The organism is Rhizobium sp. BK049, assembly GCF_014193135.1.
GTDB lineage: Bacteria > Pseudomonadota > Alphaproteobacteria > Rhizobiales > Rhizobiaceae > Rhizobium.
Map to the genome: position 1 here is coordinate 1 of NZ_JACHYV010000038.1, position 41,806 is coordinate 41,806.

The 41,806-nt window shown below is 61.2% G+C and carries 43 protein-coding genes and 2 pseudogenes; 22 read left to right on the plus strand and 23 right to left on the minus strand.

Features of this window, described 5'->3' with window-relative positions:
- Positions 1 to 138: 138 nt before the first annotated feature.
- A complete protein-coding gene (locus tag FHT70_RS27715) occupies positions 139 to 1,698 on the minus strand; it encodes a helicase HerA-like C-terminal domain-containing protein (protein ID WP_183706292.1) in 1,560 nt (519 codons plus the stop codon).
- Between the two features lie 199 nt (positions 1,699 to 1,897).
- Between FHT70_RS27715 and FHT70_RS27720 the strand changes: the two genes are divergently transcribed.
- From FHT70_RS27720 to FHT70_RS27730, 3 genes are all read left to right on the plus strand, one after another.
- Positions 1,898 to 2,290, plus strand: coding sequence for a hypothetical protein (locus FHT70_RS27720; RefSeq protein ID WP_085780007.1), 393 nt, complete (start codon positions 1,898 to 1,900; stop codon positions 2,288 to 2,290).
- 86 nt (positions 2,291 to 2,376) lie between these two features.
- The gene (locus tag FHT70_RS27725) at positions 2,377 to 2,832 is read left to right on the plus strand and encodes an NUDIX domain-containing protein (RefSeq protein WP_183706294.1); all 456 of its coding nucleotides are present in this window, start codon (positions 2,377 to 2,379) and stop codon (positions 2,830 to 2,832) included.
- A gap of 119 nt (positions 2,833 to 2,951) precedes the next feature.
- A complete protein-coding gene (locus FHT70_RS27730; RefSeq protein WP_085777413.1) occupies positions 2,952 to 3,269 on the plus strand; it encodes a hypothetical protein in 318 nt (105 codons plus the stop codon).
- 11 nt (positions 3,270 to 3,280) lie between these two features.
- On the opposite strand, the gene zwf is transcribed toward FHT70_RS27730, so the two are convergent.
- Complete coding sequence (gene zwf, locus FHT70_RS27735) at positions 3,281 to 4,798, minus strand: glucose-6-phosphate dehydrogenase (protein WP_183706296.1); 1,518 nt, start codon at positions 4,796 to 4,798, stop codon at positions 3,281 to 3,283.
- 178 nt (positions 4,799 to 4,976) lie between these two features.
- Positions 4,977 to 5,855 carry a LysR substrate-binding domain-containing protein gene (locus tag FHT70_RS27740; RefSeq protein ID WP_183706298.1) on the minus strand — a complete coding sequence of 293 codons (879 nt, stop codon included), beginning with the start codon at positions 5,853 to 5,855 and terminating at the stop codon, positions 4,977 to 4,979.
- A gap of 173 nt (positions 5,856 to 6,028) precedes the next feature.
- On the opposite strand from FHT70_RS27740, the gene speB reads away from it, so the two are divergent.
- From speB to FHT70_RS27775, 7 genes are all read left to right on the plus strand, one after another.
- Positions 6,029 to 7,087, plus strand: coding sequence for an agmatinase (speB, locus tag FHT70_RS27745; protein ID WP_097599898.1), 1,059 nt, complete (start codon positions 6,029 to 6,031; stop codon positions 7,085 to 7,087).
- 104 nt (positions 7,088 to 7,191) lie between these two features.
- The gene (locus tag FHT70_RS27750; RefSeq protein WP_183706300.1) at positions 7,192 to 8,274 is read left to right on the plus strand and encodes an extracellular solute-binding protein; all 1,083 of its coding nucleotides are present in this window, start codon (positions 7,192 to 7,194) and stop codon (positions 8,272 to 8,274) included.
- Positions 8,275 to 8,334: 60 nt separating this feature from the next.
- A complete protein-coding gene (locus FHT70_RS27755; RefSeq protein ID WP_183706302.1) occupies positions 8,335 to 9,369 on the plus strand; it encodes an ABC transporter ATP-binding protein in 1,035 nt (344 codons plus the stop codon).
- On the plus strand, positions 9,366 to 10,223 hold the full coding sequence (locus FHT70_RS27760) for an ABC transporter permease (protein ID WP_183706303.1): 858 nt from the start codon (positions 9,366 to 9,368) through the stop codon (positions 10,221 to 10,223). The genes FHT70_RS27755 and FHT70_RS27760 overlap by 4 nt, the downstream gene beginning before the upstream one ends.
- On the plus strand, positions 10,220 to 11,017 hold the full coding sequence (locus FHT70_RS27765) for an ABC transporter permease (RefSeq protein ID WP_183706305.1): 798 nt from the start codon (positions 10,220 to 10,222) through the stop codon (positions 11,015 to 11,017). Before FHT70_RS27760 ends, FHT70_RS27765 begins: the two co-directional genes overlap by 4 nt.
- 142 nt (positions 11,018 to 11,159) lie before the next feature.
- A complete protein-coding gene (locus FHT70_RS27770; protein ID WP_210282978.1) occupies positions 11,160 to 12,293 on the plus strand; it encodes an alpha-hydroxy acid oxidase in 1,134 nt (377 codons plus the stop codon).
- Positions 12,290 to 13,327 carry an Ldh family oxidoreductase gene (locus tag FHT70_RS27775; RefSeq protein ID WP_183706309.1) on the plus strand — a complete coding sequence of 346 codons (1,038 nt, stop codon included), beginning with the start codon at positions 12,290 to 12,292 and terminating at the stop codon, positions 13,325 to 13,327. The genes FHT70_RS27770 and FHT70_RS27775 overlap by 4 nt, the downstream gene beginning before the upstream one ends.
- Positions 13,328 to 13,347: 20 nt before the next feature.
- On the opposite strand, the gene tam is transcribed toward FHT70_RS27775, so the two are convergent.
- The 3 genes from tam to FHT70_RS27790 form a co-directional block, all read right to left on the minus strand.
- The gene (tam, locus tag FHT70_RS27780; protein WP_183706311.1) at positions 13,348 to 14,118 is read right to left on the minus strand and encodes a trans-aconitate 2-methyltransferase; all 771 of its coding nucleotides are present in this window, start codon (positions 14,116 to 14,118) and stop codon (positions 13,348 to 13,350) included.
- 75 nt (positions 14,119 to 14,193) lie between these two features.
- On the minus strand, positions 14,194 to 15,474 hold the full coding sequence (locus FHT70_RS27785; protein WP_183706313.1) for a hemolysin family protein: 1,281 nt from the start codon (positions 15,472 to 15,474) through the stop codon (positions 14,194 to 14,196).
- Positions 15,475 to 15,863: 389 nt separating this feature from the next.
- The gene (locus FHT70_RS27790; protein ID WP_183706315.1) at positions 15,864 to 16,325 is read right to left on the minus strand and encodes a cupin domain-containing protein; all 462 of its coding nucleotides are present in this window, start codon (positions 16,323 to 16,325) and stop codon (positions 15,864 to 15,866) included.
- 673 nt (positions 16,326 to 16,998) lie between these two features.
- Between FHT70_RS27790 and FHT70_RS27795 the strand changes: the two genes are divergently transcribed.
- Both FHT70_RS27795 and FHT70_RS27800 read left to right on the plus strand, forming a co-directional pair.
- On the plus strand, positions 16,999 to 17,178 hold the full coding sequence (locus FHT70_RS27795) for a DUF1127 domain-containing protein (protein WP_183706352.1): 180 nt from the start codon (positions 16,999 to 17,001) through the stop codon (positions 17,176 to 17,178).
- Between the two features lie 361 nt (positions 17,179 to 17,539).
- Positions 17,540 to 17,887, plus strand: coding sequence for a YciI family protein (locus FHT70_RS27800; protein WP_183706317.1), 348 nt, complete (start codon positions 17,540 to 17,542; stop codon positions 17,885 to 17,887).
- Positions 17,888 to 18,067: 180 nt separating this feature from the next.
- On the opposite strand, the gene FHT70_RS27805 is transcribed toward FHT70_RS27800, so the two are convergent.
- The 8 genes from FHT70_RS27805 to FHT70_RS27840 all read right to left on the minus strand — a co-directional run bounded on the left by FHT70_RS27805 (position 18,068) and on the right by FHT70_RS27840 (position 25,294).
- The gene (locus tag FHT70_RS27805) at positions 18,068 to 18,796 is read right to left on the minus strand and encodes an SDR family oxidoreductase (protein ID WP_183706319.1); all 729 of its coding nucleotides are present in this window, start codon (positions 18,794 to 18,796) and stop codon (positions 18,068 to 18,070) included.
- A 23-nt stretch (positions 18,797 to 18,819) separates the two neighbouring features.
- On the minus strand, positions 18,820 to 19,548 hold the full coding sequence (locus FHT70_RS27810; RefSeq protein ID WP_183706354.1) for an SDR family oxidoreductase: 729 nt from the start codon (positions 19,546 to 19,548) through the stop codon (positions 18,820 to 18,822).
- 25 nt (positions 19,549 to 19,573) lie between these two features.
- A complete protein-coding gene (ugpC, locus tag FHT70_RS27815) occupies positions 19,574 to 20,644 on the minus strand; it encodes a sn-glycerol-3-phosphate ABC transporter ATP-binding protein UgpC (RefSeq protein WP_183706321.1) in 1,071 nt (356 codons plus the stop codon).
- Positions 20,645 to 20,766: 122 nt separating this feature from the next.
- A complete protein-coding gene (locus tag FHT70_RS27820; RefSeq protein WP_097599883.1) occupies positions 20,767 to 21,807 on the minus strand; it encodes an NAD(P)-dependent alcohol dehydrogenase in 1,041 nt (346 codons plus the stop codon).
- A gap of 4 nt (positions 21,808 to 21,811) precedes the next feature.
- Complete coding sequence (locus FHT70_RS27825; RefSeq protein ID WP_010052171.1) at positions 21,812 to 22,018, minus strand: DUF2160 family membrane protein; 207 nt, start codon at positions 22,016 to 22,018, stop codon at positions 21,812 to 21,814.
- Between the two features lies 1 nt (position 22,019).
- Positions 22,020 to 22,853 (minus strand): carbohydrate ABC transporter permease, encoded by an 834-nt coding sequence (locus FHT70_RS27830; protein WP_085777431.1) that lies wholly within the window; start codon positions 22,851 to 22,853, stop codon positions 22,020 to 22,022.
- Positions 22,850 to 23,728: a sugar ABC transporter permease gene (locus FHT70_RS27835; protein WP_183706323.1), complete on the minus strand. Its 879-nt coding sequence runs from the start codon at positions 23,726 to 23,728 to the stop codon at positions 22,850 to 22,852. The genes FHT70_RS27830 and FHT70_RS27835 overlap by 4 nt, the downstream gene beginning before the upstream one ends.
- A 135-nt stretch (positions 23,729 to 23,863) precedes the next feature.
- Positions 23,864 to 25,294: an extracellular solute-binding protein gene (locus tag FHT70_RS27840; protein ID WP_183706325.1), complete on the minus strand. Its 1,431-nt coding sequence runs from the start codon at positions 25,292 to 25,294 to the stop codon at positions 23,864 to 23,866.
- Between the two features lie 242 nt (positions 25,295 to 25,536).
- On the opposite strand from FHT70_RS27840, the gene FHT70_RS27845 reads away from it, so the two are divergent.
- Positions 25,537 to 26,463 (plus strand): AraC family transcriptional regulator, encoded by a 927-nt coding sequence (locus FHT70_RS27845; protein ID WP_097599881.1) that lies wholly within the window; start codon positions 25,537 to 25,539, stop codon positions 26,461 to 26,463.
- Between the two features lie 124 nt (positions 26,464 to 26,587).
- On the opposite strand, the gene FHT70_RS27850 is transcribed toward FHT70_RS27845, so the two are convergent.
- Positions 26,588 to 27,406 (minus strand): alpha/beta hydrolase, encoded by an 819-nt coding sequence (locus FHT70_RS27850; protein WP_183706327.1) that lies wholly within the window; start codon positions 27,404 to 27,406, stop codon positions 26,588 to 26,590.
- Between the two features lie 260 nt (positions 27,407 to 27,666).
- Between FHT70_RS27850 and FHT70_RS27855 the strand changes: the two genes are divergently transcribed.
- Positions 27,667 to 28,590 (plus strand): LysR family transcriptional regulator, encoded by a 924-nt coding sequence (locus tag FHT70_RS27855; RefSeq protein WP_183706328.1) that lies wholly within the window; start codon positions 27,667 to 27,669, stop codon positions 28,588 to 28,590.
- A gap of 165 nt (positions 28,591 to 28,755) precedes the next feature.
- Here FHT70_RS27855 and FHT70_RS27860 read toward each other — a convergent pair whose 3' ends face one another.
- Positions 28,756 to 29,799 carry a zinc-dependent alcohol dehydrogenase family protein gene (locus FHT70_RS27860; protein WP_183706330.1) on the minus strand — a complete coding sequence of 348 codons (1,044 nt, stop codon included), beginning with the start codon at positions 29,797 to 29,799 and terminating at the stop codon, positions 28,756 to 28,758.
- Between the two features lie 244 nt (positions 29,800 to 30,043).
- On the opposite strand from FHT70_RS27860, the gene FHT70_RS27865 reads away from it, so the two are divergent.
- Positions 30,044 to 30,931, plus strand: coding sequence for a branched-chain amino acid aminotransferase (locus tag FHT70_RS27865; protein ID WP_183706332.1), 888 nt, complete (start codon positions 30,044 to 30,046; stop codon positions 30,929 to 30,931).
- A gap of 297 nt (positions 30,932 to 31,228) precedes the next feature.
- Here FHT70_RS27865 and FHT70_RS27870 read toward each other — a convergent pair whose 3' ends face one another.
- Positions 31,229 to 31,504, minus strand: coding sequence for a DUF4242 domain-containing protein (locus tag FHT70_RS27870; protein WP_183706334.1), 276 nt, complete (start codon positions 31,502 to 31,504; stop codon positions 31,229 to 31,231).
- An 86-nt stretch (positions 31,505 to 31,590) separates the two neighbouring features.
- On the opposite strand from FHT70_RS27870, the gene FHT70_RS27875 reads away from it, so the two are divergent.
- A complete protein-coding gene (locus FHT70_RS27875) occupies positions 31,591 to 33,030 on the plus strand; it encodes a tetratricopeptide repeat protein (protein WP_183706336.1) in 1,440 nt (479 codons plus the stop codon).
- A gap of 146 nt (positions 33,031 to 33,176) precedes the next feature.
- On the opposite strand, the pseudogene FHT70_RS27880 reads toward FHT70_RS27875, so the two are convergent.
- Positions 33,177 to 33,296 (minus strand): annotated as a pseudogene (locus FHT70_RS27880) (LysR family transcriptional regulator); the annotation flags it as partial.
- Between the two features lies 1 nt (position 33,297).
- Between FHT70_RS27880 and FHT70_RS27885 the strand changes: the two are divergent.
- Both FHT70_RS27885 and nadE read left to right on the plus strand, forming a co-directional pair.
- Positions 33,298 to 33,630 (plus strand): annotated as a pseudogene (locus tag FHT70_RS27885) (adenylate/guanylate cyclase domain-containing protein); the annotation flags it as partial.
- A 230-nt stretch (positions 33,631 to 33,860) separates the two neighbouring features.
- The gene (gene nadE / locus FHT70_RS27890; protein ID WP_183706338.1) at positions 33,861 to 34,694 is read left to right on the plus strand and encodes an ammonia-dependent NAD(+) synthetase; all 834 of its coding nucleotides are present in this window, start codon (positions 33,861 to 33,863) and stop codon (positions 34,692 to 34,694) included.
- A gap of 12 nt (positions 34,695 to 34,706) precedes the next feature.
- Here nadE and FHT70_RS27895 read toward each other — a convergent pair whose 3' ends face one another.
- Positions 34,707 to 35,378: a glutathione binding-like protein gene (locus tag FHT70_RS27895; protein ID WP_183706340.1), complete on the minus strand. Its 672-nt coding sequence runs from the start codon at positions 35,376 to 35,378 to the stop codon at positions 34,707 to 34,709.
- Positions 35,379 to 35,503: 125 nt separating this feature from the next.
- On the opposite strand from FHT70_RS27895, the gene FHT70_RS27900 reads away from it, so the two are divergent.
- The gene (locus FHT70_RS27900) at positions 35,504 to 36,121 is read left to right on the plus strand and encodes a TetR/AcrR family transcriptional regulator (protein ID WP_183706341.1); all 618 of its coding nucleotides are present in this window, start codon (positions 35,504 to 35,506) and stop codon (positions 36,119 to 36,121) included.
- On the opposite strand, the gene FHT70_RS27905 is transcribed toward FHT70_RS27900, so the two are convergent.
- Positions 36,083 to 37,345: a multidrug efflux MFS transporter gene (locus FHT70_RS27905; protein ID WP_183706343.1), complete on the minus strand. Its 1,263-nt coding sequence runs from the start codon at positions 37,343 to 37,345 to the stop codon at positions 36,083 to 36,085. The two genes, FHT70_RS27900 and FHT70_RS27905, sit on opposite strands and share 39 nt — an antisense overlap.
- Before the next feature lie 110 nt (positions 37,346 to 37,455).
- Here FHT70_RS27905 and FHT70_RS27910 point away from each other — a divergent pair, with 110 nt between their 5' ends.
- Entirely contained in the window at positions 37,456 to 37,800 is a 345-nt protein-coding gene (locus tag FHT70_RS27910) for a nuclear transport factor 2 family protein (protein ID WP_183706345.1), read from the plus strand.
- Positions 37,801 to 37,815: 15 nt separating this feature from the next.
- On the opposite strand, the gene FHT70_RS27915 is transcribed toward FHT70_RS27910, so the two are convergent.
- The 3 genes from FHT70_RS27915 to FHT70_RS27925 form a co-directional block, all read right to left on the minus strand.
- On the minus strand, positions 37,816 to 38,547 hold the full coding sequence (locus tag FHT70_RS27915; protein WP_183706347.1) for a sulfite exporter TauE/SafE family protein: 732 nt from the start codon (positions 38,545 to 38,547) through the stop codon (positions 37,816 to 37,818).
- A 60-nt stretch (positions 38,548 to 38,607) separates the two neighbouring features.
- Positions 38,608 to 39,261, minus strand: a complete 654-nt coding sequence (locus FHT70_RS27920) for a class I SAM-dependent methyltransferase (protein ID WP_183706349.1) — start codon at positions 39,259 to 39,261, stop codon at positions 38,608 to 38,610.
- Positions 39,262 to 39,458: 197 nt separating this feature from the next.
- The gene (locus FHT70_RS27925) at positions 39,459 to 39,785 is read right to left on the minus strand and encodes a hypothetical protein (protein WP_085780008.1); all 327 of its coding nucleotides are present in this window, start codon (positions 39,783 to 39,785) and stop codon (positions 39,459 to 39,461) included.
- A 210-nt stretch (positions 39,786 to 39,995) separates the two neighbouring features.
- Here FHT70_RS27925 and FHT70_RS27930 point away from each other — a divergent pair, with 210 nt between their 5' ends.
- Both FHT70_RS27930 and FHT70_RS27935 read left to right on the plus strand, forming a co-directional pair.
- Positions 39,996 to 40,598 (plus strand): superoxide dismutase, encoded by a 603-nt coding sequence (locus tag FHT70_RS27930; RefSeq protein WP_085777444.1) that lies wholly within the window; start codon positions 39,996 to 39,998, stop codon positions 40,596 to 40,598.
- Positions 40,599 to 40,700: 102 nt separating this feature from the next.
- A complete protein-coding gene (locus tag FHT70_RS27935) occupies positions 40,701 to 41,546 on the plus strand; it encodes a metallophosphoesterase (RefSeq protein WP_183706350.1) in 846 nt (281 codons plus the stop codon).
- Positions 41,547 to 41,806 lie beyond the last annotated feature (260 nt).

The following is a 41,806-nucleotide window of genomic DNA, read 5'->3' on the forward strand; positions in this document are numbered from 1 at the left end:
TAAGAAGGTGACGATCCGACAACCAGCTGCCGGGCGGGCGGCCACCCGCCCGGCAAGCATCAATATCCTACATTTTTCTTATCCAAGAAGGTGCCCGCAGGCGGATGAGGGGCTCAAGCGCGCTGCCGCGGCAAATGTCTACCGCTTCAAGCTCCCCAGGATCCCGCGCACCAGCGCCCGGCCGACCTGGGTGGCGACCGTTCGGGCGACGCTCTTCATCGCCGCTTCCACCACCGTTTCGCGCTGGTAACCGGAAGACCTGTCGCGCGATTGGCCGCGGCCCTGGCGATTGTCATCATCGCTGCCGAAGCCCGGCAGGTTCCAGCCGGAGGTCGTGCCCGGCTGTTCGGCCGCTTCTTCCTGCGCCCGCTTGGCGGCCTCTGCTTCCGCCGCCTTTTTTGCCCGCGCCGCCAGCATTTCGAAGGCGGATTCGCGATCGACGTCTTCGTCATAGACGCCGAGGACGGGACTCCTGTCCATCACCTGCTGGCGCTCGCCATCGGTCAGCGGGCCGACGCGGCCCGACGGCGGGCGGATCAGCGTGCGCTCGACGATCGACGGCGCGCCCTTGGCCTCCAGCGTCGAGACCAGCGCCTCGCCGGTACCGAGGTTGGTGATGACGGTGGCGCAGTCGAAGGCCGGGTTCGGGCGGAACGTATCGGCGGCCGTCTTCACCGCCTTCTGTTCGCGCGGCGAATAGGCGCGCAGCGCATGCTGGGCGCGGTTGCCGAGCTGGGCGAGCACCGTTTCCGGCACGTCGAGCGGGTTCTGCGTGACGAAATAGACGCCGACGCCCTTGGAGCGGATCAGCCGCACCACCTGCTCGACGCGTTCGATCAGAACCTTCGGCGCGTCGTTGAAGAGCAGATGCGCCTCGTCGAAGAAGAAGACCAGCTTCGGCTTGTCGGGGTCGCCGACTTCCGGCAGTTCCTCGAACAGCTCTGACAGCAGCCACAGCAGGAAGGTGGCATAGAGCCGCGGGTTCATCATCAGCTTGTCGGCGGCAAGCACCGAGATCTGACCGTAACCATTGGTGTGGGTGCGCATGATGTCGGAGATCTTCAGCGCCGGTTCACCGAAGAAGTGCTCGGCGCCTTGCTGTTCGAGCACGAGCAGCGCCCGCTGGATCGAACCGACCGAGGCCTTGGAGATCAGGCCGAACTGGCTGGAAAGCTCGGTGGCATTCTCGCCCATATAGTTCAAAAGCGAGGTGAAATCCTTGAGATCGAGCAGCGGCAGGCCGGCCTCATCGGCGATCTTGAAGGCGATGTTGATAACGCCTTCCTGCGGCTCGGAAGCGTCCATCAGCCGGGCGAGCAGCAGCGGCCCCATCTCGGCGACGGTGGTGCGCACCCGGTGGCCCTTCTGCCCGAACAGATCCCAGAAGATCACCGGAAACTGGTCGAATTCGTAATCGGTGAAACCGATCTGCTCGGCGCGCTTGGTGAGAAAATCCTTGGGCTCGCCTTTGGCGGCGATGCCGGAAAGATCGCCCTTGATATCGGCCGCAAAGACCGGAACGCCGGCCCGCGAAAAACCTTCGGCCAGCACCTGCAGCGTCACTGTCTTGCCGGTGCCGGTGGCGCCGGTGACGAGACCGTGGCGGTTTCCGAACTTCAGGTCGAGATATTCCGGCTTGTTGATGCTGTCGTCGGGATTGCGGCTCGCGCCGATGAAAATCTTGCCGTCCTCGATCATCGCAATCTCCCTTCGGCCCTGCCGCCGTTTGTTGAGAAGGTCTGGCTTGCGCCGCCTTCATCGAACCATTGTTTCCCTGTTATAAGCAGGCAGGCGAATGCGGACAACTGTTTGCATCGAAAGCGAAACCGCTGGCTTGAGTTGCATTCGAATCTCGATTAACGTTGACGTTAACGTCAAAAATATGAGGAGGCTGACGATGAATGGAATTGTGACTGAAATCGCCGATCGCGTGGGCATTTCCCCGGAGCAGGCGGAGAAGGCGCTCGGCATGATGCTCGGCTTCCTGCAGCGCGAGGCCGCTGACGGCCCCGTTGCCCGGATGATCGAGGCCATCCCCGGCGGCGCGGATCTCGTCGCCCAGTTCAATGGCGCCGGTGCCGGCGGCGGCGGTCTGCTCGGCGGGCTGATGAGCTCGCTCGGCGGCGGCGGCATCATGGGGCTCGGCCAGCAGCTAATGGGCGAGGGCCTCGGCATGGGCGAGATCACCTCGCTCGCCAAGGAGACCATTGCGATCGCCAAGCAATATGCCGGCGAAGAGGTCGTCGACGAAGTCGTCGCCTCCGTCCCCGGCCTCAGCCAGTTCGTCTGAACGACGACAGAACGGCAAGAGCCCCGCGCCGCCGCTGCGGGGCTTACTTTTATCGCTCCCTGAAGCTCTCAAGATGGACGAACTGCATGACCGTCTGGCGCCCGCCGCAGCAGATCAGGGCGAAGGTGATCGGCCTTGCCTGGCGAGAGAACCGCTTGCTCGCCGCGGAAGTGGAAGATGACAGTGGCCGCATCAAAGGTGTCCGGCCGCTCGGCGGCTCGATCGAATTCGGCGAGACGCGCGAACAGGCCCTGCACCGCGAAATCCGGGAGGAGCTCGGCACGGAAATCCGCATCGTCGGCCCCTGGCATGTTCTCGAAAATATCTTCGAACACCATGGTTCGATCGGCCATGAATTCATCTTCGCCGCCGATGTCGAACTGGCCGATCAAGCCCTCTACGAGCGCGCCGAGATCCGCTATTGCGAACTGGACGAAACGGCGGCGACGGCGCGCTGGTTCGGTCGCGACATGCTGCGTGACGCCGGCCTCGATCTCTTTCCCACGGGCCTCGAGACGCTGCTGTCGCGCTGGCGTGATTGAGCCCCAAGGACGTTTTGAATCTGCTCGCCAAACTTTGATCGCCCGTACTCGCTCCAGAGGGAACAAGGGAGTAGAATTGCTGTTTCTGCCGCATCGTTGACATCAGAAGGAACAGCATCATGCGCAGGTTCATTGCAGCAACGTCGATCGCTCTCCTCAGCCTTTCTGGTCCGGTTCTTGCCCAATCGAACATGGGCATGGATGCCAGCGGCCGCTTCGATGGCACGCCGCCGCTCGGCACGGCGCCGGGCGCGGAGCCGCAAGCCGGGCTGGTCATCCCGCTCGACTCGATCGAAACAGGCAGCGTCGACAACGGCGTTCCGAGCGGCCGCGTCGACTGGGCGCGCTGCCCGCCGCGCAAGGCCCGTGGCGCGCTTGCCACGCAGGGCGGCAACAGCGGCGCCTCCGTCAGCCCGGCATGCCGCGAAGGTCAATGATCAGGCACGCCCTATTTGCCGTTCTGGCTGTCGCGGTGCAGGATGACCCCGAGTTCGTGCCATTTGCGTCCGTCGCGCTCGATGAGCTCGTCGGCGCAGGCGGGACCCATGCTGCCCGGCGCGTAAGCTTCGGGCGTGCTCGGATCCTTGCTCCAGATGTCGAGGAAGGGTTGCACCGCCGCCCAGCCGGCCTCGATGCCGTCGGCGCGCTGAAACAGCGTCTGGTCGCCGATGAAGAGTTCGTAGAGCAGCGATTCATAACCCGTCGTCTTGCCGATATCGAACTTGTCCGCATAGCGGAAATCGAGCGACACGGGCGTCGTATCGACCGAAAGCCCCGGCGACTTGATCGAGATTTCCATGCTCAAACCCTCGTCCGGCTGTACCTGGATCACCAGCCGGTTCGGCGGCAGGCGGCGATTGACCTCGGTCTCGCGAAACTGCGCGAAGGGCACCGGCTGGAAGGTGATGACGATCTCGGTGTCGCGTGCCGTCAGTGCCTTGCCGGTTCTCAAATAGAAGGGCACGCCGGCCCAGCGCCAGGTATCGGCATAGAGCTTCAGCGCCACATAGGTTTCGGTCCGGCTGTCGGGCGAAACATCCTTGCTGTCGCGATAGGCGGGAAGATCGACGCCGTTCAACGGGCCGGCCGCATAGGCGCCGCGCACGCCATGCGTCTTTGCCTCCTCTGGCGTATAGATGCGCAGTGCCTTCAGCACCTTGCTCTTCTCGTTGCGGATCGCCTCTGCATCGAAGCTGTTCGGCGGCTCCATGGCAATCATCGCCAAGAGCTGGAAGAGATGGTTCGGCACCATGTCGCGCAGCGCCCCCGTGGCATCGTAGAATTTGCCTCGGCCGCCGATATCGACGATCTCGGCGGCGGTGATCTGCACGTGGTCGATATAGCGGCTGTTCCACAGCGACTCAATGATCATGTTGGCGAAACGCGCCGTCATCAGGTTCTGCACCGTCTCCTTGCCTAGGAAATGATCGAGCCGGTAGACTTGGCTTTCGCCGATCTGGGCGAGGATTTGCGCATTGAGCGCCCGCGCAGAGGCGAGATCGGTGCCGAACGGCTTCTCGATCGCGACGCGGCGGAAGACGCCCTCGCTTTCATCGGTGAGCCCATGGGCGGCAAGCTTCTCAACGATGATGCCGAAGAAGGATGGCGGCACCGCGAGATAGAAGGCGGCATTGGCGTTCGGCCCCAACCGCTTGCCGATTTCGATAAAGATGTCATCCTTGGTAAAATCGCCCGACATATAGGAAATGCGCCGGCGCAGGCTCTCCCAGGCTTGGTCCTTGACCGTCTGCTCGTCTCCGTTCAGATGATTGAGGAAGGCATCGAGCCGCCCGCGCAGGAATTCGTCGTCGCCCGCTTCGATGCCGATGCCGAGAATGCTGAGGTCCTCACCAACGAGGCCCTGGCGCGTCAGGTTGATGATCGCCGGCACCAGGAGGCGGCGCGTCAGGTCGCCCGTGGCGCCGAAGATGACAAGGGTGACCGGCGGGGTAGGGGCAGCGTGCATGTGTGTCGTCTCCGATTTTGCCGCCGACTATACTGCCTGCCGGTTTCGCGGCAACATAAGTGGCGAGATGTAACGCCCATTTGACACACTGGGGCGGCGGGAGTGCCGAGAGCCGGTGAGTTGCAGCGGGCGTGGCGATGTCAAGGTTGGCGCTCAGCCAAGCAGCCTCAACCCATGCTCAGTTGCGGACTAGCGAAGCATAGAACCAGTCGATGAAGACGCGGACGATTGGCGTCGCTTGAGCCTCGGATCGGCAGGCCACATAGACCGCGTCATTGGCCGGAACCGTAAGATCGAATGGCGCGACCAGCTCGCCCCGTGCAATCATGTGCGCGGTGGTGATGTTGTCGCCGAGCGCAATGCCATGGCCGTACATGGCGGCCTCGATCGACAGGCGCGCGTCGCTCATCATGTGCTGGCGCGCGGGCATCGCAACGCCGGCTGCGGTGAGCCAGGTGTTCCACTCATTGCCGCGATCGGCATGCAGGAGCATGTGGTCGCGCAGATCGCGTAGGGAACGCAGCGGCCGCCTGTTCATGAGGGCCGGGCTGGCGACGGGGAAGAGCTCCATCCGGCTCCAGAGGCGCGACCAATAATTGGGCCAGTTGCCGCCGCCGTAGAGAATGCACAGGTCGACATTCGGGGAACTCAGATTGTTCGAGTCATTCGAGGCGCGCAGGTCGAGTTGAATATCGGGGTATTGATCGGTGAACTCCTGCAGCCGTGGCATCAGCCAGAGCGACAGCACCGCCGCAACACAGGTTACCCGCAGCGTGCCGCCGGTCGCCGGCCGGGTCATCGCGGCTTTCGCTGCTGCGATCTCCGAAAATGCGTTGGAGACGACCGGCATCAGCAACGCGCCCTGGCTGGTCAGCTTCAACCATTTGCCACCGCGCTCAAACAGGCGCACGCCGAGCGATTCCTCCAAGGTGCGTATCTGATGGCTGATCGCGCCGTGGGTGACATTCAACTCGCGGCCTGCGGCGGAAACCGATCCATGGCGGGCAGTTGCCTCAAACGCGCGCAGCGGGTTGAGGGGCGGCAGACGGCTGGACATGAGACAACGACCTGTGAGAAAAAATCGCATAAAACTGTAGATTAATATCAATTGATTTTCCAGCGAGCTTGCCGTTCAATCACTGAAGAAGCCATCGGCCTCTGCGGCAGAGCTGCAGCCGAGGACCGATTTGCCATCCTGATCGAAGCATCGTCATCCTCAAGAAGGCCGTCATGTCCTGGAATGAAACCAAGCTTTCCGAACTCCGAACCAGATATGGCGACAGCCACGGCGGTGAATTGCACCATCCGGAGTTCCGCAAGGTAGCGGAGAAGATTTTTAACAAGAGCGGCACCCGGCTCGCGCCCTATTCGGGAATCCCGACATTCCTCTCCGCCCCCCTGATGCAGGTCGACAACGAGAATCCGGATTTCGGTGATCTGCAGGTGGCGATCCTCGGCGTGCCCATGGATCTTGGCGTGACGAACCGCCCGGGCTCGCGCTTTGGACCGCGCGCGTTGCGCGCCATTGAGCGCATCGGTCCTTACAACCATGTGCTCGGCTGCGCGCCGGTTCAGGAACTGCGCGTGGCAGACATTGGCGACGTAGCGTTTCAGAGCCGCTACCGTCTGGAATTGTCACATGAGGATATCGAAAAACGCGTCGCGCAGATCGTTGCCGCAGGGGTGCTGCCGCTCTCGGTAGGCGGCGACCACTCGATCACCCATCCGATTCTGCGGGCCGTCGGCAAGGAGCGGCCGGTCGGCATGATCCATATCGACGCCCATTGCGACACCGGCGGTGCTTACGACCTGACCAAGTTCCACCACGGCGGACCGTTCCGCAACGCCGTGCTCGACGGCGTGCTCGACCCGACGCGCGTGATTCAGATCGGCATTCGCGGCTCGGCGGAATATCTCTGGGAGTTTTCTTATGCCTCGGGCATGACGGTGATCCATGCCGAGGAGATCTCGGCAATGGGCATCCCTGCAATCATCGAGAAGGCGAAGGCCATCATCGGTGACGGGCCGACCTATCTTTCCTTCGACATCGACAGCCTCGATCCTTCCTTCGCGCCGGGCACCGGCACGCCGGAGATTGGCGGCTTCAGCACCCGCGAGGTCCTGGAGCTCATCCGCGGCTTCAAAGGCGTGAACCTGGTCGGCGGCGATGTCGTCGAGGTTGCGCCCCAGTATGACGCTACCACCAACACAGCCCATGCCGGCGCGCAGATGCTGTTCGAAATATTGAGCCTGATGGCGTTCAGCCCGGCAATCCGCCGTACCGCGTGACGGGCCTGGCCGCAGCCCAAGGCCAGGAACGACAAGAAGGCCGCAAAGGCCTCGAATACATTGAAAGAGGGAAGCGGCGTGCCGCATCGGTTAGGAGAAAGACGATGACGAAATTGACAATGAACCGCCGTACCGTGCTCGGCGTCGGAATAGGTGCTGGTGTAGCCATGTTGGCAATGCCCAACGTGCTGCGCGCCCAGGACAAGTCGCTGAAGGTCGGTGTTTATGGCGGCTACTTCAAGGACTCGTTCGACAAGAACATCTTTCCGGAGTTCACCAAGGCGACCGGCATCGCGGTCGAATCCGTCGCAGAGCCGACCGGTGAGGCCTGGCTGGTGCAGATGCAGCAGGCAGCCCAGGCAGGTCAGGCGCCGGCTGACGTTTCGATGATGTCGCAGGTGTCAATGCGCAAGGGCCAGGCCACAGAGCTCTGGGCTCCGCTCGATCTCGCCAAGATCAAGAATTCCAGCAACCTGCTTGAGCGCTTCATCAACAAATACCCGGATGGCCGCGTCGCCGGCATCGGCGCGGTCTCATGGTTCATCACCCTGGTCACCAACACAGATGTTTACAAGGAAGCGCCGACCAGCTGGACAGCGCTGTGGGACCCTGCCAATGCCGACAAGCTCGGTCTGCTGGCGCTCGTGTCCAACTCCTTCCTGCTCGACGTGACGGCAAAGACCTATTTCGGCGGCGCCCAGGCCCTCGACACTGAGGAGAGCATCCTCAAGGTCTTCGCCAAGCTGGCCGAGCTGAAGCCGAATGTACGACTGTGGTATCGCGACGAGGCGCAGTTCGAACAGGCGCTGAAGTCGGGTGAAATTCCGATGGGACAGTATTATCACGACGTGACCGGCCTCGCCGCCGCGGACGGTCAGCCCGTTCGCTCGACCTTCCCGAAGGAGGGCGGCATTCAGGACGCAGGTTCGTGGGCGCTGTCGAAGGCGTCGAAGAAGACGGAAGAGGCGCATATCTTCATCGACTATATGTGTCAGCCTACGATCCAGGCCGTGCTGTCACGCAAGGTGGGCACGTCGCCAACGGTCAAGCGCGAAACGACCGATCTGAACGAGAAGGAATTTGCGGCGGTTTCCTCCGACATCGAACCGATCATTCCACACTACGACATGTACCTCTCCAAGGCCGACTGGCTGAACGAGAAGTGGACGGAAATGATCGCCAGCTGACGCTCATCGTGCTTTCGCGGGCCCCGTTCAGGGGCCTGCCTTTCGGTCGGGAAGAGGCATATGTCGGGACTCACGCTTCAGAATATCGTCAAGGACTTCAACGTCATTCGCGCCGTCGACAATGTCGACCTGACGGTGCCGCACGGGGCATTCGTCTGTCTGCTCGGCCCCTCCGGCTGCGGCAAGACGACCTTGTTGCGCATGATCGCAGGTCTCGATCTGCCGACCTCGGGCCGCATCACGCTCAACGGGAAAGACATCACCAGGACGCCGACGCACCAGCGCGAGCTTGGCATGGTGTTCCAGTCGCTGGCGCTGTTCCCGCACCTGACGGTAGGCGAGAATATCGCCTATCCACTGCGCATTCGCGGCCGTCCCAAGGACGAGCAGGCGAAGCGCGTCGAAGAGCTGCTGGCGATGATTTATTTGCAGGGCTACGCTGACCGCTCCGTGTCGAAACTTTCCGGCGGCCAGAGGCAACGCGTCGCAATCGCAAGGGCACTGGCGATTTCGCCGAAACTGTTTCTGCTCGACGAGCCGCTGTCAGCGCTTGATGCCAAGCTGCGCGAAGCCATGCAGGTGGAGCTTCGCCAGCTTCATCAGCGGCTCGGCATCACCACGATCGCCGTCACGCACGACCAGCGCGAGGCGATGACCATGGCCGATACGGTCGTGGTCATGAACGGCGGTCAGATACGCCAGGCGGCGTCGCCGACGGAGATTTATCGCAGGCCGGCAGACAGCTTCGTCGCGGATTTCATTGGCCAGACAAATCTGGTCGAGGCCAGACGAGAGGGCGGCGCAGTCAGCATACTGGGGCAGCCCGTCGCCGCCCTGTCGCTGTCGGCGGGCGTCGAGCGCGCCACGCTTTCGATCCGGCCGGAAGACGTGCGCCTGGGGCCGCCCGAGGCCGGCGCATTGACGGGCGAGGTCACCTTCGTGCGCGATCTCGGCGGCGTCGTCGAAACCTTTGTCAATGTCAGCGGTCAGCAGTTCATTGCGGTCTCGACGCCGCGCGAGCGCCCTGACGTGGCGGTGGGCCAGAGGGTGGGCATTGCGCTCACCGACAAGGATTGCGTGGTGCTCGAGCAATGAGACGCGAACCCCCGCAGACGCTCGGCGACTATGCCCCACTCGCATTCCCGGCAATCATGCTGATCGTCTTCTTCGTCGTGCCTTTCGGTACGATGATTTCCGTCAGCTTCTTCAAACGCCAGCAGGGCGGCTTCTACACGCCTGATTTCGTCTTCGACAATTATGTTCGCTTCCTCTCAGCCTTCTTCGGCGGCGTGCTCAGCTTCTCGTTGCTGCTTGCGATCGCGGTGGCCGCAACCTGTGTCGTTCTGGCCCTGCCTTTCACATACCTGCTGATCCGCATGAAGCGGAGCACCCAGGTGGCCTGGCTGGTCGCACTCCTTTCGATCCTGTCTTTGTCTGAGGTGATCATCGGTTTCGCCTGGTCGACGCTGTTTTCGCGCACGGCCGGCATCACCAATCTGTTTGTATGGCTCGGCCTCATGCAGCAGGCAGTCGCCCTGACGCCGAGCATCGGAGCCGTCGTCACAGGCATGGTCTATCAGGCCTTCCCTTATACGGTCCTGGTGCTCTACCCCGCGCTGGTGCGACTTGATCCGACTCTTTCGGAGGCGGCGCGTACGCTTGGCGCTTCGCCGGTCAAGGCCTTCTTCACCGTCGTCGTGCCTGCGTTGCGCGACACGATTCTCGCCACGCTGATCATGGTTTTCATCTTCGCGCTCGGGTCCTATCTGTTGCCGCAACTGCTCGGCCGGCCGCAGCACTGGACGCTTTCCGTGCACATTACCGACCAGGCGATCTATCAGTCGAACATGCCCTTCGCGGCTGCCATGGCGGTTTTCCTGGTGTTGGTCACACTGGCCCTTGTAGCGCTCACCCTGCTCGTTGGCCGCCAAGGAGGGGCGAGCAAATGACCATTCTCCGCAACGTTCTTTTCGGGGTCGTCGGACTGTTTCTCGCTTTGCCGCTGATCATTGTCGCCGGCGTTTCGGTCAATGCCAAGCAGAGCCTCACCTTCCCGCCGCAAGGCTTCTCGCTCGGCTGGTATGGCCAGATATTTCTCGATATGGAATGGCGCAACGCGCTGATCGCGTCGCTTGTGCTGGCGCTGTCGTCGGCGGCGCTTGCGGTGCTGATCGCCTTGCCGCTCGCCTGGTTCCTCTGGCGCCGCCACGCGCCTTGGGCCAATATTTTCCAGTTGCTTGGCGTGGCGCCCTTCACCTTGCCGCCGGTTATCACGGCGCTCGGCCTGCTGACCTTCTGGGCCACGACCGGGTTTTACGGGCAACCCTGGACAGCGGTGGTCGGCCACGCCATTTTCTTCGTCACGCTGCCGCTGGTGACCATTTCGCTCGGCTTTTCGGCGATCGACCGCTCGCTGGTGGAGGCCGCCTCGACCTTAGGAGGCGACGACCGCACGGTGTTCCGAACCGTCGTTCTGCCGCTGATCTCGCCGTACATCGTGTCGGGCTACGCTTTTGCCTTTGTGCTGTCGCTCAACGAATATATCGTTGCCTACATGACGGTCGGTTTCACGCTGGAAACGCTGCCGATCAAGATCTTCAATTCGCTGCGATACGGCTACACGCCGACCATGGCGGCGGTGACGATCCTGTTCGTGGCGACCGCAGCGATCGTCTTCAGCCTTGTCGCGCGCTTCGGCGACCTGCCGAAACTGCTTGGCGCAATGACGTCAAACGAACCCTGATCGAAGCAACCAGTCCCCGCCGCGAAACGCCAGGCGATCAGCGGTCCCCTTCCTCCTCAACATCGAAGCACCCGAGATGGACCTAGCGCTAGAACGACGGTTTCCCTGCGTCGCGGACATGGAAAAAGCCGCCCAAAGACGCATGCCGCGTTTCGCTTGGGACTATCTCGCCGGCGGACTCGGGCGCGAAGCTTCCTTGCGGCGCAATCTGGCGGCCATGGAAGAGGTTGTGCTTATGCCGGGCTACCTGGCCGACGCTGACGAGCCCGATATCGGCGCAAGCCTGTTCGGTCATCGTTTCGACGCGCCATTTGCCGTCGCGCCGCTTGGGCTGGCCGGCCTTCTGTGGCCCGGGTCGGAGCTGCCGCTGGCACAGGCTGCCAGGCAGCATAACCTTCCCTATATCCTCAGCACTTTCGCCAACACCTCGCTTGAGACGATCCGTCCTGCAGGCGGTGATCACACTTGGTTCCAGTTCTATCCACCCAATGATCCCGCCATGGAAGAGGACATGGTGGATCGGGCGCGCAGAGCGGGCTACGACGTTCTTGTCGTGACTGTCGACATTCCAGCGTCCACGCGGCGCGAGCGCAACATCCGCAATGGTTTGAGCATCCCGCCGGTCTATGACCTTTCGACGATCATGCAGGTGGCGATGCGTCCGTCATGGGCGATGGGCATTCTGCAAAACGGCGCTCCCGACTTCGCCAATCTCTCGCCCTACTACCCGAAGGGCTCGAGCCTTGCCGCAGCGGCCGAATTTGTCGGCAGGGTGATGACGGGTCACGTCACGCGCGAGCGCTTCAAGAAAATCCGAGACGCATGGCCAGGCAAGATCCTGGTCAAGGGTGTGCTTCGCGCCGACGAAGCGGAGGAATATATGTCCTTGGGCGGCGATGGTCTGATCCTCTCCAATCATGGGGGACGCCAACTCGACGCCGCGCCGTCGGCGGCGGAGGTCATCGGTGAAATCCGCGAACGACTTGGCCCCAAGGCCTTGCTTTTCGCAGACGGAGGCGTGCGCTCCGGCCTCGATATCGCCCGGATGCTGGCGCTCGGCGCCGATTTTGTCCTGATCGGCCGGCCATTCCTGTTTGCTTCCGCCGCCATCGGGCGTCGCGGCGGCGATCATTTGATGAACGTCCTGAAAGCCGAACTGAGGGCAACGATGGCGCAGCTGGGCTGCAAGGCAGTGGAGGACTTGCCAGCGTGTCACTGGCGGCCAAAAGCAGGGCGGGCGAAAGCGGAACTTGATCTTGGATGGAGAATTGCGTGACTGAAGCCGTTACCATGAGCATCGAAGCCCTGCAAAATCGAGTTGTTGCCATCTTCGAGCGCGCAGGATTGAACAAGGTGCAGGCGGCGGCTTTGGCGCATGTCATCGTGGCCGGAGAACGCGATGCCTGCAAGTCGCACGGAATATACCGCATCGAGGGTGCGCTGCGCACGGTAAAGGCGGGCAAGGTGATGCCTGATGCCGCTCCCGTCGTTGCACCGGATGACGGCAGCGCCATCGTCAGGGTCGATGCGCGGGGCGGTTTCGCCAGCGCGGCGTTTGAACTGGGCGTACCCGCCCTGGCGGAACGCGCCAAGCGGCTTGGCATCGCCGCGATGGTCATCAACGATTGCTCGCACTTCTCGGCCCTGTGGCCCGAGGTCGAGGCGCTGACCGCGCACGGCCTGGCGGCATTGGTGATGTGTCCGAGCTATGCGACGGTTGCCCCATCCGGAGGCAGCAAGCCTCTGCTCGGCACCAATCCACTTGCCTTCGGCTGGCCTCGCAAAGACCAGCCGCCCTACGTGTTCGATTTTGCCACGTCGGTGGCGGCGCGCGGTGAGATCGAACTGCACCGGCGCGCCGGCAAGCAACTGCCGGAGGGTTGGGCGATCGACGCTGACGGCAATCCGACCACTGACCCGGCGGCCGCGCTTGAAGGCGCAATGATGCCTTTTGGCGGCCATAAGGGGTCCGCCATCGCCACCATGATAGAGCTGCTCGCCGGCATCATGATCGGCGATCTCACCAGTCCCGAGGTCTTAGACTATCTCGGCACGACGATCTTGGCGCCGTTCCATGGCGAACTGATCATTGCGATGTCACCCGAAGCCTTCGCCAGGGGCCGCCCCGGCGATCCGTTCGCGCGCGCCGAAGTGCTCTTCGATACGATTGTGGGACAAGGCGCGCGGCTTCCGTCGCAGCGCCGCTTCGCCGAGCGCATCAAATCGGAAGCCGAAGGCATCAGCCTCACCGCAGCGGAGATCGCCCAACTGGATGCGCTGTTGGCTGGCGGACTGGCCGCCGTCAAATAAAGCACGTCGTTCGCAGTCGGTCATTTCTTCACCGCTACGATGAAAATCCGTGGGAACCGCAGCAGCACCCGCCCGTCCGACAGCTTCGGATAGGCCTTTTCCACCCGTTCCAGATAATCGGCGAGAAAAGCCTCGCGATGTCTCTCGCCGGCATGGGCGAGATAGGGCATCAGCCCGGTTCCCTTGACCCATTCGACGATCGCCCCCGCATCGGCCATCGGGTGATTGTAGATGGTGTGCCAGATATCCACGCGCGCCGCCTTGGCAATCAGCCTGGAATAATATGTGGACGGCGGTGCCAGCGGCTGGCGACGCACGCTCTTCGCCTCGAAGGCGGCCTTCCAAGGGCCGGCATGGGCAGTCTCTTCCATCGCCAGATGCGAGGGTTCGCCGAGATTGTCGGGCATCTGCACGGCAAGAACGCCGCCTTCGGAAAGCCCGTCCATCAGCCGCTCGAAAATGTCGAGATGATCGGGCAGCCACTGGAAGACGGCATTGGCAAAGAGCAGATCGGCGGGCTCCGTCGGCTGCCAGCTGCCAAGATCCGCCTCGACGAAGGCTGTGCGCGGCAGCCGCTTGCGGGCCGCCTCCAGCATGTTGATGTCGCTGTCGAGGCCGGAGACGCCGGCAGCCCCATAGCGCTCGATGATGAGCTCGGTCGAATTGCCCGGGCCGCAGCCGAGGTCGACAGCGCGGCGAAGCCCCTGCAGCGGTACCTGCGCCAGAAGATCGCGCGCCGGCCGCGTACGCTCGTCCTCGAACTTCACATATTGGCTGGCGGACCATGCCATGGCGATACCTCCTGATGTCGGGCCACGTCTTTCCTGTGGCGGATGCGGATCGTTTCGATGTTGCGCCCGTAGAGCTCAGTCGCGAACTTCAGAGACGAGGATTTTGTCCACGCGCCTGCCATCGAGATCGATGACCTCGAAGCGCCATCCATCTCTCGTGAAGCTCTCCCCCAATTCCGGCAGATGTTTCAGTTCCTCCAACACCAGGCCGGCCACGGTCTGATATTCGAGATCGTCCTCGAGCTTGAGATTCAGGAACTCGGCGAATTCGTCGATCGGCGCCCAGCCGGAGACGAGATAGGAACCATCGTCTCGACGCGCGATGGCCTGCTCATCGACCGGTCCCTCCTGCAGCGCGCCCATGATCGCTTCCAGAATGTCGCCTGACGAAACAATCCCTTCGAAATGGCCGTATTCGTCAAACACCAGCACCATATGAACAGGCGATTTCCTGATGGCTTCGATCACGCTGGTCGCGGTTGCAAGGTCTGATACGACCGGGACGTCCTGCGTCAGAGCCTGGATATCGGCGCTGCCGTGTTCCGATATCGAATCGTAAAAATCCTTGACCGGCAGGATGCCGATCACCTCGTCGGAACTGCCTTTGCGGACCGGGAGTCGAGACCGCTTCGTCCGGTGCAACTGCGCCCGGATTTCATCGAGACTGTCGTCGATATCGATAATTTCGACGTCCCGCCGCGGCGTCATCAGCGCCCGGGCGGTGCGGTCCGCCAGCCGCATGACGCCAGAGATCATCGCCGACTCTTCGCTTTCGATGACGCCCGCCGACTGCGCCTCGGCCAGAACGGTCTTGATCTCCTCGTCAGAGACGTTGTCGCCGGCTTTTCCTGTCTGGCCGAGCAGCTTGAGCATCAGATTTCCCGACGCGTTCAGAAGCCAGACGAGCGGCAGCGCAATTCGTGAAAGCAGCGCCATGGCGGGCGCGACCCTCGCCGCAACCGCTTCCGGTTCCCGCAATGCGATCTGCTTTGGCACAAGTTCGCCGACGATCAGGGAAAGATAGGTGATCGCCACGACGACGGAGCCGACGCCAATGGCGTCAGCGGCCGTCGATGACATTCCCTGCGCCTCCAGCCATGCCGTCAGGCGGCCGCCAAGCGTGGCCCCGGAAAAAGCGCCGGAGAGAACACCGACGAGCGTGATGCCGATCTGAACCGTGGAAAGGAAGCGACCGGGGTTTTCGGCAAGTTTGATGGCTTGAGCTGCACCTTTGCTCCCATTGTCGGAGAGGACCTTCAGGCGGGCTGTTCGAGAAGACACGACAGCCAGCTCAGACATGGCGAGCACACCATTCAGGATGGTGAGAAACGCCACAATTCCAATTTCCAGAAACACAGGGACCCTATTCGTTGAGGTTTTGATGCCGCATGAGGCGAGGCGGCGGAGCTTTCGCAGAGACGCTATATATGCGCATCACCCATCGGCAAAGCTTTCTGTGAGCTCGGCTGGATGCGAGGCGCGAGGCAGACATCGCCGCACGGTCTACGACAGGCGCCGGCATCTTCTGCGGCGGCTTTCCGGTTTGAACGGGCGGAGCTTGTACTGGATGGGTCGCTATCAGGCATGGCGCAATTTTGGCGGTGAAACAGGTCCGGCGCAAGATGCGCTGGGCGAATTCCTTATAGCGCCTTGATGTGACAGTTTCGAAAGCGGCGGCAAGCATGCCTTCACGCATTCCTGCGTGATGCCGAACGCCGAACGCTGCGGCATCACGCGCTCGAATGTCACGCCGCCAGAATGGTGATCCCATAAGCATTGGCAGCGGCCGTCATCCGGGCGATGGTCTCAGGCGAGGGGGCTTTCAGCGGCTCGCTCGTGCCTTCCGTTTCGATGAACTCTGCCATCTCGCGATCGACGACGGCCGAAAAGACTGCCGGAACGGTTCCGCGGTTGGCATAGCCGTGCACCGTGAAAGGCGGGATCGTGACGATGTCGCCAGCACCGGCCTCGATCTCCTCGGGACCACTGTCGGTCAGCCGCCAGATCGTCAAACGGCCCTCGATAATGCGGAAGACTTCCGGGCTTGCATGCGCGTGTTTCGGCGTTCGGCTGCCGGATGGCACGGTGACGTCGAAGATGTTGAACCAGGTTCCGCGGAGCCGAAGCCGCCGCTCGATCCGTTCGCCGAGCACGAAATATCGCTTCGTGTTTTCGGCAGGCATTTTCACAAACGAGTTGGACATCATGTCTCTTTCTTCTTCTTAACGAGGCTTTTCTTGTAGGCGCCTTCTTGCCGGCGCAGCCGTTAGACCTTTGCGCCGCCTTTGGCAACCGCCCCGTTTCCGGGCAAGATCGCCGGATGGCTTCGGCACGGATAATGCCTGATGAAGCGTTGCGGCCGATATCGGTGCAGCGGGCCGCTTCCGCAAGGTCCCCGATCCAGGGCGGCCTGCGTGAAAATGACACGGGCCTGCCGCGTACCGAGGACTCTCCACCTGTAATGCCGCCGACACAGAAAGGGCCCATAGAATGCGGCGGCTGTTCTTGCCCGTTCTAGCCGTCCTTCCGCCACCCGATATTTGCCGGAACATCGTTTGGTGTGAAGTTCGACAAACCCACCGTGGGTACGCCCGCTGCCTTCATGATGAAAATCGCCATCACGAATCCTGCGGGTCGGCCGGCGCTATTCCCTCAAGATCGTGTCTCATCAAACACGTCCATGTCCGCGCACCGTCTTGTCACCCGCTCGGACCAAGGTCCTGAATCCAGCGTGTCGATTTCAGCCGATCCTGTTCGATTAAGACGGAGCGCCGTGAGCCAGTCAAAGGAGAGACAAGTATGGCTGCCACTATGTATTCCGAGCAAGTCGAACTACAGTCGCCGCGCTTCAGTGCTGTGCGCACTTTGCAAGCCGTTTGGATGCTGCTGAAACATCAGCGAAGGTACCGCCGAAGCGTGAGCGAACTCTCGCGGTTTAACTCTCGCCTGCTCCGTGACATCGGCTTGGCGCCCCCAGAGTCTCCACTTGAAAGATCGGAGAATGACCTCTCCACCCAGATGATCAGAGTGCTGGAACCAGAAACCGTCCACGATGTCTGACCCCGCTGGTATGAGTGCGTTTGCCTTCAGCTGCGCCGCCGTCGCCGCTCTTCCCGTAGTCGGCGCGTGACAGTGCCGGCGAGACGCAATGCGGCTGTTCTCATATATCCTCTTCTTCGGCTCACATCTAGGATTGATGGGTCGGAGGTCACCTCCTGTCCGCTAGCTCAAGCGGAGAGATAGAGATCCCAGAAGAATGGCGAGCAAGGAAAGCGAAGCGAACAAAAGGCACGATGAGGCACTGGTCACGCAGAGCAGCAAGCCCCTCTCACCGGAAAGCGTAACTGGCAGCATTTTTTGCTCTTTCTCGATTCGCGGTATCCAAATGCGACTAGTATCGGCAGCACCATGGAGGAAACGGATGCGCTACCTTTGTCTCTTCTACATCGATCAAACACTTGCTGATGCCGCCAGCAAGGAGGAATGGGCCGAGATCGACCGGCAGTCCTTGGCTTCCAATGAAGAACTCCAACGATCAGGCCACTATCTCGCCTCCAATGCTCTTGCCGACCCAAAGACCGCAAAGACATTGCGCGTTCGGGCCGGCAAGGCAAGTTGGACCGACGGGCCCTTCGCAGAGACCAAGGAGCATCTGGGTGGCTTCCTGCTCATCGAAGCGAAGAACCTTGCCGAGGTAATGGCGATCGCGGTGCGGGACCCGCTCGCTCGGATGGGGGCGATCGAGGTGCGCGAGACCGCCGGCTTTTAGATTCGAGGTGTCCCGGCCAATTCCGGCGGCCATGCGACCGACGTTCTGATTAGGTCACAAGAGTCCTATTCGCTGGATTGTTCACGCTGTTGACGAGACACGCCCTGAAGAGCCGGGTGGAGGTCACTGAGGTGGTCGAGAGCAACACGACGCCAGCGGAGGAAAACACTGCGGCTATACCTAGATGTCGAAATTTGTCGGCAAGACAATCATGTCCCGGATTGTAACGTTTCGCGGGCGGGTCAGCATGAAGATGATGGCATCGGAGACCTCTGAGGGCTCGATCAGACTCCCATTGGCTTTTGCCTTCTCAAGGTTTTCCGCGGGCCAATCGGCAAGCAGAGCGGAAACGACCGGGCCGGGCGAGACCTGGCTGACCCTGATCCCGTGGTTTTTCAACTGCCGGCGCATGATCTGGACGAAACTGGTAATCGCCCATTTGGAGCTGGAATAGACCGGCTCCCACTGGATCGGCGCATGGCCGGCTACGGAGCAAGTGACCAAAATGTCCCCGGTCCCGCGCTCGATCATATGCGGAGCGATATCGCGGACGTTCTTCATGACGGCGTTCACGTTCAGATTCAGCATCCGATCGATTGCCGCGGTATCGGTATCGATAAGATCCCCGCCGATGTAGGATCCTGCATTGCAGTGCATGATGTCGAGGTGATCGACCTTTGCCAGGATTTCCGGCACCATGGCCGCACAACTTGCGGCGTCCAGAAGATCGGTGACCTGCATGACTACAGCGTCGCCGAACTCGCCAGCGTAGGTTTCCAGCGCCTGTCTGTTGTAGTCGACCATCACGACCTTGGCGCCGGCATCGACAAGCGCACGGGTCGTCGCCAGCCCGATACCGGAAGCTGCGCCGGTTACAGCAGCGATCTTTCCTTCGAGTGATTTAGTCATCGTCTTGTCTCGCCTTTTGATTTTCAGACAGCAAGGAAGCCGCCATCGACTGGCAGGACTGCGCCACTGATCATGGCTGCGTCCTCTGAAATAAGCAGTGCGATCGAGCGCGCGACATCGTCGACCTCTGCAAAGCGCGCCATCGGGTGGCGAACAATCATCGGGTTACGTTTGGAAGGCTCGGACCACGCCTTGGCGGCAAGCTCCGTCATGGTAACCGTAGGCGCCACTGCATTGACCCGGATTCCATAGGCGCCGAGTTCCTTGGCCATCACACGTGTCGCGCCTTCCAGTCCCGCCTTCGAAGCGGCGTAAGCCACGTGATCCACGAAACCACGATGTCCGGCGATCGAGGTCACATTCACGATCGTACCGCCGCCGCCGTTTGAAATGCGAGCCCGCGCGAACTCCTGCGCACAAATCAGCGCGGCCCGCAGGTTGATGCCGAGGACCTGCTCATAGCCCTCCTCCGTCATATCGATGACGCTTTCAAGCACGTTGGTTCCCGCGCAATTGATCAGCGCGTCTGCCAATCCCGCCTTCTTCATGGCGGCGCGTGCTGCTGCATTGTCGGCGAGATCGACTGATATTACCGTCGCGCCGAACTTTACCGCAAGATCATCCAGATCGGCCTGCGTACGCGACAAGGCTACGATTCGAGCGCCACGGTGTGTGAGCAGTTCAACGCAGGCGCGACCGATACCCTTGCCAGCACCGGTTATGATGACCGTTTTTCCTGTAAAGTCCGACATGGTTGATCCTTCCGATGCCTGTTGCTCAGAACGGGAGTCTTTGCTCGGTTTGCCTGTCGAACACATGAGCCGCGGCAGGATCGACGTCGAGCCGTATCCTGTCGCCCGGCTTCAGCGCGTGGCGCTCGCGAAAGGCGCACAAGACCCGCTTGCCCGCCAATTGGACTGCCAGCAGAATTTCGGCCCCCGTGGGCTCGATCAACTCGACAGTTGCCGGTACGCCCGCATCGCCATTCGACAGTATCCACTGGTCTGGACGTACGCCGTATATAACCTCCTGGTCGTTACTTGCCCGCGTGCCTTGTGGAAGGGGAAGGGCCGACCCGTCAGCGAGCCGCGCTGAGTTCAAGGAGAGATCGATTGTCGCCGGCAGCATGTTCATCGCCGGCGATCCGATGAAGCCGGCGACGAAGATATTTGCCGGCCTGTCGTAAAGCTCTAATGGCGCACCGATCTGTTCCACCTTGCCGTCGCGAAGCACGACAATGCGGTCCGCCATTGTCATGGCTTCAATCTGGTCATGCGTGACATACACGGAAGTCGCGCCAAGGCGCTGGTGAAGAGTTTTGATTTCCGAACGCATATCCACGCGCAACGCGGCGTCCAGGTTTGACAGCGGCTCGTCGAAAAAGAACGCCTTTGGGCGGCGAACCATCGCACGCCCCATGGCAACGCGCTGCCGCTGGCCTCCGGAAAGCGCCTTCGGATATCGGTCGAGATAGGGCGTAAGTCGCAACATCTCGGCAGCCTTGTCGACCTTGGTATTGCGATCCGCAAGATTCTCGCCGCGCAATTTCAGCGCGAAGGCCATGTTTTCCCGAACGGTCATGTGCGGATAGAGCGCGTAGTTCTGGAACACCATCGCCACGTCACGGTCCTTGGCGGCGATGTTGTCGACGCGATTTCCGCCAAGCTTGATCGTGCCGCCGGTGATCTCCTCAAGGCCGGCAAGCGACCGCAGCAGCGTGGATTTGCCGCAACCGGAGGGACCGACCAGCACGACGAACTCACCGTCGGCTATGTCGAACGAGATGTTGCGCAGTGCGTGATAGGAGCCGTAATGCTTGTCGACCTGGTGGAGCTCGATCGTCGCCATGTGTCAATCCTTAGTCAGTTGTGGCGGCTTGGCCGCCGATCATTCGGGACGGGTCCACGGGCAGCTTCACCACCAGGTGTATCCTGCATCCGCCACTGAGATCCAACTTCCGCAGGTACATGCTACCTCCCAAGCTCGATCTGGATCTTCACAGAGGACGGCTTCGGTCGCACGGCGTAATCGAACGCCTCGACAGAATCCTCGAAAGCGTAGGTATCGGTGATCAGCGCGTCGACATTGATCTGGTTCGATCCCAACAGCGCGACGATGCGCGGGTAGACATGGGCGTAGCGGAACACGTGTTCGATGCGCAGCTCCTTGGTCTGGGCGATGACGACATCGAGCGGGACCGGCTTCAGGGGCATGCCGACAAGGACGATGGCGCCGCCGGGGCAACCATGGTGCGCCGTGTCGGCGATCACGTCGGCCGCGCCGGAACATTCGAAGACGACATCGACGCCCCAGCCGTCGGTTTCGCGGGCTATGACACTCTTCAGGTCTTGCGAGCGTACGTTGACGGTCATGATGGCAGGGCCGAGCTTTCGCGCCACGGCAAGCTTTTCGTCGACAACATCGGTAACGATAACTCTGGCGCAACCAGCCGACAGCGCCGCGATCGCTGTCACCATGCCGATCGGCCCGGCGCCCGTGACCAGCGCGATCGCACCGGGCGTCAGCCTCGCTTTGGAAACTGCTTGAAAGCCTACAGCCAGCGGCTCGACCATAGCGCCAGCGGCGTACGAAACGTTGTCCGGAAGCTTAAAGGTGAAGGCCGCCGGGTGGACCACGCTCGGTCTCAGTACGCCATGCACCGGCGGTGTCGCCCAGAAGCGCACCGCGGGATCGAGGTTGTAGAGACCCAGCCGCGACGCGCGACTTTGAGGGTCGGGAATGCCGGGCTCCATGCAAACACGGTCGCCCACTTTCAGGTTCTGTACCGCGCTGCCGACCTCTTCGATGATGCCGGCGGCTTCGTGGCCGAGGATCATTGGCTCGCGCACAACGAACGGGCCGATCGCGCCGTGAGTGTAATAGTGAACGTCCGATCCGCAGACGCCGACGGTCTTGATGGCGATGCGCACGTCGGTTGGACCGAGCGCCTCCTTCGGGTCCAGGTCGCGAATGCGCAGTTCGTCTTTGCGTTCGAGGACGAGTGATCTCATGTCTTCAGCCCTTTCGGATAATGAACACGGCGAGCGCCAGGCAGAGCACCGTCGCCACCCATAGGGGCAATACGCCCTCCAGGAAGCGCATCCAGAGAAGATGCACTAGGATTAGGATCACGACCGAGATGAAGCCCCTGTCGAAGCCGTTGGTTCGGATAGGCAGGAATCCGTCGCGTTGGGTCTTCTGGGGTTGAACGCCAGCCATCATCTTACCCTTTCAATGCGCCGAACGTGAGGCCGGTCACGATGTGTTTCTGGACGAAGCCGAGCACGATGAGGGCCGGAAGCGTGGTCAGGAACGCCATCGCTGCCATCTCGCCCCAGTTCGTTCCGGTCACCGAGACATATTCAGCAAGCGCTGTCGTCACGGTCCTGGCGTGAGCCGACGACGTTAGGGTCGCTGCGAACAGGTACTCGTTCCAGGCGAAAATCCAGGTCAGGATGAAGGTGACGGCCAACCCCGGCCGCGCCAGCGGCAGGATGACGTTGGACAGCACCTGGCCGGTGGTCGCACCATCGACCCGCGCCGCTTCGTCAAGCTCTAGCGGAATCCCGTCGAGCATGCCCTTCAAGAGCCAGACGGCGAAGGGCAGGTTGAAGACGCAATAGAGCAGGATCAGGCCAATCTTCGTGTCGAACAGCATGAAATCGCCGAACACGAACCACTTGGTGAACAGCAGGAAGAGCGGCAGCAGAAACACGGCTGGCGGCGCCATGCGGTTGGTGATTAGCCAGAAAAACACATTGTCACCGCCGCCGATTTTATAACGCGACAGCCCGAACGCGGCGAGCAGGCCGAGCGCACACACCAGCGCTGCGTTCGATGTCGCCACGATCAGCGAATTCCAGAGATACTGCAGGAAGGTCGAGCTGTTCAGCACCGCCAGGAAATTGTTCCAGTAAAGATCGTCGATGAGGAACGACTTCGAATAAAGCTTCACGCGGGGGCGCATGGAAACGACCAGCATCCACCAGACCGGAAGCAGTGTCAGAATGGTCAGACAGATCCAAAGGACGAAGGACGCTATACCGGAACGTCTCATTGTGCACCTCCCTTGCGGCCGGTCATGGCGACGAACAGCAGCCAGCTCAGAACGATCGTGACGTATAGCGTCAGCAGCGACATGGCCGCACCGTAGCCGTAATCGGTCTTCGGAAAGACGTTGATCCAGATATGAAGGCCGATGAACCGGGTCGCCTCAGCCGGGCCACCCTTGGTCAGCATCCAGATCTCGTCGACCGAGCGCAATGCGTCCATCAGCCGGATGAAGACGGTTGTCAGCAGCACCGGCTTCAACATCGGAACGATCACGTACCAGAAAATCTGCAGCTTGTTGCCGCCGTCGATCTGCGCCTGTTCGAGCGGTTCTTTCGGCAAGGCGGTCAGTCCCGCCATGAGCGACAGCGTAACGAACGGCGTCCAATGCCACAGGTCCATGACAATCGCGGTGACGAAGGCGTGATAGGCATTGGTCGAGATGTTGTAGTCGATGCCGAACCACAGTTTCAGGTAGTAGGGCACGATGCCGAAGCCCGGAACGCATAGCAGCCGCCAGGTAGCGCCGACTGCAATGGGCGCGACAACGATCGGCAGTGTGTGGATCGTGCGAAAGAACTGCCGGCCCCACAGGCGGTCCGCCATCAGCGCGCGGGCCAGGACGTAGCCTAACAACAGTTCGCTCACGACCACGAAGAATGCGAAGACCAGCGTGCGCGCAAGCGAGTTCAGGAATGTCGTGTCAAAAACGAGGCTGCGATAGTTCTGAAGGCCGGCCCAGCGCAGGGTTGGGTCGACTGCGTTGGTGTTCCAGTCGAAGAAGCCGACATAGAGAATGTAGATAAAGGGAACGAACCCGACGACGAACAGTATTAGCGTGGCTGGTGTTAGAAACAGCCATCCGATGTTGGATTGTCTCATCCTGCGCTCCGTCAGATCGTCCTTGAACTAATTCGCCTGACTACCAGCGTCGCGGGCAGGCCCGAAAACCGCAGTCAGGAAAGGGGCGGCCACCTTGCTGAAGGCGGCCGCCAACCGCTTGGGAGGTGCGGTCTTTTACTTGCGGTAGCCGAGCTTCACGAGTTCAGCTTCGGCTGCGGTGGCGGCTTGGTCCAACGCATCGTCCGGCTTGATCTCACCGACGATCGCTTTGTAGATGAACGGCGCGACTACCTGCAGAACTTGCGCGTGGAACGGGAACGGCGGCGCTCCGGCGAACAGCTTTCCATCCTCACGCATCAGCGTGTAGTAGCCGTTCATCTTCTTGTCCTGATCGACGATCTTGGGATCGTCGTAGGTCGAGTTCATGACGATGCGGGAGCCGGCCAACGCCCAGTCGGTCTGCACTGAAGCCTGACCGATATACTGCAGGAATAGCAGCGACGCGTCCTTGTTCTTGGACGAATGGGGGATGCCGAACGCGCCACCATCGTAATAGCCGATATATCCCTTGCCTGATTCGGCTGCCTCCATGACACCCGCCTCGACCGGAGGCAATGCCACTCCCACCTTCCCGACGACGGTCGACTTGTTTTCGTCGGTAGCGATCCAGGCAGCGTTTTCACCGTAGACGAGACCTTGGGCTGCGCGGCCGGCGGCAAATGTCCCGGCAACCTCGTCCCAAGTGGACGACGTCGATTCCGGCGGCGCGTATTTCAGCAGGCCGATCCAGTAGTTGAGCGCCTTTTTCGCGGCGGCGGAGTTCATCTGGCCGCCATTCGCTTCGGTGGCCGCGAAGGTCGTGCCATCGATGCCCCAGTTGTACACGCCAAAGGTCGGCGCGACCGACTCGAAGAATTCGTAGAAGGCGGCGGGGTGGCTCGACGAGGCCTGTACGGTGGTTCCCCAGAGCTCCTTGTCTGCGCCGTATTCGGTGAAGAACTTGGCGATCTGGGTATACTCTTCATGCGTCGTCGCGGGCTTCAGATCCGCACCGGTGGAATCCTTGTAGGCTTTCTGGATCGCCGGATCATCGAAAAGATCCTTGCGGTAGAGATAAGGCTTGATGAATGCTTCCATGGGAACACCCATGACATTGCCCGACTTCGGATCCTTGAAATAGTTCAGGAAAGTGGTGAAATTCTCCGGCTTGAAGTCCGGCGAAGCGATTTTCGCATTATCGGCGAGCGACTTGGTGATATCGACCAGGAAGTTGCGGGCCAGATACGTATATACGATGTCCTGCTCGATATAGACGAAGTCATAGATGCCGGTATTGGCCTCCATGTCCTTGATCGCCTTGTCGTACATCTGGTCCCAGGATGTCGCCTCGAATTCGACCTTGATGCCGGTCTCTTCGGTGAACTTCGGACCGAGCACCTGCTCGACATATTTCGATGCTGGGGTCGATTCCGAGATGCCCCGGATGGTTGCGCCCTGATAGGGCTGGGCGGCAGTCTTCCACCAGGAATCCTGAGCAAGAGCGGTCGAGCTCCAAAGGCCAAGCGAAATGAAGCCGACGCCCACGGCTTTGACGAAACTGTTCATTGTTCTCCTCCATTTGGATCGCAAAGTCGGTCCGGTTGTGCGTCTAAACTCTCCTCCAAGACGCCCAACGGACCACAATAGTTGTAGAAAGAACGGGTGGACACAAGCGCGGCCGTTGCGCAATACTGATACTCTCATGCGCGAAATACCGAATTTATTCATGATTTCTTGTGTGCGTTGCACAATCTAATATTGATTGTCGGCGTATGGGGCATGCTGGGAGGCACGGGAGAATGTGCGCAATGTCAGTTATTTCGCCGACGGTCGCGAGATTTGAATATGTCTTGACCGGCGCGGACGAGTCGTTCCTCTGGCGCCGCGACGACTATCCGTGGGAACGCAACGTCTGGAATTTCCACCCGGAGGTGGAGATCCACTATATTCCCAACGCCAGCGGCGTCCTACTTGCAGGCGATCATGTCGGCGCGTTCACCCCGGGCCATATTTCCGTCATCGGAAGCAACCTGCCGCACGACTGGGTGACGCCGCTCGGGCCGGATGAGCGCATTCCAGGACGTGACATCGTCATCCAGTTTCTGCCGGCCAAGCTGGAGCAGGCTTCGGCCTTCCTGCCGGAACTGGCGGGGCTGCGTGACTTTCTCGCCCGCGCAAAGCGGGGGCTCTCCTTCAAGGGCCGGGCGCGGGATCAGGCGGAGGCGCTGATACTCGACATGGAGTTCCAGTCCGGCTCGGTGCGGCTTTCGACCTTCCTGTCATTGCTCTCGCTGCTGCGGGACACCGACGAGTTCGATACGCTGTCTTCGGAGGCTTACGTGCCGGACCTGAGCTATGGTTCGCTCGAAGCCCTGCAACAGGTCTTCGCATATCTGTTCGCCAACCTGTCGGAGGATATCCGGTTGCCTGATATGGCTCGCATGGTCGGCATGAGCGACAGCGCCTTCTCGCGATTCTTCAAGAAAAACAGCGGCCACAGCTTCACCGACCACGTCAACAAGCTTCGTATCTGGAAGGCGGGCCAGCTATTGACCGATACCTCTCTACCGATAACGGACATCTGCTTCGAGGTGGGCTATCGCAATCTGTCAAATTTCAACCGGGTGTTTCTCCGCCACCACAACCTAACACCGTCAAAATACCGGAAACTGTCCACCAACCGCAGAACCGTTCCGTTACCTCAGGCAGTGACAGATCATATGCCTGTGCAGTGAACCTAGCGATTGGTCGATGAGACCAGCGATGCCGGCATGTCGATGGCGACAGGTGTCACCCGGCACTCCGGGTGACAGATCGTCCGGCCGACGTTGGGTGACGGCCGCGGTCCGGTCGATGTCGTCAAGACCTGATGAACGAGAGCAGGTCGGGGTTGAGGACATCTGCATGTGTGGTCAGCATGCCATGGGGGTAGCCCGGATAGGTCTTCAGCGACCCGTTTTTGAGCAGGTCGACCGCACGCGGCACGGAACTTGCAAAGGGGACGACTTGATCGGCCTCACCATGCATCACCAGCACTGGCACGGTGATCTTCTTGAGGTCTTCGGTATAATCTTCCAGCCAAGAGTCGACGGTCGCGTAGTGAGCCAGGGCACCACCGGCCATGCCCTGGCGCCACCAGTTCGCAATGATCGCCTCCGAAGGCTCGGCCCCGTCGAGATTGTAGCCGTAGAACGGGTTTTCAGGGACGAACCGGAAGAACTGCGACCGGTTGCCCAGCACGACCGCGCGGATCGCTTCGAACCACTCCGACGGCTGACCGGATGGATTGTCCTCGCTCCGGTACATGTTCGGCGTCAGGGAAGCGACCAGTACTGCCTTCGCGACGCGCTCCGGGTGGCGGGCGACATAGCGAGCCACCTCACCGCCACCTGTGGAGTGGCCGATGTGAATCGCGTCCCGCAGGTTGAGGTGCTCGGTCAGGGCCGCGAGGTCGGCAACCCAGTGGTCCATGTCGTTGCCGGTGCCGGGCTGGTCGGACCGGCCGTGGCCGCGCCGATCGTGGGCGATTACCCGGTAGCCGTGGTGAAGGAAGAAGGTCATCTGAGCGTCCCAGTCGTCCGCCGACAGCGGCCAGCCGTGGCTGAAAACGATCGGCTGGCCTGAGCCCCAGTCCTTGTAGAAGATGTTTACGCCATCCGTGGTTGTAATTGTAGGCATCGCGTCGCTCCATCTGCGCGGTTAAACATCAATTTGAAGATCATAATCAATCCATTAGAGCCATTCTTCGACGAGCTACTGCAATAGGCTCTTTCGACATTTAGCGTTTCCTCTCCGATTGGACAGAGTTGGTTGAGAAGTACTTCGGTGAGGCGGGTTCGATTATATCCAGAAATTGCGACGATAGTTAAATTCCCCTTTTATTAAAGACAAATACCTTCTACGTTCGAGCTATGCCTTAAAGGTATAGCGAGGGCCCAATGGAACTCAGGCATTTGCGCTATTTTGTTGCTGTTGCGGAGGAGGGAAGCTTGCTGACCGCAGCAGAGCGGCGGCTTCACACTTCCCAGCCCTCACTCAGCAGGCAAATTCGCGATCTGGAAACCGAAGTCGGTGTAAAATTGTTGGAACGGCAGTCGCGCGGCGTGACGCTCACCGCCGCCGGCAAAGTTTTTCTTGATCACGCGCGGCTGGCGTTATTGCAAGTCGAGGCGGCTGCGGAAGGGGCCCGGCGGGCAGAACGGCCGGAAAAGCAGTCGTTCGTTATCGGTTTTCTCGCAGGGCAAGAGGTCGTGTGGCTACCCCATGCATTGCGCATTATTCGTGAGGAAGCGCCGGAGGTTGAAATCATATTGTCCAGTCAGTCTTCCCCGGACCTTGCTCTGGCACTGATGCGAGGCAAGCTGGACGTCGCTTTCCTTCGCCCCGAGACGCAGAGTGTTGGTGTGTCCTTCAAGTTTTTAGCAAAGGAGCCACTGATCGCCGTGCTGCCGGCGGACCATCGCTTGACGTCGCGCAAAAAGATCCGGCCGCAGGACCTTGCCCGCGAAACTTACGTCAGTTCGGCTAGAATTTCTCCCGTATTGCAATCCGTGATCCAAGATTACGCGTCGAACGTTGGGATCACACTCAAGGCAGAGTACGAAGGCGAAGGCCTACCATCAGCAATGTCGCTCGTCGTGTCTACAGGTGGAATAACGCTTATTCCGCTTTATGCGCAAAATATGCTGACGCCAAATGTCGTTGCTAGAGCACTTGAGGGTGTGCCTCCGACAATTGATCTCGCCTTAGGATACAACGATTCAAATTCCTCGCCTTTGCTCCGCCGATTTTTGTCTCGTTCTGATGAACTAGTCGCCAACGTCCAAAATCAGAGCATCATCCGCTATGCTGAGGTTCCATAGCAGAGATCAAGCTCATCCGATTTCTGCTTGTTGGGGTGCTTCCGAATTTTGTTCCGCATTCTCGACTTTTCCGATCAAGGAGCGGCCCCAAAGGAGTCATTGGTCGTTCCGGGAAAGTTATCGCTTCCTCTCGTGGTCGTCCCAGCCGGGAGGGGGAAACGCTCCCTATGAAAACCGCGTAATCACGCTGATCCCTGTCGCCTCCGCTTTGTCGAGAGCCATCAGCGCCGGCACGGCCTCCTCGAGGCTGACGCGGCGTCCGATCAGTTTCTGCGGGGCGATCTTGCCGGCCGAAAGCATGGACAGCATCGCGTCATAGCGCCAGGCCTGCATGCCGTGGCTGCCGTAGATTTCCAGTTCGTGGCCGATCACCTGCGCCATCGGAATCTGCGGGGTGGCGTATTCTCCGAGCATCAGCCCTACCTGCACATGCCGGCCGCGCCGGCGCAGATTCTTGATCGAGTTGAAGCAGGTGGCGGGGTGGCCGAGCGCGTCGATCGAGACATGCGCGCCGCCCTTGGTGATCTCGCGCACCGCCTCGGCCACGTCGGCGACATCAGACGCATTGACCGTCGCCACTGCCCCGCATTCGCGCGCGAAGGCGAGTTTCTCTTCCGATATGTCGATGCCGATCGCATTGGCGCCGAGTGCGGTGGCGATCATGATCGCCGACAGGCCGACGCCGCCGCAGCCATGCACGGCGATCCATTCGCCGGGCCCGGTGCGCGCCTGGTCGGCGACGGCGCGGAACGAGGTGGCGAAGCGGCAGCCGAGGCTTGCCGCGGTCGCATCCTCGATCGCATCGGGCAAATGCACCAGATTGGTGTCGGCATAATCGATCGCCACATAGTCGGCGAAGGAGCCCCAATGGGTGAAGCCCGGCTGGAACTGGTTCGGGCAGACCTGCTGGTTGCCGGAATGGCATTCCGAGCAATGGCCGCAGCCGGAAACGAAGGGCACGGTCACCCGGTCGCCTACCTTGAAGCGCATGACGCCACGGCCGGTGGCGACGACACGCCCGGCAAGCTCGTGTCCCGGCACATGCGGCAGGCGGATATCGGGATCGTGGCCCATCCAGCCGTGCCAGTCGCTGCGGCAGAGACCGCTCGCGCCGACCGCGATGACGACGCCGTCCTCGGAAGGCGTGGGATCGGGCAGGGTGCGGATTTCGGGCGCCTGTTCGAAGGCTTCGTAGAACATGGCTTTCATCGGCGTCTTCCTTGCAGCTATCCGCGGTTCATCATCATCGCACGCGGCAGCTGGCCGATCCAACATTCATTCCATCATTTTTGCTGATGCACCCATCGCCGAAGCTGGCGTCGCCACGCACGAATATTGCTGCCCGGCGGCGTCCTCCGGCATTTTCTTGCTTCCGCATTTCCCGCCCGGATTTGCCCTTGACCGGGCTTGCCGCTGCGGCTTTTGCTTTCCCGACTTGATAGGGGAGGGCAGCATGGCCGTCGATACATCACCGCGTTCAACCACCTGGACTCATGTCGACGGGGAGTGGCTCTCCGGTAATCCGCCGCTGATCGGGCCGACCTCGCACGCCATGTGGCTCGGCTCCTCGGTCTTCGACGGCGCCCGCTGGTTCGACGGCATCGCGCCGGATCTCGACCTGCATTGCCAGCGCGTCAACCGTTCCGCCCTCGCCATGGGCCTGAAGCCGGTGAAATCGGCCGAGGAAATCGCCGCACTCGCCTGGGAGGGTATTGCCAAATTCGATGGCGCCACGGCGATCTACATCAAGCCGATGTATTGGGGTGAACATGGTTCGCCCGGCAGCGTCGTCTCCGTCGATGCCGAATCGACCCGCTTCGCGCTCTGCCTGTTCGAGGCGCCGATGGGCGGCCATGGCGGCACCAGCCTCACCGTTTCGCCCTATCGCCGTCCCTCGCCGGAAACGGCGATGACCGAGGCGAAGACCGGTTCGCTCTATCCGAACAGCGGCCGCATGATCGCCGAGGCCCGCAGCCGCGGCTTCGACAATGCGCTGGTGCGCGACCTCAACGGCAACGTCGTCGAAACCGCCTCCTCCAACGTCTTCCTGGTGCGCGACGGCGTGGTAATGACGCCGGCCGCCAACCGCACCTTCCTCGCCGGCATCACCCGCGCCCGCGTCATCGGCCTCTTGCGCAAGGCCGGCTTCGACGTTGTGGAAGCCACGCTCTCGGTCGAAGATTTCCTCGCAGCCGACGAGATCTTCACGACAGGCAATTATTCCAAAGTCGTCGGCGTCACTCGCCTCGACGACCGCAATTTCCAGGAAGGCCCGGTCACCCGCAAGGCGCTGGAACTCTACATGAACTGGGCCCATGGAAGGAGTGAGAGCGAGGAGTGAGCAGTGGTTCGGCGCAGCCGAAGCAATCGATCCGGTGAATCGATTGCAACTGCGAACGCCCGGAGCGCAAGCGCAGGGCCGGAGAGGTCCGGCGAAGCGGGAGCAATCGATCCAGTGAATTGATTGCAGCCGCGAACGCCCCAAGCGCAAGCGTAGGGCATGGGAGGTCCGAGCTGGTAAGTTTCAAGTCTGCGCCTCATCCGCCTGCCAATACCTTGGCGTGGGTCGAGCCACGGGTCTCAACCCGTTGGACCGCGTTTCGCAGGTCGCGACCGTCGATCCATTGAAAATAGTATCTCAGGCCAGATCGTCGGCAGCAATGTGCTGGACTTCGATAATACGCTGCAAAGGAATTTGCGCGATCTGGTTTGCTTCCTCGACATGCTCGGCAGAAGGCGCATCGAATAGGCAGAAAGATTTCTCTTCCGATGGCACGAAGGTCGAGCGCAGATACCTGACCGGCTTGCCTTGTGCGGTCATTTCAGCAGTGACGACCTTTGCGCGTGCCGCGGCGGCTGAAAGCTGCTGCGGAGTGATGCCGGGCAAGTGTCTTTCGACCATATACTGTGGCATGATGGGTTTCCTTCTGTGTACTGGATGAAGTTCAACCTCGATGCGCTCACTTTGTAAGATGATAGCGCCGATCGGCGGTAAACGAAATGAGTATCTACTTCGCCGTTATCTTCACCGATCTCGTCCGCCACTCCGCGGTCTGGAACAATGTCTCACGGGATGCGGCAGCGGAAATCGTCACGGAATATCGCTACCTGTCGCAGTCCCTGGCCAGCCAGTACGGCAGGCGGCATGAAAACTTCACGGGGGATGGTCACCTTTTTCTTTTCGAATCCGCGGACGTCGCGGTTCACTTCTCGCTGAAGCTTATCGCGTATTGGAAGCAACGCCGCCGTTCTCTGGCCGCATCTCAGTACGGGCATGATCTTCCGATCCGCGTGGGCTGCCACTTCGGCGAATGCTACCGGATTTCAGACGACGACGCGTGGATCGGCCGGGCTATCAATATCGCGAAGCGTGTGGAAGCGAGCGCCGACCCGGACTCGTTGTTTATCTCACAGACTATTCTCGAGCTTATCGACCTTCCCGTTTATAATTTCCAGGATGCTGGAAGTTTCGAGCTCAAAGGCGACTTTCTGGCCTGTCGCCAGCTCTACAGGATGGTGTCCGTCGACCAGGCCGCACTTGCCGCAAGGCCCGAGGACAAAATGACCGCGGAGGACTGGTTCCTGAGAGGGGTCGGGTTCGGATCGCGAAGTGATGGTGCGGTGGAGGACGAACTGCTTTGCTATCGCAGGGCACTGGAACTCCGCGCCACATACCCGGAGGCTCACAACAATCTCGGAATTCTTCTGAAAAGGCTGGGTGACGCCGTCGAAGCCGCCGAGCATTACCAGGAGGCGCTCCGCCTTTGGCCGAATTATCCCGAAGGCCATTATAATTATGCGATCCTGCTGCAGGAAATGGGAGATATCGGCTGCGCGGAAATGCATTATCGTGACGCCATTCGCCTTCGTCCCGACTTTGTGGATGCTCGTCTGCGATATGCGGGCCTTCTCGAGGCGAATGACGATCCGGTTCAGACCGACTGCCAATACCGGGAAGTCCTTCGTCTCCGACCCGCCTTCGCCGAGGCCAATAACAACTACGGCGTCTTCTTGGAGCGGATGGGAGATACGGCAGGTGCAGAAGCCCATTATGTGAGAGCGTTGGAGCATCAGCCCGATTACGCAGAGGCGCATTACAATTATGCCATGCTGCTCGAACCGGGTGATCAGCGTAGGGCGGAGGAAGAGTACCGCGCCGCCATTCGTGCGAGGCCGAACTATGTGGAGGCCCATAATAATCTCGCCGTCCTGCTTCACGAGATCGGGGACTTGCCCGCGGCAGAGCGCCACTACCTCGCCGCTCTCCAGTTGAAACCGGACGACCCGGGAACGAACTACAATCTGGCTCTGCTCGCTCAGGCAAAAGGCGACGCGGAAGCGGCCAATCGTCATTTCCGCCTTGCGGAAGCGTTGCGGGCCGGTGAATGCAGATCGCCCGCAAATGTGCAGCGCCCGCAATCGAACCATTCGCCGAGATGATAGGGGATATTCCGCGACCGTTCCGTTCCCCGCCCGCCTCTCGCTTGGCACATCCGCTCTCCCGCGAGCGGGGAGACGGTTAGGGTGAGGGGCAATTTTCTTGCTGTGAGGGCAGCCATAGCCCCGATGACTGCCCCTCAGGTCATCTACTTCCGATTCTCCGCAAATCTCTCCGCCAGCAGATCGATGAACAGTCGTACTTTCGTCGCCAGATGGCTGCGGTTGGGATAGACGGCGTTGATGCTGAATTCGACCGGCCGGTAGTCGTCCTGCGGCGCCGCTCTCGCCTCGGCCAGCGCCATTCTCGATGAGATCGACCGTTCCAATATGAAGGCATCGGCGTGGAGGCCGGCATCGCCTTGCAATACGGCGAGGTCAGCTACGGCAATATCGGCTCCGGCAACCGTCTCGACTTCACCCTGATCAGCGCGACGTCAATCTGCTCAGCCGCATCCAGACCGGCTGCAGTGAGTTGGGAGAGGCCATGCTGATGTCGGCGCCGTTCCGCACAGAGGCGGGGCAGTGGACGCCGTCTCCGTCGGAGCCCATCGGCTGAAGGGATTTGTTGAGCCGGTGGAGCTGTTTACGATCGCAAGGTAGGCGCGTCCGCCCGTCATCCGCCTGCCGGCACCTTCTGCAAGCGGGGCGAAGGGGACCATGCCGCAATCTCGCCATCCCCACCAACCTCTCGCAGGGCACGTCCCTTCTCCCCATTTACGGGGAAAGGGTTAGAGGGGCAGTCGGCAGCTGCGAAGGAGGCCTCTTACTTACCCTTCCCACATCTTTCCGCCATAGTGCCCGCGAACTCCATAACACCGAGGAAACGACCCATGACCGTGCTGTCCGACGAACAAGGCGAGATCATCCGTGTGCTTGGCGTTGCCGCCGAGATCGATCCCGCGCACGAGATCGAGCGGCGAACCGAATTTCTCAAGGATTATCTCGTCGCTTCCGGCATGCGCGGCTATGTGCTCGGCATCAGCGGCGGCGTCGATTCGCTGACGGCGGCGCTCATCGCTCAGAAGGCCGTGCGGGAGCTGCGCGACAGCGGCCACTCTGCAGAATTCATTGCCGTGCGCCTTCCCTATGGCGTCCAGGCGGACGAGGCCGATGCGGAGCGGGCGCTTGCCACGATCGGCGCCGACCGATCAATGGTGGTCAACATCAAGGCGGCGGCGGATGCGATGCTGGCCGCCGCTCAAAACGGCGGCCTCGCTTTCGCCGATGCCGGCCGACAGGATTTCATCCTAGGCAATATCAAGGCGCGCCAGCGGATGATCGCCCAGTTCGCTCTGGCCGGCGCGCTCGGCGGTCTCGTCATCGGCACGGATCACGCGGCCGAGGCTGTCATGGGCTTCTTCACGAAGTTCGGCGACGGCGCCGCCGATATCCTGCCGCTTGCCGGGCTCAACAAACGCCGCGTCCGACTGCTGGCCAAGCGGCTCGGCGCGCCGGACGATCTGGTGTTCAAGGTGCCCACAGCCGATCTCGAGGATCAGCGGCCGCTGCGTCCCGACGAGGAGGCCTATGGCGTCACCTATGACGAGATCGACGATTTTCTTGAAGGCAAGCCGGTCGGCGAGATTGCTCGCCGCCGGATCCTTGCCGCCTATCGGGCGACGGCGCATAAGCGCGCCCTGCCGGTCGCCGTCAACGCACTCTGATAGCGGCCGGCGCTACGGCCGTACCGGCTCGCCCACCCGTCCGGCCGAGGCAAGATAGGCTTGCGGGGCGAAGTAGACGCCGTCGGCATCGAAGGCCTGAAGGTCTTCCGCCTGCAGCGCCTCGCGCACCTTGGGACGCGCCGCGACACGAGCCATGAAGCCGTGCAGATCAGGCCATTGTTTCAGATCGATGTCGATCCAGGGCGACCAGTTGAGGCAGACGAAGAGATAGGCGTCGGCCACGGTGAAGGCATCGCCGGTAAGGTAGGGTGCACTGAAACGATCGTTCAGCCAGGCAAGCCGTTTCGAGATCAGCGCGCGGATCTCCTCATGCACGCTGGCATAAATCGGATTGAACAGCAGCACCATCGGCTTGTGCAGTTCGGCCGTGATGAAATTGAGATAGGATTGAACCTCGTTGCGCCTGATGTCGCCGACTTCCGGCAGCAGGGCCGAGCCTTCCGCCAGAAACTGCACGATCGCCGGTCCCTCGGTCAGCACCTTGCCGTCGTCGAGCATCAGCGCCGGCACATAGCCGTTGCCGTTGATGGCGAAATAATCTTCGCCGTCGCTCGTCCTGTGCGTTTTCCGGTCGACCTGGACGAGCTCGATGTCGAGTCCCAGCTCCCGGCAGATGATGTGCGGCGAAAGCGAGCAGGCCGCGGCGTGCATATAGAGTTTCATCGTCGGTTCCCTTTCTCCGAAGGTGGCGAAATGCCGCCGCCGGTTGATATTTGAGCATTTGTACATTTGTACTGTTTCGCATAAAATAACCTTCGTCAAGAATTTAATGCGAAGCGGTACAAAATATGAAGGACGAGAAGAAGCGCGGCCGCCCACGGGCCTTCGACGCCAAGGCAGCGCTCGGCAAGGCGCGGGATGTCTTTTGGGACAAGGGCTTTGCCGCCGCCTCGCTGGACAATCTCAGTGCCGCGACCAACCTCAACCGCCCAAGCCTTTACGGCGCCTTTGGCGATAAGGAGGCCCTCTATCTCGATGCGCTGGAGGCCTATCGGCAGGATGGCATGGACGTCCTGAAGCAGGCGCTCGATCCGTCGCTGCCGCTGCGCGACAATCTCGCGCGCGTCTATGCCGGTGCTTTGGCGATCTATCTGCATGGCGAAACCGCCGCCCGCGGCTGTCTGCTGATCGGCACCGCTTCGGTCGAGGCTGTCGAACATGAGCGTGTTCGCGAGGTGCTCGGCCGCAGCCTGAACGATTTCGACGGTGAGATCGAAAAGCGCATGCGCATTGCCGTTGAAAGGGGCGAGCTTCCCGAAAGCGCCGACCCGCTGGCGCTGGCAAGGCTCGCTTCCGCCGTCATGCATTCGCTTGCCGTGCGCGCCCGCGCCGGCGACAGCCGCGAAACGCTGGAGGCGATCGCCCGCTCAGGCGTCGAGCTGATCTGCGGAAGCGCGCATGTTTGATGTCTTAACCTCCCGCGGCCGCACCGCCCAGGCATAGGCCGCGCCTGCGACAAGCAGCAGCGAGGTGCCGAGGAAAACAGCCCGCATGCCGATATGCCCGCCGACGAAACCGCCGAGGACAGGGCCGGCCACCTGGCCGACATATTGCGAGGAGACGGAAAGCCCGAGAATGCTGCCGGCGGCGCTGTCGGGCACGCTATGGCGGATGACGGCGGTGATGCAGGGCAGAAGCCCGCCAAGGGCTGCCCCCATCAGGAAACGCAGCAGGATTAGCTGCCAGGAACTGGTGACGAAGGCCTGCGGGATCAGTAGCAGGCCCGCGACGGCGAGCGCGCCTGCTATGACCGGCCAGTGGCCGATCCTGTCGGCGAGCCTGCCGAGCCAGGAGGCTGAAAGAATGCTGCCGAGGGCGGCAGCCGACATGACGAGACCGGATATCATCGTCACTTGCGCTTCGACGGGGACGATCTCAGCGACATAGACGGTGATGATCGGTTCGATCGACATATTGGCGAGCATCAGCAGCATGCCGGTCGCCAGCATGGCGATAACAGGCCGCCTGTCGGCGATGGACTTCCAGCCGCCGCTCGCCTTGGCCGCCCGGCTGCGGGCTGGCGACTTCTCCTCCTTGATCAGCAAGGTGGTGGCGAGAAAGGCGAAAAAGATCATGCCGCCGGCGGCGAGAAACGTGCCGCGGATGCCGATGATCGGCGGCAGAGCTCCGCCGATCAGCGGCCCGACGAGATTGCCGGCCATGATGCCGGAGGAGAGCACGCCGAGCGCCCAGGCGGAGCGGTCCTTCGGCGTCTGCGTCGCCACCAGCACCATCGAGCCGGAGGAGTAGCCGCCGGCAAGCCCGACGAACAGGCGTAGCGCCACTAGTTGCCAGACATTGCCGGCCATGCCCATCAGCGAAATCGCCAGCGTCATGCCGAGGCTGGCGCGCACCAGCATCAGCTTGCGGCCGTAGATGTCGCCGAGCCGCCCCCAGAGCGGCGCAACGAGGGCCGCGGCAAGAAAGGTGGCGCCATAGGCGATGCCCGACCATTGCACGATCGCCGCATGGTCGGTCACGCCGAGTTCCTCGACATAGAGCGGCAGGAAGGGAAGCAGCAGCGTCATCGCCACGATCGTGGTGAAGGAGCCGATCAGCGAGACGGCAAGGTTGCGCTTCCAGTAGATCGAGCCAAGCTTAACCCCGGCGCCCCATTGTGTGTCTGTCATTCCTTGCATCGATCCTGTAGCGCAATCGCGCCGCAATCTGGATCATTTCTCGGAAAAGTGCTAGGACATATCCGATTGCGTAATGCAATCAGTCAATCGGAGGACATGCCATGAACGCCATGATCCCGACACGGGAGCAGACCGTCCGTGATCTCTACGCCGCCTATCTCGCTGACCGCAAGGATATTGCCGGCGCGATGCTGACGGAGGATTTCACCTTTTCCAGCCCGCGCGACGATCATATCGATCGAGCCGCCTATTTCGAGCGCTGCTGGCCAAAGGAGCCGCTCTTCCGCGCGATCCACATCGAGTTCCTGGCGATAAACGGCGATGAGGCTGCTGTCCGCTACTGCGCTGAAAAACTGGACGGCGGAAGCTTCGCCAACATGGAAAGCCTTCGTTTCCGCGGCGACAGGATCGCCGCCGTAGAGGTCTATTTCGGCCGCAATCTCTGACCCGCCGAAACGGCATTAGAAGATCCGCAACGCCGACGTCGTGATGATGACCATCGAGACCGCCACCATCAGCGCCCGCACCGGCAGGCGCTTGACGAGGATGGCGCCGAAAGGGGCGGCGATGACGCCGCCGATGATGAGGCCGATTGCCGAATTGAGCTCAGACCAGCCGAGCGTCACGACGAAGGTGATCGAAATCGTCAGCGTCACCGCGAATTCGGTGAAATTCGTCGAGCCAATCACCCGTTTCAGATCATGGCCGCGCCCGATCAGCGTGCTGGTGACGACAGGACCCCACCCGCCGCCGCCGATCGCATCGAGCAGGCCGCCGCAAAAGCCGACGGGCGGCACGGCCCAGTCGCGCACCTCGCGCCTGATCTGCGGTCGGAAGGCCTTGTAGAGGATCAGGAGGCCGATCGCGATCAGATAGGCCGACACGAAGGGCTCGATTACCTTGCCGTCGATATTGGCAAGCAGAGTGGCGCCGATCGCGCCGCCGATCATGCCGGCCGGGGCGAGACGCGCCACCAGCCGCCAGTCGACATTGCGATGATAGGCATGCGACAGGCCTGATGCCGCCGTCGTGAACATTTCCGTCACATGCGTCATGGCGCTGGCATTGGCCGCCGGCACCCCAAAAGCCAGCAGGCTCGTCGTCGACAGCACGCCGAAGGCCATGCCGAGCGCGCCGTCGACGATCTGCGCGCAGAAGCCGACAGCGATGAAGAAGAAGATATCCGATGTCATGCAGTCCCCTCAGGCGAACGGTAGCATCAGGATCGGCGATGCGGAAAAAAACTTTTGGTATCAGGAGGAAAAGCCGCGCTGCTTCAGGCGGACGATCTTGAAAAAGCCGTTCGGAAAAACCGGCAGAATATCGGTTGTTGAAAAATCGCCGCGGCGCTCGGCCCAGGCGACGATGCGGTGGATTCGGAAGGCGGACGACCAGCCGATGTGGCGCACCAGCGGCGCCACCGCCGCCTCGATCACGCCTTGCAGACCCGCGCCGTCGCCGAGCTTGCTTGCCAGGATGATCTCGCCGCCCGGCCGTAGCACCCGGGCACATTCGTCCAGCGCCCGCTCGGGCTCGGGAATGAGGGTGATGACGAAGGGCAGGCAGACCACGTCGAAGGAATTCTCGGCAAAGCGCAGCGCATGCGCATCCATCACCTCGAGCGCCTGCACATGCTGAAGGTTTTCGCGCCGCACCTTTTCGCGCGCCCGCGCGATCATATGTTCGGAAATGTCGATGCCTGTCACCCGGCATCGGTTGGGATAGTGGGCGAGCGTCAGGCCGGTGCCGACGCCGATTTCAAGAATATCGGTGCCGGCCGCGGCGGCAAATGCGGCCAGCTTGCGGTGGCCGTCGCGCAGGATGCCGCGATAGACGCGGTCGTAGACCGGTGCCCAGCGCTGATAGATTTTCTGCTGATCTTCCGCCCTGTTGCGACGCTCCGACATGTCTAGACCTCCCTGCGCGTGACCTTCGAGAATCGGAAAGGATTTTCGAAAGGGATCATGCATTTATCGCAAACATAGAGCGCCTTGACGCCTCTCACAGAGGCGCGGCGCTCTAAAAACCGAGACCTTCAACTCCTGAGGGTGGGGCCGGGTTCCGCTCGGGAATGTGACTGAAGTCACAATCGCTGCGGGGGCGGCTATTTCGCTGGCGTCAACCCAAGCTCTTTGGCATCCATCTCGCTGCCGATCTCGACCGACTTCTCCTGCTTGTCATAGACGCAGATCTGAACGACGAATCCCTTGGCCCCCTTCGGCTTTCCCGTCACCAGGGCCAGCCCGTAACGCGAGCTGCCAAAGGGATCAACGACGGCATTGGGTTTTTCGATCGCAACCGCAGCCTTCCTGCACTTGGCTTCCACCTCGGCGGCGAGCTGTTTCCAGGCCTCGTCCGAAGAGGCATGCGCCGCAGTGACAAGAAACGGAAGCGCGGCAATGGCGAGGTGCGGGATTATATTCCTGTTCATATCGGATCTCCATTGGTAGCGGTCGCCGACGAGGCGGTTTTCGGCGGTGTGGCGGCCGATTTGCACGCTCGAATACCGCCCTGAAACTGAGGCAAATTTTCCTCCGTCCGATCGTTTTTTGATATTTCGCCGGTTGCCTCTCCTCCTTTCCCCTCCTATGTTCCGCCTCACCTGCCGAGGACGCAATCTATTGCCAAGAGGAGATCTGACATGGCTTTCGAATTGCCTGAACTTCCCTATGATTACGAAGCGCTTGCCCCCTTCATGTCGAAGGAAACGCTGGAGTTTCACCACGACAAGCACCACAAGGCCTATGTCGACAACGGCAACAAGCTCGCCGCCGAAGCCGGCCTTTCGGATCTCTCGCTCGAAGAGGTCGTGAAGAAGTCTTTCGGCACGAATGCCGGGCTCTTCAACAACGCTGCCCAGCACTACAACCACATCCATTTCTGGAAGTGGATGAAGAAGGGCGGCGGCGGCAACAAGCTGCCGGGCAAGCTCGAAGCGGCCTTCGCCTCCGATCTCGGCGGCTATGACAAGTTCAAGGCCGATTTCGCCAATGCCGGCGCCACCCAGTTCGGCTCCGGCTGGGCCTGGGTTTCCGTCAAGAACGGCAAGCTCGAAATCTCCAAGACCCCGAACGGCGAAAACCCGCTCGTTCACGGCGCCACCCCGATCCTCGGCGTCGACGTCTGGGAACACTCCTATTACATCGACTATCGCAACGCGCGTCCGAAGTATCTCGAAGCCTTCATCGATAGCCTGATCAACTGGGACTACGTCCTGGAGCGCTATGAAGCAGCCACGAAGTAAGCGACTTCGCCCAATTCGACACCCGGCGTCGCAAACGCCGGGTGTTTTCTTTTTGCATAAAGCCGTCACAGCCCTGTCATCGGCCGCTCTTAAGCACGCCCCATGTCGTCCTCTGCTGTTCCCCTGTTCCGCTTCGGCATCATCGCCGACCCGCAATATGCGGCGGTCGCCCCACACGCGGCCATGGAGCGCTATTACGCCAACAGCCTGACCAAAGTCGCCGAGGCGATCGAGATCTTCAACGGCGAGGAGTTGAGCTTCGTCATGACGCTCGGCGACGTCATCGACCGCAGCTTCGCCAGCTTCGACGACATCCTGCCGGTCTACGGCAAGCTGAGGCACGAGGCGCTCTTCCTGCTCGGCAATCACGATTTCTCCGTCTCCGCGGGGCATCTGTCCGCAATAGCCGCTCGTCTCGGCATGCCGTCTCCCTATTACAGCTTCTCCCGTCACGGGTGGCGCTTCATCGTCCTCGACGGCAACGAGGTCAGCACCTTCGCGCCGCCGGAAAACCATCCTCATCGCGCTCTTGCCGCACGGATGCTGGCGGAGCTGCAGGCCAAAGAGGCGGCGAACGCCCATCACTGGAACGGTGCGTTGAGCGACGAGCAATTCGCCTGGCTCGGTGATGAGATCGCCAACGCGGCTGCCGCCGGCGAGAAGGTCATCATGATGAACCACTATCCGGTGTATCCGCCGGGTGAGCACGGCATGTGGGACAGCGAGCGCGTCGTCGCGCTGCTCGCCTCGCAGCCCCATGTCGTCGCCTATCTCAACGGCCATGACCATGTCGGCAATTACGGCAAGGCCGGCGCCTGCCACTTCGTCAACTTCAAGGGCGTGGTCGACTCCGAGAACCAGAACGCCTTCGCCATCGTCGAGCTGCACCCCAACCGCATCGAGATCCGCGGTTTCGGCCGAGAGGAAAGCCGCACGCTGGTTTATTAGGCTGCGACCGGGGCCGGCACGTCTTTTCATCCTGCTCAGGCTTGTGCCACTCTGCCGTCAGATCAGTGCAATAGCTGCCCCTCACCCTAACCCTCTCCCCGTAAACGGGGCGAGGGGACGTGCCATACCAGAGGTTGATGAGGAACGGAGGGGCCGCGGCATATCCCCTTCGCCCCGTTTACGGGGAGCAACCATGTTTAATTCTTGCGGTGTTGTGGCGTCCATTCGGTCTTGCGAAAGAGGATTGTGTTGGCGAGAAC

Bases quoted from the DNA above. Each gene is read 5' to 3' on its own strand.
- FHT70_RS27860 (WP_183706330.1), bottom strand. From the start codon at position 29,799: ATGAAAGCCATGTTCTACGAAGCCTTCGAACAGGCGCCCGAAATCCGC.
- FHT70_RS27770 (WP_210282978.1), top strand. From the start codon at position 11,160: ATGCCGCGTTTCGCTTGGGACTATCTCGCCGGCGGACTCGGGCGCGAA.
- FHT70_RS27920 (WP_183706349.1), bottom strand. From the start codon at position 39,261: ATGTCGGAGCGTCGCAACAGGGCGGAAGATCAGCAGAAAATCTATCAG.
- FHT70_RS27740 (WP_183706298.1), bottom strand. From the start codon at position 5,855: ATGTCCAGCCGTCTGCCGCCCCTCAACCCGCTGCGCGCGTTTGAGGCA.
- FHT70_RS27795 (WP_183706352.1), top strand. From the start codon at position 16,999: ATGCTGCTGAAACATCAGCGAAGGTACCGCCGAAGCGTGAGCGAACTC.
- FHT70_RS27870 (WP_183706334.1), bottom strand. From the start codon at position 31,504: ATGCCACAGTATATGGTCGAAAGACACTTGCCCGGCATCACTCCGCAG.
- FHT70_RS27715 (WP_183706292.1), bottom strand. From the start codon at position 1,698: ATGATCGAGGACGGCAAGATTTTCATCGGCGCGAGCCGCAATCCCGAC.
- FHT70_RS27875 (WP_183706336.1), top strand. From the start codon at position 31,591: ATGAGTATCTACTTCGCCGTTATCTTCACCGATCTCGTCCGCCACTCC.
- FHT70_RS27935 (WP_183706350.1), top strand. From the start codon at position 40,701: ATGTCGTCCTCTGCTGTTCCCCTGTTCCGCTTCGGCATCATCGCCGAC.
- FHT70_RS27835 (WP_183706323.1), bottom strand. From the start codon at position 23,728: ATGAGACAATCCAACATCGGATGGCTGTTTCTAACACCAGCCACGCTA.
- FHT70_RS27800 (WP_183706317.1), top strand. From the start codon at position 17,540: ATGCGCTACCTTTGTCTCTTCTACATCGATCAAACACTTGCTGATGCC.
- speB (WP_097599898.1), top strand. From the start codon at position 6,029: ATGTCCTGGAATGAAACCAAGCTTTCCGAACTCCGAACCAGATATGGC.
- FHT70_RS27720 (WP_085780007.1), top strand. From the start codon at position 1,898: ATGAATGGAATTGTGACTGAAATCGCCGATCGCGTGGGCATTTCCCCG.
- FHT70_RS27925 (WP_085780008.1), bottom strand. From the start codon at position 39,785: ATGAACAGGAATATAATCCCGCACCTCGCCATTGCCGCGCTTCCGTTT.
- zwf (WP_183706296.1), bottom strand. From the start codon at position 4,798: ATGCACGCTGCCCCTACCCCGCCGGTCACCCTTGTCATCTTCGGCGCC.
- FHT70_RS27725 (WP_183706294.1), top strand. From the start codon at position 2,377: ATGACCGTCTGGCGCCCGCCGCAGCAGATCAGGGCGAAGGTGATCGGC.
- FHT70_RS27750 (WP_183706300.1), top strand. From the start codon at position 7,192: ATGACGAAATTGACAATGAACCGCCGTACCGTGCTCGGCGTCGGAATA.
- FHT70_RS27755 (WP_183706302.1), top strand. From the start codon at position 8,335: ATGTCGGGACTCACGCTTCAGAATATCGTCAAGGACTTCAACGTCATT.
- FHT70_RS27825 (WP_010052171.1), bottom strand. From the start codon at position 22,018: ATGATGGCTGGCGTTCAACCCCAGAAGACCCAACGCGACGGATTCCTG.
- FHT70_RS27915 (WP_183706347.1), bottom strand. From the start codon at position 38,547: ATGACATCGGATATCTTCTTCTTCATCGCTGTCGGCTTCTGCGCGCAG.
- FHT70_RS27760 (WP_183706303.1), top strand. From the start codon at position 9,366: ATGAGACGCGAACCCCCGCAGACGCTCGGCGACTATGCCCCACTCGCA.
- FHT70_RS27765 (WP_183706305.1), top strand. From the start codon at position 10,220: ATGACCATTCTCCGCAACGTTCTTTTCGGGGTCGTCGGACTGTTTCTC.
- FHT70_RS27855 (WP_183706328.1), top strand. From the start codon at position 27,667: ATGGAACTCAGGCATTTGCGCTATTTTGTTGCTGTTGCGGAGGAGGGA.
- FHT70_RS27905 (WP_183706343.1), bottom strand. From the start codon at position 37,345: ATGACAGACACACAATGGGGCGCCGGGGTTAAGCTTGGCTCGATCTAC.
- FHT70_RS27840 (WP_183706325.1), bottom strand. From the start codon at position 25,294: ATGAACAGTTTCGTCAAAGCCGTGGGCGTCGGCTTCATTTCGCTTGGC.
- FHT70_RS27930 (WP_085777444.1), top strand. From the start codon at position 39,996: ATGGCTTTCGAATTGCCTGAACTTCCCTATGATTACGAAGCGCTTGCC.
- FHT70_RS27850 (WP_183706327.1), bottom strand. From the start codon at position 27,406: ATGCCTACAATTACAACCACGGATGGCGTAAACATCTTCTACAAGGAC.
- tam (WP_183706311.1), bottom strand. From the start codon at position 14,118: ATGGCATGGTCCGCCAGCCAATATGTGAAGTTCGAGGACGAGCGTACG.
- FHT70_RS27820 (WP_097599883.1), bottom strand. From the start codon at position 21,807: ATGAGATCACTCGTCCTCGAACGCAAAGACGAACTGCGCATTCGCGAC.
- FHT70_RS27845 (WP_097599881.1), top strand. From the start codon at position 25,537: ATGTCAGTTATTTCGCCGACGGTCGCGAGATTTGAATATGTCTTGACC.
- FHT70_RS27900 (WP_183706341.1), top strand. From the start codon at position 35,504: ATGAAGGACGAGAAGAAGCGCGGCCGCCCACGGGCCTTCGACGCCAAG.
- FHT70_RS27730 (WP_085777413.1), top strand. From the start codon at position 2,952: ATGCGCAGGTTCATTGCAGCAACGTCGATCGCTCTCCTCAGCCTTTCT.
- FHT70_RS27805 (WP_183706319.1), bottom strand. From the start codon at position 18,796: ATGACTAAATCACTCGAAGGAAAGATCGCTGCTGTAACCGGCGCAGCT.
- ugpC (WP_183706321.1), bottom strand. From the start codon at position 20,644: ATGGCGACGATCGAGCTCCACCAGGTCGACAAGCATTACGGCTCCTAT.
- FHT70_RS27830 (WP_085777431.1), bottom strand. From the start codon at position 22,853: ATGAGACGTTCCGGTATAGCGTCCTTCGTCCTTTGGATCTGTCTGACC.
- FHT70_RS27910 (WP_183706345.1), top strand. From the start codon at position 37,456: ATGAACGCCATGATCCCGACACGGGAGCAGACCGTCCGTGATCTCTAC.
- FHT70_RS27810 (WP_183706354.1), bottom strand. From the start codon at position 19,548: ATGTCGGACTTTACAGGAAAAACGGTCATCATAACCGGTGCTGGCAAG.
- FHT70_RS27865 (WP_183706332.1), top strand. From the start codon at position 30,044: ATGGCCGTCGATACATCACCGCGTTCAACCACCTGGACTCATGTCGAC.
- nadE (WP_183706338.1), top strand. From the start codon at position 33,861: ATGACCGTGCTGTCCGACGAACAAGGCGAGATCATCCGTGTGCTTGGC.
- FHT70_RS27895 (WP_183706340.1), bottom strand. From the start codon at position 35,378: ATGAAACTCTATATGCACGCCGCGGCCTGCTCGCTTTCGCCGCACATC.
- FHT70_RS27790 (WP_183706315.1), bottom strand. From the start codon at position 16,325: ATGATGTCCAACTCGTTTGTGAAAATGCCTGCCGAAAACACGAAGCGA.